At 66.1% G+C, this 57,671-nt stretch carries 51 protein-coding genes and 3 tRNA genes (2 of these 54 cut by a window edge); 22 read left to right on the top strand and 32 right to left on the bottom strand.

What is annotated here, in order from left to right; all coding sequences use genetic code 11:
* Both VLI63_RS06170 and VLI63_RS06175 read right to left on the bottom strand, forming a co-directional pair.
* Positions 1–2,008, bottom strand: the 5' portion of a protein-coding gene (locus VLI63_RS06170; protein ID WP_409155994.1) for an ATP-dependent Clp protease ATP-binding subunit. The gene continues 479 nt to the left of window position 1, outside the view; 2,008 of the gene's 2,487 nt are visible here — the first part of the coding sequence; it begins with the start codon at positions 2,006–2,008; the stop codon falls past the left edge of the window.
* A gap of 102 nt (positions 2,009–2,110) precedes the next feature.
* The gene (locus VLI63_RS06175; protein ID WP_409155995.1) at positions 2,111–3,127 is read right to left on the bottom strand and encodes a hypothetical protein; all 1,017 of its coding nucleotides are present in this window, start codon (positions 3,125–3,127) and stop codon (positions 2,111–2,113) included.
* 161 nt (positions 3,128–3,288) lie between these two features.
* Between VLI63_RS06175 and VLI63_RS06180 the strand changes: the two genes are divergently transcribed.
* The 6 genes from VLI63_RS06180 to VLI63_RS06205 all read left to right on the top strand — a co-directional run bounded on the left by VLI63_RS06180 (position 3,289) and on the right by VLI63_RS06205 (position 8,401).
* A complete protein-coding gene (locus VLI63_RS06180) occupies positions 3,289–3,927 on the top strand; it encodes a hypothetical protein (RefSeq protein WP_409155996.1) in 639 nt (212 codons plus the stop codon).
* The gene (locus VLI63_RS06185) at positions 3,927–4,652 is read left to right on the top strand and encodes a hypothetical protein (protein ID WP_409155997.1); all 726 of its coding nucleotides are present in this window, start codon (positions 3,927–3,929) and stop codon (positions 4,650–4,652) included. The genes VLI63_RS06180 and VLI63_RS06185 overlap by 1 nt, the downstream gene beginning before the upstream one ends.
* Positions 4,652–4,864, top strand: a complete 213-nt coding sequence (locus VLI63_RS06190) for a helix-turn-helix domain-containing protein (protein ID WP_409155998.1) — start codon at positions 4,652–4,654, stop codon at positions 4,862–4,864. Before VLI63_RS06185 ends, VLI63_RS06190 begins: the two co-directional genes overlap by 1 nt.
* A gap of 158 nt (positions 4,865–5,022) precedes the next feature.
* On the top strand, positions 5,023–5,652 hold the full coding sequence (locus VLI63_RS06195; RefSeq protein WP_409155999.1) for a helix-turn-helix domain-containing protein: 630 nt from the start codon (positions 5,023–5,025) through the stop codon (positions 5,650–5,652).
* Positions 5,649–7,277, top strand: a complete 1,629-nt coding sequence (locus tag VLI63_RS06200; protein ID WP_409156000.1) for an MDR family MFS transporter — start codon at positions 5,649–5,651, stop codon at positions 7,275–7,277. Before VLI63_RS06195 ends, VLI63_RS06200 begins: the two co-directional genes overlap by 4 nt.
* Before the next feature lie 131 nt (positions 7,278–7,408).
* Positions 7,409–8,401: a pirin family protein gene (locus VLI63_RS06205; RefSeq protein ID WP_409156001.1), complete on the top strand. Its 993-nt coding sequence runs from the start codon at positions 7,409–7,411 to the stop codon at positions 8,399–8,401.
* Here VLI63_RS06205 and VLI63_RS06210 read toward each other — a convergent pair.
* The 15 genes from VLI63_RS06210 to tilS all read right to left on the bottom strand — a co-directional run bounded on the left by VLI63_RS06210 (position 8,385) and on the right by tilS (position 20,737).
* Positions 8,385–8,588: a hypothetical protein gene (locus VLI63_RS06210; protein WP_409156002.1), complete on the bottom strand. Its 204-nt coding sequence runs from the start codon at positions 8,586–8,588 to the stop codon at positions 8,385–8,387. The genes VLI63_RS06205 and VLI63_RS06210 overlap by 17 nt on opposite strands.
* A gap of 33 nt (positions 8,589–8,621) precedes the next feature.
* Positions 8,622–8,753, bottom strand: a complete 132-nt coding sequence (locus VLI63_RS06215) for a hypothetical protein (RefSeq protein WP_409156003.1) — start codon at positions 8,751–8,753, stop codon at positions 8,622–8,624.
* Complete coding sequence (lysS, locus tag VLI63_RS06220; RefSeq protein WP_409156004.1) at positions 8,750–10,249, bottom strand: lysine--tRNA ligase; 1,500 nt, start codon at positions 10,247–10,249, stop codon at positions 8,750–8,752. The genes VLI63_RS06215 and lysS overlap by 4 nt, the downstream gene beginning before the upstream one ends.
* A 176-nt stretch (positions 10,250–10,425) precedes the next feature.
* On the bottom strand, positions 10,426–11,289 hold the full coding sequence (gene panC / locus VLI63_RS06225; RefSeq protein ID WP_409156005.1) for a pantoate--beta-alanine ligase: 864 nt from the start codon (positions 11,287–11,289) through the stop codon (positions 10,426–10,428).
* Between the two features lie 46 nt (positions 11,290–11,335).
* Entirely contained in the window at positions 11,336–12,061 is a 726-nt protein-coding gene (locus VLI63_RS06230) for a Rossmann-like and DUF2520 domain-containing protein (RefSeq protein ID WP_354574526.1), read from the bottom strand.
* Entirely contained in the window at positions 12,058–13,611 is a 1,554-nt protein-coding gene (locus VLI63_RS06235) for a PH domain-containing protein (RefSeq protein ID WP_409156006.1), read from the bottom strand. Before VLI63_RS06235 ends, VLI63_RS06230 begins: the two co-directional genes overlap by 4 nt.
* Positions 13,608–14,087: a PH domain-containing protein gene (locus tag VLI63_RS06240; RefSeq protein WP_409156007.1), complete on the bottom strand. Its 480-nt coding sequence runs from the start codon at positions 14,085–14,087 to the stop codon at positions 13,608–13,610. Before VLI63_RS06240 ends, VLI63_RS06235 begins: the two co-directional genes overlap by 4 nt.
* A gap of 10 nt (positions 14,088–14,097) precedes the next feature.
* Positions 14,098–14,580: a DUF3180 domain-containing protein gene (locus VLI63_RS06245; protein WP_409156008.1), complete on the bottom strand. Its 483-nt coding sequence runs from the start codon at positions 14,578–14,580 to the stop codon at positions 14,098–14,100.
* A gap of 13 nt (positions 14,581–14,593) precedes the next feature.
* Positions 14,594–15,106 carry a 2-amino-4-hydroxy-6-hydroxymethyldihydropteridine diphosphokinase gene (folK, locus tag VLI63_RS06250; RefSeq protein WP_409156009.1) on the bottom strand — a complete coding sequence of 171 codons (513 nt, stop codon included), beginning with the start codon at positions 15,104–15,106 and terminating at the stop codon, positions 14,594–14,596.
* An 11-nt stretch (positions 15,107–15,117) separates the two neighbouring features.
* Positions 15,118–15,513, bottom strand: a complete 396-nt coding sequence (folB, locus tag VLI63_RS06255; RefSeq protein ID WP_409156010.1) for a dihydroneopterin aldolase — start codon at positions 15,511–15,513, stop codon at positions 15,118–15,120.
* A complete protein-coding gene (folP, locus tag VLI63_RS06260) occupies positions 15,510–16,361 on the bottom strand; it encodes a dihydropteroate synthase (protein ID WP_409156011.1) in 852 nt (283 codons plus the stop codon). The genes folB and folP overlap by 4 nt, the downstream gene beginning before the upstream one ends.
* Positions 16,358–16,936, bottom strand: a complete 579-nt coding sequence (gene folE / locus VLI63_RS06265; protein ID WP_409156012.1) for a GTP cyclohydrolase I FolE — start codon at positions 16,934–16,936, stop codon at positions 16,358–16,360. Before folE ends, folP begins: the two co-directional genes overlap by 4 nt.
* 35 nt (positions 16,937–16,971) lie before the next feature.
* Positions 16,972–18,969 (bottom strand): ATP-dependent zinc metalloprotease FtsH, encoded by a 1,998-nt coding sequence (gene ftsH, locus VLI63_RS06270; protein WP_409156013.1) that lies wholly within the window; start codon positions 18,967–18,969, stop codon positions 16,972–16,974.
* 133 nt (positions 18,970–19,102) lie between these two features.
* Complete coding sequence (gene hpt / locus VLI63_RS06275) at positions 19,103–19,654, bottom strand: hypoxanthine phosphoribosyltransferase (RefSeq protein WP_409156014.1); 552 nt, start codon at positions 19,652–19,654, stop codon at positions 19,103–19,105.
* A 12-nt stretch (positions 19,655–19,666) separates the two neighbouring features.
* Positions 19,667–20,737, bottom strand: coding sequence for a tRNA lysidine(34) synthetase TilS (gene tilS, locus VLI63_RS06280; RefSeq protein ID WP_409156015.1), 1,071 nt, complete (start codon positions 20,735–20,737; stop codon positions 19,667–19,669).
* A 46-nt stretch (positions 20,738–20,783) separates the two neighbouring features.
* Between tilS and VLI63_RS06285 the strand changes: the two genes are divergently transcribed.
* Complete coding sequence (locus tag VLI63_RS06285; protein ID WP_354574537.1) at positions 20,784–21,278, top strand: inorganic diphosphatase; 495 nt, start codon at positions 20,784–20,786, stop codon at positions 21,276–21,278.
* Between the two features lie 57 nt (positions 21,279–21,335).
* Here VLI63_RS06285 and VLI63_RS06290 read toward each other — a convergent pair whose 3' ends face one another.
* The 3 genes from VLI63_RS06290 to VLI63_RS06300 form a co-directional block, all read right to left on the bottom strand.
* Positions 21,336–22,700 carry a peptidoglycan DD-metalloendopeptidase family protein gene (locus VLI63_RS06290; protein ID WP_409156016.1) on the bottom strand — a complete coding sequence of 455 codons (1,365 nt, stop codon included), beginning with the start codon at positions 22,698–22,700 and terminating at the stop codon, positions 21,336–21,338.
* A gap of 147 nt (positions 22,701–22,847) precedes the next feature.
* Positions 22,848–24,128, bottom strand: a complete 1,281-nt coding sequence (locus VLI63_RS06295; RefSeq protein ID WP_409156017.1) for a M23 family metallopeptidase — start codon at positions 24,126–24,128, stop codon at positions 22,848–22,850.
* 221 nt (positions 24,129–24,349) lie between these two features.
* Positions 24,350–25,597, bottom strand: coding sequence for a peptidoglycan DD-metalloendopeptidase family protein (locus VLI63_RS06300; RefSeq protein WP_409156018.1), 1,248 nt, complete (start codon positions 25,595–25,597; stop codon positions 24,350–24,352).
* Between the two features lie 180 nt (positions 25,598–25,777).
* On the opposite strand from VLI63_RS06300, the gene VLI63_RS06305 reads away from it, so the two are divergent.
* The 3 genes from VLI63_RS06305 to VLI63_RS06315 all read left to right on the top strand — a co-directional run bounded on the left by VLI63_RS06305 (position 25,778) and on the right by VLI63_RS06315 (position 26,090).
* Positions 25,778–25,850, top strand: a tRNA-Glu gene (locus VLI63_RS06305).
* Positions 25,851–25,882: 32 nt separating this feature from the next.
* Positions 25,883–25,956: transfer RNA gene (locus VLI63_RS06310), tRNA-Asp, on the top strand.
* Between the two features lie 61 nt (positions 25,957–26,017).
* Positions 26,018–26,090, top strand: a tRNA-Phe gene (locus VLI63_RS06315).
* A 3-nt stretch (positions 26,091–26,093) separates the two neighbouring features.
* On the opposite strand, the gene VLI63_RS06320 is transcribed toward VLI63_RS06315, so the two are convergent.
* The 7 genes from VLI63_RS06320 to VLI63_RS06350 all read right to left on the bottom strand — a co-directional run bounded on the left by VLI63_RS06320 (position 26,094) and on the right by VLI63_RS06350 (position 32,577).
* Positions 26,094–27,095 carry a tyrosine-type recombinase/integrase gene (locus VLI63_RS06320; RefSeq protein WP_409156019.1) on the bottom strand — a complete coding sequence of 334 codons (1,002 nt, stop codon included), beginning with the start codon at positions 27,093–27,095 and terminating at the stop codon, positions 26,094–26,096.
* 46 nt (positions 27,096–27,141) lie between these two features.
* Complete coding sequence (locus VLI63_RS06325; RefSeq protein ID WP_409156020.1) at positions 27,142–27,360, bottom strand: hypothetical protein; 219 nt, start codon at positions 27,358–27,360, stop codon at positions 27,142–27,144.
* Positions 27,361–28,297: 937 nt separating this feature from the next.
* On the bottom strand, positions 28,298–29,158 hold the full coding sequence (locus VLI63_RS06330; RefSeq protein WP_409156587.1) for an FRG domain-containing protein: 861 nt from the start codon (positions 29,156–29,158) through the stop codon (positions 28,298–28,300).
* A gap of 530 nt (positions 29,159–29,688) precedes the next feature.
* The gene (locus tag VLI63_RS06335; protein ID WP_409156021.1) at positions 29,689–30,771 is read right to left on the bottom strand and encodes a replication initiator; all 1,083 of its coding nucleotides are present in this window, start codon (positions 30,769–30,771) and stop codon (positions 29,689–29,691) included.
* Between the two features lie 207 nt (positions 30,772–30,978).
* Entirely contained in the window at positions 30,979–31,800 is an 822-nt protein-coding gene (ppk2, locus tag VLI63_RS06340; protein ID WP_409156022.1) for a polyphosphate kinase 2, read from the bottom strand.
* Between the two features lie 32 nt (positions 31,801–31,832).
* Positions 31,833–32,417: a phosphatase PAP2 family protein gene (locus tag VLI63_RS06345; RefSeq protein ID WP_409156023.1), complete on the bottom strand. Its 585-nt coding sequence runs from the start codon at positions 32,415–32,417 to the stop codon at positions 31,833–31,835.
* Entirely contained in the window at positions 32,404–32,577 is a 174-nt protein-coding gene (locus tag VLI63_RS06350; protein WP_409156588.1) for a DUF1206 domain-containing protein, read from the bottom strand. The genes VLI63_RS06345 and VLI63_RS06350 overlap by 14 nt, the downstream gene beginning before the upstream one ends.
* A gap of 210 nt (positions 32,578–32,787) precedes the next feature.
* On the opposite strand from VLI63_RS06350, the gene VLI63_RS06355 reads away from it, so the two are divergent.
* Both VLI63_RS06355 and VLI63_RS06360 read left to right on the top strand, forming a co-directional pair.
* Positions 32,788–33,768, top strand: coding sequence for a diacylglycerol/lipid kinase family protein (locus VLI63_RS06355; protein ID WP_409156024.1), 981 nt, complete (start codon positions 32,788–32,790; stop codon positions 33,766–33,768).
* A gap of 110 nt (positions 33,769–33,878) precedes the next feature.
* Complete coding sequence (locus VLI63_RS06360; RefSeq protein WP_409156025.1) at positions 33,879–34,520, top strand: class I SAM-dependent methyltransferase; 642 nt, start codon at positions 33,879–33,881, stop codon at positions 34,518–34,520.
* A 32-nt stretch (positions 34,521–34,552) separates the two neighbouring features.
* Here VLI63_RS06360 and VLI63_RS06365 read toward each other — a convergent pair whose 3' ends face one another.
* Positions 34,553–35,446: a LysR family transcriptional regulator ArgP gene (locus VLI63_RS06365; RefSeq protein ID WP_409156026.1), complete on the bottom strand. Its 894-nt coding sequence runs from the start codon at positions 35,444–35,446 to the stop codon at positions 34,553–34,555.
* Between the two features lie 68 nt (positions 35,447–35,514).
* Between VLI63_RS06365 and VLI63_RS06370 the strand changes: the two genes are divergently transcribed.
* Positions 35,515–36,150: a LysE/ArgO family amino acid transporter gene (locus VLI63_RS06370; RefSeq protein ID WP_409156027.1), complete on the top strand. Its 636-nt coding sequence runs from the start codon at positions 35,515–35,517 to the stop codon at positions 36,148–36,150.
* Between the two features lie 46 nt (positions 36,151–36,196).
* Positions 36,197–36,895: an SOS response-associated peptidase gene (locus tag VLI63_RS06375; protein ID WP_409156028.1), complete on the top strand. Its 699-nt coding sequence runs from the start codon at positions 36,197–36,199 to the stop codon at positions 36,893–36,895.
* Between the two features lie 3 nt (positions 36,896–36,898).
* On the opposite strand, the gene VLI63_RS06380 is transcribed toward VLI63_RS06375, so the two are convergent.
* Positions 36,899–37,780: a neutral zinc metallopeptidase gene (locus tag VLI63_RS06380; protein WP_409156029.1), complete on the bottom strand. Its 882-nt coding sequence runs from the start codon at positions 37,778–37,780 to the stop codon at positions 36,899–36,901.
* 32 nt (positions 37,781–37,812) lie between these two features.
* Complete coding sequence (locus VLI63_RS06385; RefSeq protein WP_409156030.1) at positions 37,813–39,885, bottom strand: acyl-CoA dehydrogenase; 2,073 nt, start codon at positions 39,883–39,885, stop codon at positions 37,813–37,815.
* A gap of 189 nt (positions 39,886–40,074) precedes the next feature.
* Here VLI63_RS06385 and trxA point away from each other — a divergent pair, with 189 nt between their 5' ends.
* Positions 40,075–40,452, top strand: coding sequence for a thioredoxin (gene trxA / locus VLI63_RS06390; RefSeq protein WP_354574549.1), 378 nt, complete (start codon positions 40,075–40,077; stop codon positions 40,450–40,452).
* Between the two features lie 26 nt (positions 40,453–40,478).
* On the opposite strand, the gene VLI63_RS06395 is transcribed toward trxA, so the two are convergent.
* Positions 40,479–40,913, bottom strand: coding sequence for a MarR family winged helix-turn-helix transcriptional regulator (locus tag VLI63_RS06395; protein WP_409156031.1), 435 nt, complete (start codon positions 40,911–40,913; stop codon positions 40,479–40,481).
* A gap of 75 nt (positions 40,914–40,988) precedes the next feature.
* Between VLI63_RS06395 and VLI63_RS06400 the strand changes: the two genes are divergently transcribed.
* Together VLI63_RS06400 and VLI63_RS06405 are read left to right on the top strand one after the other, a co-directional pair.
* The gene (locus tag VLI63_RS06400; protein WP_409156032.1) at positions 40,989–41,798 is read left to right on the top strand and encodes a TspO/MBR family protein; all 810 of its coding nucleotides are present in this window, start codon (positions 40,989–40,991) and stop codon (positions 41,796–41,798) included.
* Positions 41,795–43,417 carry an MFS transporter gene (locus VLI63_RS06405; protein WP_409156033.1) on the top strand — a complete coding sequence of 541 codons (1,623 nt, stop codon included), beginning with the start codon at positions 41,795–41,797 and terminating at the stop codon, positions 43,415–43,417. The genes VLI63_RS06400 and VLI63_RS06405 overlap by 4 nt, the downstream gene beginning before the upstream one ends.
* Before the next feature lie 46 nt (positions 43,418–43,463).
* Here VLI63_RS06405 and pip read toward each other — a convergent pair whose 3' ends face one another.
* Complete coding sequence (gene pip / locus VLI63_RS06410; protein WP_409156034.1) at positions 43,464–44,435, bottom strand: prolyl aminopeptidase; 972 nt, start codon at positions 44,433–44,435, stop codon at positions 43,464–43,466.
* Positions 44,436–44,691: 256 nt separating this feature from the next.
* Here pip and VLI63_RS06415 point away from each other — a divergent pair, with 256 nt between their 5' ends.
* The 5 genes from VLI63_RS06415 to VLI63_RS06435 all read left to right on the top strand — a co-directional run.
* Positions 44,692–46,227, top strand: coding sequence for a sugar transferase (locus VLI63_RS06415; protein WP_409156035.1), 1,536 nt, complete (start codon positions 44,692–44,694; stop codon positions 46,225–46,227).
* 38 nt (positions 46,228–46,265) lie between these two features.
* Complete coding sequence (locus VLI63_RS06420) at positions 46,266–47,450, top strand: DUF1972 domain-containing protein (RefSeq protein WP_409156036.1); 1,185 nt, start codon at positions 46,266–46,268, stop codon at positions 47,448–47,450.
* Positions 47,447–54,046: a PKD domain-containing protein gene (locus VLI63_RS06425; protein WP_409156037.1), complete on the top strand. Its 6,600-nt coding sequence runs from the start codon at positions 47,447–47,449 to the stop codon at positions 54,044–54,046. The genes VLI63_RS06420 and VLI63_RS06425 overlap by 4 nt, the downstream gene beginning before the upstream one ends.
* 118 nt (positions 54,047–54,164) lie before the next feature.
* Positions 54,165–57,353 (top strand): PKD domain-containing protein, encoded by a 3,189-nt coding sequence (locus tag VLI63_RS06430; RefSeq protein ID WP_409156038.1) that lies wholly within the window; start codon positions 54,165–54,167, stop codon positions 57,351–57,353.
* A protein-coding gene (locus VLI63_RS06435) for a glycosyltransferase (protein ID WP_409156039.1) crosses the window boundary here: on the top strand, positions 57,353–57,671 show its start. It continues 839 nt past the right edge of the window; the window shows 319 of its 1,158 coding nt (coding positions 1–319); the start codon lies at positions 57,353–57,355; the stop codon falls past the right edge of the window. Before VLI63_RS06430 ends, VLI63_RS06435 begins: the two co-directional genes overlap by 1 nt.

A 57,671-nucleotide genomic window follows, 5' to 3' on the forward strand; every position in this document is an offset into this window, starting at 1 on the left:
TGTCCTTCGTTCCGAGGTTGGTGGTCATGATGATCACCGTGTTCTTGAAGTCGACGACGCGACCCTGGCCATCCGTCAGGCGTCCCTCTTCCAGTATCTGGAGGAGCGAGTTGAAGATGTCGGGGTGGGCCTTCTCGATCTCATCGAACAACACCACGGAGAACGGCTTGCGGCGCACCTTCTCGGTGAGCTGGCCACCCTCTTCGAAGCCGACGAACCCGGGAGGGGCACCGAACAGTCGCGAGACCGTGTGCTTCTCGCCGTACTCCGACATGTCGAGGGAGATCAGGGCGTTCTCATCATCGAAGAGGAACTCGGCAAGTGCCTTCGCGAGCTCCGTCTTACCGACACCGGTCGGACCGGCGAAGATGAACGAACCGCTCGGACGCTTCGGGTCCTTGAGTCCGGCACGGGTGCGTCGGATGGTCTTGGACAGGGCCGAGATGGCCTCCTCCTGGCCGATGACGCGCTGGTGAAGGGCCTTCTCCATGAAGACAAGACGACTGGTCTCCTCCTCGGTGAGCTTGAAGACCGGGATGCCGGTGGCCGCGGCGAGGACTTCGGCGATCACGCCTTCATCCACGGTGCCGGTCGAGCCGGCCTCTCCGCTCTTCCACTGCTTCTCGAGACGCAGTCTCTCCCCGAGGAGCTTCTTCTCCTCGTCACGGAGAGACGCGGCCTTCTCGAAGTCCTGGTCTTCGATGGCGCCTTCCTTGAAGCCGCGAACCACGGCGATCTTGTCGTCGAACTCGCGAAGCTCCGGCGGGGCCGAGAGGATCGAGAGACGTAGGCGTGCGCCCGCCTCATCGATCAGGTCGATCGCCTTGTCGGGGAGGAAACGGTCGGCCACATAGCGGTCGGCCAGGTTCGCGGCGGCGACGATCGCGCCATCCGTGATCGACACCTTGTGGAACGACTCGTACTTGTCGCGAAGCCCCTTGAGGATGTTGATGGTGTGCGCAAGAGAGGGCTCGTGCACCTGCACGGGCTGGAAGCGACGCTCGAGCGCGGCATCCTTCTCGAAGTGCTTGCGGTACTCGTCGAGGGTGGTGGCACCGATGGTCTGGAGCTCACCGCGCGCGAGGAGCGGCTTGAGGATGGATGCGGCGTCGATGGCGCCCTCTGCGGCACCGGCCCCGACGAGGGTGTGGATCTCGTCGATGAAGGTGATGATGTCGCCGCGGGTGCGGATCTCCTTGGTGACCTTCTTCAGGCGCTCCTCGAAGTCACCGCGGTAGCGGCTTCCGGCGATGAGCGAGCCGAGGTCGAGTGTGTAGAGCTGCTTGTCCTTGAGGGTCTCGGGCACGTCGCCCCGGACGATCGCCTGGGCGAGGCCCTCGACGACGGCGGTCTTGCCGACGCCGGGCTCACCGATCAGCACGGGGTTGTTCTTGGAGCGACGGGACAGGATCTGCATGACCCGCTCCATCTCCTTCTCGCGCCCGATGACCGGGTCGAGCTTGCCGTCGCGCGCCGCCTGCGTGAGGTTGCGCCCGAACTGGTCGAGGATCTGGCTTCCGCCCTGGGCCGCGGCCTGGGTCTCGCCGCCGACAGCGACCTGCTCCTTGCCCTGGTAGCCGCTGAGCAGCTGGATGACCTGCTGGCGAACCCGGTTGAGGTCGGCGCCGAGCTTCACGAGCACCTGGGCTGCGACACCCTCGCCCTCACGGATGAGACCGAGCAGGATGTGCTCGGTGCCGATGTAGTTGTGACCGAGCTGCAGCGCTTCGCGCAGGCTCAGCTCGAGAACCTTCTTCGCACGCGGCGTGAAGGGGATGTGGCCGGTCGGCTGCTGCTGACCCTGGCCGATGATGTCCTGGACCTGCTCGCGCACGGCGTCCAGGGAGATGTTGAGCGACTCGAGCGCCTTGGCAGCGACGCCCTCACCCTCGTGGATGAGACCGAGCAGGATGTGCTCGGTGCCGATGTAGTTGTGGTTCAGCATCTTGGCTTCTTCTTGCGCCAAAACGACGACCCGGCGGGCTCGGTCTGTGAAACGTTCGAACATGGTTTACTCCTCTGGCACCGATGCAGGTGCGGCGCCGTTATAGAGAGAGTAACCAGCAGACCCTGCGTTTACTGCCTCTGTTCGCCCTAGGCGTGACGGCATCTATCGAAGATCGCACCGGCCGGCTCCTGAACCATCGGGGAGGGTGACACCGGCGGCTCGCAGAGCGGCGGCAAAGGCGGTATCGCCGTCCTGAACTGTAGAGCCAAATGGGCAGGGGCCGAAGAAGACGGCACCCTGGGACACCGTCGAGTCTGGATTCGCGAGGTAGCTGAACTGCAAGTGCGGAAGCCCGGAGGCGATCGCCGATCGCGCTGCGCCGACGATCTGTGGCCAGTCGGTCGATGCCGTGATGCTGCCGGGCGCCGACCCGATCCAGAGCCAGAGGTTTGTGGTTGGCGCGATTCCCGGTCGCGAAACGAAACCGATGGCTGGGCCGAGTGCGGGGTCGACGTCGGCTAAGAGGTCGAGCACCTCAATCTGGGGCAGCACTCCGCCAATCTGAAGTCCGGGCAGGTCGAGAGCCTTACTTGCGGCCGAGCTCGTATCGGCAAGAGCCAAGACTCTTGGCCACAGGTCGCGAAACTCCTGCGCTGACGGACCGGCGGTGTTCGGTGAACCGATTCCCCTCACGTATCCGCCCTTTTCGCCGGTCAACTCCATCTCGAGCGGAGTCTTTAGGATGTCGATCAAGCCCACCCAGTAGGTCACGTCGGCGGCGAGGTCTGCGCGTGACATCGCGAAGGCAGTTTGGACGAGCCGCGAACCGCCGGCAAGGGAGACAGTGGCGACCGGCTGAGTTACTTTGAGTTTGGGGTCGCGGAAGGCGAGTCGCACGGCGTCGGCGATCGCGACGAGTTGTCCGGCCGAGGCATGCGCCACCCTTATTTCGACCGATGCTTCCCGACCCGACATCCCGAATGCATCAAAGTCGGCGGTTGCTTTCTCGACGCCTGGCAGTGTGTCGAGCGCCACTTCGAGACTCTGGACTATCGCCTCCGACGCGGCATCGTCGACCATGGTGCCCACCACTGTGCTCGAATCCCGAACGAAAGAACAGCCGGACACGGCGATCAGGATCAGGACACCGAGGATGGCTCCCAGCACAGTGCGTTTCATCAAGCCTCCGCCTTCACGCTAGTGAACCATGGTGACAATTACTCGCCCCCGTTGTAGGCACCCTCCCCCGAGATAAGCAACTAATGTCGCGGTTGACAGCTCCACCCGACGCAGCTAGTTTAACGATTATCGTTGTTATCGATTGTCGTTAGGAGAGCATCATGTCGCAGGTCGACCAACTCGCAGGGAAGGGGCCGCTCGTGGCCGTGAGCCGCGCCACCGTGTGGGGATTCCTTGCCCTCGCCGTGGCCGCGGGACTTCTCGCGCTCGCCTTCGGACTGGGCGGTGTCATTGCTTCGCTGACCTCCGGAACGACACCGCTTACCCTTGCGCTCGACCACGGCCTCCCCGCAGCGGCAGATCGCGGATCCGCCTCCATCGTGAGCGGCGGCTATGACTCAGCATCGGTTGTGGTCTCCGGTCTCAACTCTGGCACCGTCGCGCTCGCGACGATCGCGCGCATCGCCGGTGTGCTCACCCAGGCCGCGATCGCGGCATCCGTCGCCCTGCTCGCTTGGCGGCTGCTTCGCGGACGTGCGTTCCGGCGATCGCTCAGTCTCATCGTGGCGATCTCGGGTGCGATCCTGCTGATCGGTGGGCTGCTCTCCGGAGGACTCGGGCTTCTCGCGGCCTGGATGACCGCCGACCAGCTCAACGGCAGCAGCACGGTGGACGGGTTCTGGCCGATCATCGGCACCGTGGATGGAACGCCCCTGGGCATCGGCGTGTGCCTGCTGCTGGTCGGGCTCGCCTTCGAATACGGCGAGCGCCTGCAGCGCGACACCGAGGGGCTCGTCTGATGGCTCGCGACACGCTCGTCCCACGCAAGCCCTTGCTCCTTCGTGTGATCTATTGGGTCGCGGCACTCGAGGCTGTGCTCGGCACCCTTTTCACGCTCCTGTCTGCCGGAGTCGACCTGTTCGCACAAACAGTTGCTGTGGCAATGCCCGTGCAGTCGTTCTGGCCCGATCTGAAGCCGTCGGTGCGACTCGACCCCGCACCCTTGGCACGTGTTACTGGTGGGGGCTTCGAAATGGCCAACGTCAGCCTCACCGGAATCGGGCTGGACGCACGGATCTGGCTTGCCGCCGCCCAACTGTTCCAGGGCACGATGGCCGTCGCAATCGGGGTCGCCGTCGCGGTGCTGGCCGCACGATTGCTCCGTGGTGATCCATTTGGGCGGGTCCTCTCTAAGACGGCCTTCGGCACCGCCACCACGATCGGCGTCGGTGGCATCCTCTGGCAGGTCTGCAGTGGCGTCGGGGGTCTCCTCGTCTCTGCGCAGGTGCTCAGGGTCACCGGGTGGAGTATCGACAACAGGGATCTTGCGCACGACACCCTGAACGAAATCGGCTGGCCACTTCCGGCCCAGGGTCTGTCGATCGAATTCTGGCCGATCGGCGCAGCGCTTGCGATCGTGGCCATCGGGATCGCTTTTCGTTACGGCGAGACCCTTCAGGCGGATGCAGAGCGGCTGCGACGGCAGAAACTAGCGCTGCAGCGCGACACCGAGGGACTCATCTGATGGAGGAGGAGACCGGAGTGCACTGCCGGCTCGACGAGTTGCTGGAGGCTCGAGGGATGACGCTGACGAGACTCAGTGAGCTGGTCGGGTTGAGCATCGTGAACCTGTCCGTGCTGAAGAACGATCGGGCCCGCGCCATCCGCTTTTCCACGCTCGCCGCCATCTGCAGCGCGCTGGAGTGCGAGGTAGGGGAGCTGCTCGTCGTGACGTAACAACTGAAACGCAGGAGATTCGCCACAAAGCACCGCTACTCGCGGCAATGGGGCTCCCATTCGGTGGCAGATCTCCTGCGTTTTTGAACTCGTGAAAGCAGTGCACCCCCGCAAGTTTGCAGTTTGCGATGTTTTGCAGAGTGTGCAAGAATGCATTCATGAACGAAATAGCTGACGTCGGGATCCGCGAGCGCAAGCGCGCCGCGACCTTCCGCACGATCTACGCGGCGGCGGCAGAGCTCGCCCTCGAAGTCGGGCTCGAGCACGCGACAGTCGACGCCATCAGCGACCGGGCAAACGTGTCCTCCCGCACCTTCTTCAACTACTTCGCGTCGAAAGAGGATGCCGTGCTCGGCATCGATTCCGGCGAGGTCAGCGAAGAGGCGATCGCCCACCTGTCGGACAACCGCACCGACGATGTGCTGCACGACGTGGCATCGCTCGTGTACTCGGTGATCGTGGACTCGACCATCGTCGACGAATCGGGAGACCTGCGCCGGCGCGTGCTCGAGAAGTACCCGCAGCTGCTCACCCGCCAGATCATGCGGGTGAGTGCGATGGAAGACCGTCTCGGCCTTGTCGTCGGCGACTGGCTCAGCACCGAACCGAAATTCGCGAGCTACACACCGGAGGAACGACTGGAGGCTGCGCAGATCCTGCTCAGCGTCTGCCTCGCGGCGATGCGCGTCGCAATGAAGAAATGGCCGCGCGACACCTCGAGCGACCCACACGAGAACTACACCCGGGCAGTCGACCTGCTCCGCACAGTACTGGAGAGAGTTTCATGACAACCACCACGGTCACCCCGACCGCCAAACGCAACGTACTGCTGGTCTTCGCCGGCCTCATGGTCGCGATGCTGCTGGCATCCCTCGACCAGACCATCTTCTCCACCGCGCTGCCGACGATCGTCGGCCAGCTCGACGGCGTGAGCCACATGCTCTGGGTGACCACGGCCTACATCCTGGCCTCCACGATCGTGATGCCGGTCTACGGAAAGCTCGGAGACCTGATCGGGCGCAAGTCGCTCTTCATCATCGCCATCGCGCTCTTCCTCGCCGGATCCGTCGTCGGCGGCCTCGCCGACTCGATGACGGCCCTCATCGTCGGTCGCGCCATCCAGGGCCTCGGTGGTGGTGGACTCATGATCCTCGCCCAGGCGATCATCGCGGATGTCGTGCCGGCCCGCGAGCGCGGCAAGTACTCCGGGATCATGGGCGCGGTCTTCGCCGTCTCCTCGGTCGCCGGCCCGCTGCTGGGCGGATTCTTCACCGACGGGCCCGGCTGGCGCTGGGCGTTCTGGATGAACATCCCCCTCGGTGCGGTCGCCATCGCCTCCGCCGTGTTCTTCCTCAAGCTGCCGAAGGGCACGACCCGCAACCCGAAGATCGACTACGCCGGGATGTCGGTACTCGCCCTCGCGGCCACCTGCCTTGTGTTGTTCACCACCTGGGGAGGCAACACCTACGACTGGAACTCGCCCATCATCATCGGCCTCATCGCCGGCACCGTCGTCGCGGCCGTGGCCTTCGTGCTGATCGAGCGTCGGGCCACTGAGCCGGTGATCCCGTTGCACCTGTTCAAGAACCGCAACTTCAACCTGACCACCGCCGCCGGGCTCATCACCGGTGTCGCGATGTTCGGAGCCCTCGCCTACATGCCAACCTACCTGCAGATGGTGACCGGCGTCGGCGCGACGCAGGCCGGCTTCCTGATGATCCCGATGATGGGCGCGTTGCTCCTGTCCTCCATCGTCTCCGGCCAGATCGTGTCGAAGACCGGACGGTACAAGGCGATCCCGATCATCGGCACCGTGCTGGTCGCCGTGGGGTTGACGCTCCTCTCGACCCTGCTGGCCACCACGGCCGTGTGGATCATCTGTGTTTACCTCGCGATCATGGGACTCGGGCTCGGCATGAGCATGCAGATCCTGATCCTGGTGGTGCAGAACTCGTTCCCGGTCGCACAGGTCGGCACCGCGACCGCGTCGAACAACTTCTTCCGCCAGATCGGTTCGTCCCTCGGGTCGGCCATCGTGGGAAGCCTCTTCGTGTCCCGCCTCACGGCGAGCCTCGCCGAGAACCTCCCGGCGGGAGCGGCGGGAGGATCGGGTACCGACTCGCTGACCCCGGCGGTTGTCAATGCGCTGCCTCAGGGCATCCGCAACATCATCGTCGGCGCCTACAACGAGTCGCTCGCGCCGATCTTCCTCTACCTGGTGCCACTCGTGCTGGTCGCCGCGGTGCTCCTCGCGTTCGTGCAGGAGAAGCCGCTGGCCACCACGATCGACCGCGGCGAGACGGGAACGGATGCCTCCGGCACGCCGGTTTCCGACGTCGCGAGTGCGCCCGCTGGCCCGGCCTCGATGCGGGTGCCGGTGCTCGCCAACACGTCGGCCGCGTCGACCGCCTAACGAGGCGATCGAAATCGAATGGCCCGGATGCTTCGTGAACCCGGGCCATTCGGCGTCGGGCCTCCGGACGAACGCCCGCCTGCTCCCATCGAGCCGCCGCCAAGCTGAACTGACCCGCGTAGCATTTCGCCATGAGCAACCTCGAAAAGCATCCGGCTGAGCTGCTCGAGGATCCGGCACCCCCGTCGTCGAGAGCCGTCGAAATCTTCGAGCCTCGGGATGTTCCCCTCGGCGGACCCCGCGCGATGTCCGTGCGCCGCACTCTCCCGCAGCGCCGCAAGTCGCTCATCGGCGCCTGGTGCTTCGTGGACCACTACGGTCCGGATGTCGTGGCGGAGACCACCGGGATGGTCGTGCCGCCCCATCCGCACACCGGCCTGCAGACCGTGAGCTGGCTCTTCGCCGGAGTGCAGGGCAACGGCGAGATCGAGCACCGGGACAGCATCGGCAGCCACGCGCTCGTGCGGCCGGGCGAGCTCAACCTGATGACGGCCGGGCACGGCATCGCCCACTCCGAGGTGTCGACGGCCGCCACTGCCCTTCTGCATGGTGCCCAGCTCTGGATCGCGCTGCCGGATGACAGCCGCGACCACGCACCATTCTTCGAGCACTTCGCACCGTCGCCGGTCGACTTCGACGGCGCCACCGTGCGGGTCTTCATCGGGTCACTGGTGGGGCAGCACTCCCCCGCCACCGTCTTCAGCGGGCTGGTCGGCGCCCAGCTCGACCTCCCCGCCGGAGCATCCCTCGCCCTCCCGGTCGATCCGCGCTTCGAACACGCGGTGCTCGTGGATGCCGGCGACCTGCGGCTCGATGGCGAGCCGGTGCCCGTGTCACATCTCGGTGCCGTCGGCGTCGGCCGCGACATCCTGCACCTGGAGGCCGGCGACGCGCCCGCTCGCCTGCTGCTCATCGGGGGCGAACCCCTCGGTGAGAGCATCGTGATGTGGTGGAACTTCATCGGCCGCAGCCACGAGGAGATCGTGGCGTTCCGTGCTGACTGGCAGGCGGATGTCGTGGCGGGCGCGGACGACGCAGGTCGATTCGGCAGCGTGCGCGGCTATGCGGGCAGCCCGCTGCCGGCGCCGGAGCTTCCGAACGTGCGGCTCAGGGCTCGCGAGTAGCCGAGCTGGGAGCGGCCGCGTTCTCGGCATCGAAGCGGGCTCGTTCCTCGGCTTCGATCTCGGCGTAGACCTTGCGTTCCGTGCGGTCCGCGCGGAAGATCGAGCGCATCACGAGCCAGAAGATCAGCCCGAGCAGGATCGTCGGGATCAACGAGTACGCGGCGTTGGCCCAGAAGTTTTGGATCACGTGAACAGGATACGTCGTGAGGCTGGGCGAACGTCAGCCATGCTGCATGATGCCGATGACGCCCTGGATGATGGAGTAGACCCCGACCCCGGCGACACCGATCCAGAGCATCAGGCGCGTGCGCGAGGGCTTCTTCGGATCCGTGGGCTCGAGGGAACTCATCACTTGACCAAGGGGAAGAGGATGGTCTCGCGCACACCGAGGCCCGAAAGAGCCATGAGCAGGCGATCGACTCCCATGCCCATGCCCCCGGAGGGCGGCATCCCGTATTCGAGGGCGCGAAGGAACTCCTCGTCGAGACGCATCGCCTCGGGATCGCCCGCGGCCGCGAGCTTCGCCTGCTCGACGAAGCGTTCGCGCTGGATCACGGGATCGACCAGTTCGGAGTAGCCGGTCGCCAGCTCGAAGCCGCGCACGTAGAGGTCCCACTTCTCGACCAGGCCGGCCTCGGTGCGGTGATCGCGCACCAGCGGGGAGGTGTCTACCGGGAAATCCATCACGAACGTCGGCCGCGTGAGGCCCGGCTTCACGAAGTGCTCCCACAGCTCCTCGATGTACTTGCCGGGGGTGGGCTGGCCCACCTCGACGCCCACGCTGTCGGCGTAGCCGCGCAGCTCGTCGAGCGGGGTGTGGGCCGTGATCTGCCAGCCGGAAGCCGCGTTGAGCGAGTCGAGCATGGAGATGCGGTCCCACTCCCCGCCGAAGTCGTACTCGGACCCGTCGGCCAGCGTCACGACCAGGCTGTCGCCGATCGAGAGTGCGGCTTTCTGGATCATCTCCTGGGTGAGATCCGCCATCTGGTTGTAGTCGCCGTAGGCCTGGTAGGCCTCCACCATCGCGAACTCGGGCGAGTGCGTGGAGTCAGCGCCCTCGTTGCGGAAGTTGCGGTTGATCTCGAACACCCGCTCGATGCCGCCGACGACGGCCCTCTTGAGGAACAGCTCCGGCGCGATGCGCAGGAAGAGTTCCGTGTCGAAGGCATTGCTGTGGGTGACGAAGGGTCGGGCGGATGCTCCGCCGTGCATGGTCTGGAGCATCGGGGTCTCGACCTCGATGTAGCCATGGTCGGCGAAGGTCTTGCGCAGCGAGGCGACGGATGCCGAGCGGTCGCGCACCATTCGGCGCGCACCCTCCCGGGCGATCAGGTCGAGGTACCGGGCGCGCACACGGGTCTCCTCATTGAGCTCAACGTGGAGATTGGGGAGGGGGCGCAACGTCTTCGCCGCGATCTTCCAGTCCTTCACCAGGATGCTCAGTTCGCCCCGGCGGCTGGAGATCACTTCACCCGAGACGAAGAGGTGATCGCCGAGATCGACGAGGTCCTTCCACTCGGCGAGCGAATCCTCGCCCACCTCGGCGAGGGAGACCATGGCCTGGATGCGGGATCCGTCGCCGGACTGCAACGACGCGAAGCACAGCTTGCCCGTGTTGCGGAGGTGGACCACACGGCCGGCGAGACCGACGGTGACGCCGGTGGCGGCATCCGTTTCCAGGTTCTCGTACTCGGCGCGCACCGCCGGGATGGTGGTGGTGATCGGCAGCCCGACGGGGTAGGCCTCTGCCCCGGAGGCGATGAGGCGGTCGCGCTTACCGAGGCGCACCCGGGTCTGCTCGGACAGCTCCTCTTCAGAGAGTTCGGGTGCGGCGGTCTGGTCGGTCATGCGTGTGCTCCTGAGGGTTGCGGCTCGACGAGTTTACCGGCGCCGCTCGGCCGCCGTGCCGCCGGGCCGCCGGGCCGCGGGTCTGCCGCCGGTATCCCGGGCCATCGCGGACACTCCGGGCCGGCGTGCCGACCCGCTCGGTCCGCGCTGGCCCGTCGAACGAGCAGGCGCGAGGCTCAGGAGTGGACGCCCGTGAGGAAGATCTCCTCGTTGTCGATCAGTCGCGTGGTGCCGACCCGGGCCGCGACGAGCACGACGGCCCGCCCCTGGTAGCCGTCGTCGACGGGGAGGAAGGTGCCCGGGTCCACGATCACGAGATAGTCGAGCTCGACGAGATGCTCCCCCATCAGCACCGATTGAGCGGCGGCGAGCACAGCGTCGATACCGCGATCGGCGGATGACTCGGCCGCCTCGAGCGCGAGGGAGAGACCCCGCGCGGCACGCTTCTCCTTCGCGTCGAGGAACCGGTTGCGGCTCGACAGGGCGAGACCGTCGTCCTCGCGCACGGTCGGCACGACGTCGACCTCGATGGGGAGGTCGAGATCGATGATCATGCGCTTCACGAGGAAGACCTGCTGGGCATCCTTCTGGCCGAACAGGACCACGTCGGGCCGGGCGATGTTCAGCAGCTTGGAGACCACGGTGAGCACGCCGTCGAAGTGGCCGGCCCGGGTGCGGCCCTCATAGAGCGAACCGATGCGGCCAGCGGTGACGCGGGTGTCGCTCGCGCCGCTCGGGTACATCTCAGTGACGGGCGGGGCGAAGACCGCAGCGATACCGAACGGTTCCAGCTGCGCGAGATCGTCCGGCAGGGTGCGCGGGTAGCGGTCGATGTCTTCGCTCGGGCCGAACTGCAACGGATTGATGAAGATCGAGACGATCACGACGTCGGCGATCGTGGATGCCCGGTGAACGAGCGCGAGATGACCGGCGTGGAGTGCGCCCATCGTGGGCACGAGGGCGATGCGCTTGCCCGCGGCGCGAGCCTCCGCGGTGATGGTGCGCAGCTCGGAAATGGTCTCGGCTACGGCGATGGGCATCCCTCGATGCTAGTGCCCCTCGACAGCCTCGCCACGAGGACGGCGCTCACCCCCGACGGCGCAGCGCGTTCTCCACGGAGGATCGCACGAGAGGGCCGAGCACGGCGCCCGGCATCTCGATACCGATCGAGGCGAGGAGACCCGTCGCCTGGTCGACGATCGCGCTCGAGAAGCTCGTAGCCGTGGCGATCGCCTCGGCGTAGGCGGCGCGATCGTCCTCCGCGATGATGATCGGCTCGCCGCCCATCTCCACGACGAGCGCCTGCCCGATCGGCTGCACCGGGCCGGGTGCGGTCACCGCGAAATAGGCGCCGACGAGCTGCGCGATGTCGATGGTGGTGCCCGTGAAGGAGACGGCGGGATGGATGGCGAGGGGGATGACCCCCGCAGCGACGGCCGGAGCGAGCACCGCCGTTCCGTATTCGGCCGCGGTGTGCAGCACCAGCTGTCCCGGCTGCCACGCTCCCGTGGAAGCGAGCCCGGCCACCAGCGCCGGGAGCTCCGCAGCCGGCACCGCGAGGATCACCAGTTCGCTGCGTTCGATGATCGACGGCACGTCGAGAATGGGCACGCCATGCAGCATCGCCTCGGCGCGTTCACGGCTGGACTCCGAGATCGCGGAGATTCCGACGACGGCATGTCCGGCCCCCGCGAGCGCTGCGCCGAGCACGGGGCCGACCCGACCGGCGCCGATGATCCCGATGCCGAGTCGACCCGACCGGCGCCGGGCATCCTCCTCGCGGTCTGCGGCGGGAACCGAATCGAAGCTCATGCGGGGAGCTCCCCGGATCGCCAGCGGTGCGAGGTGTCGGCTTGGCCGGCGCGAACGGCGAGGTCGGAGACCTCTGCGAAGAACGCGAGGGCGGCGCCCTGGTCGACGGCGCCGAGCTCGGCGGTGATGGGGCCGTGAACGGTGTGCAGGTGCACGGAGGCGAGGCGCAGTCGTCGCAGCAGCGGCCCCTGATGCAGCCCGACACTCTGCAGCCGCGGCTGCGGCACGATGATCAGTCGGCGCCAGATCGCTCCCTTGCGCAGCACGAGCGATCCGGGCACTATCGCGAATCCGTTGCGTCTCCAGGAGAACGGGCGAAGCCATGCTGCGCGCCGCGGCGAGTTCGTGAAACCGTCGGCGCCCCTCGAGGTCATCCCGCTCTCGATGAAATGGCTGGTCTCATCTCCGATGAAGTCCGGAAGCATGAGCCCCAGCACCGCGGTGACATCCGCAAGGTTGCCCACGGGCAGGATGGTCGTGTTCGCCTGGTTCGCCGAGCCGCGGCTCGAGGTGTGGCTCGCCCGGTTGACCCGGATCTGCCACCAGCCGGCCGGCCGCCAGAGCAGCGGCTGGCTGACCTCGATGGAGTGGATGCGACCGGGCGGCAGGGTCTCGTTGCTGGTGGAGAACAGTCCGAACCCGACCCGCACGCCATCCGGTGTCCCGGCGATCGTGTAGCGGAGCGACTGGGAGAACTTGCGGGCGTAGTACCCGCCGAAACCGATGACGCTCGGGAGTGCGAAGAACAGCACGAAGAAGTCACCGCTCAGCGAGATCCAGATCGTGGCACCGATGACCACGAGCACCGCGATCACCGTTCCGGTGCCGAGGAACATCGACCCGAACAGCCGGCCGAGGTGGATCTTCACGACGGACTCCGGCGGAGCGGCATCCGGGTCGAGTTCGGGGGCGAGCAGTTCGTTCACCCTCCGGTCGATCAGGGAACCCGTCACCACTGCGGCCACCTTCTCGGCCGCCCGGGTTCCGGAGGCACGGCGCAGGATCTCCCGGCGCAGGTCGTCCGCCGCCGCCGAGCTGAGGTAGGAGAGCTGCACGTTGGCGTCGTTGCCGGCCTGGCTGATCTCGAGCTTCGCCGCGCCGAACAGCCGCGAAATGAAGGGGCGCACGATGTTGATGCCCTGGATGCGGTCGAGCCGCGCCTTGCGGTTCGTGCGGAAGAGGATGCCCGAACGCACCTCCACCACCTCGCTGGTGATGCGGAAGGTATGCATGCGCCAGGAGACATAGAAGCCCGAAATCAGCACGACCAGCAGCAGCGCGACGCCCCCGAGCACCTGCAGGATGATGCCGTGGCTCACGACGTAGTCCACCGGATCCCCGCCGTCGTCGAACCGCGGCAGGAACATGCCGAGCAGCCGTTCCCGCAGGTTGCTGACCACGTAGCCCAGCACGACGATCAGTGCGAAGCCGCCCTTGAGCAACGGCGTGGCCGGATGGAGACGATGCCACTCGCCGTCGGTGAGCCGCGCGATCACTTCCGGCACAGCCGCCGGCGCCGCTGCGGGCACCGAGATCTCGGGTTCGCTCACAGTCCCGCCCTGCGACTCTCCGCAAGCGACACCAGATGGTCGCGCAACTCCTCGGCCTCCGCCTCGGGGAGACCGGGGATCGTCACCCCCGCGGCGGCGGCGGCGGTCACGAACTTGAGTTCGCTCAGCCCCAGCCCGCGGGCGATCGGGCCCCGGTTGATGTCGACGAGCTGCATGCGCCCGTAGGGCACCGCCACGAAGCGCTGCCACATGATGCCGCGGCGGAACAGCAGATCATCCTCTCGCAGCTGGTAGCCGATGGACCGCACCCGCCGCGGGGTCAGTGCGAGGTTCACGATCGAGATGGTCGCGAGCACGCCGAGCACCACCACGGGAATCCAGACCTGCAGCAGGAACATGATGACCCCCGCCGCAAGCACCACCACGAGGAATCCGGCGCCACCGACCAGTTCGACCCAGACGAGCCGGGGGGAAACGCGCCGCCAGGTCACGCCGGGGAGTTCGAGTCGATCCATGGTGCCCACCCTACGGCCGAACCCTCACGGTGCGGCCGCTCTCGTCGTCATCGTCGTCGTCCGGCGGGATCGTGCACATGCTCTCGGCGATCAGCCCGCCGGCCAGCAGGCCGGCCGCCCCGACGAGCGTGACCACCGCCTGCGCGACCGAGCCGAAGCCGGGCACCACCGAGCGGCTGAGGAGGTAGACCAGCACCCCGGCACCGAAGCCGGCAATCAGCGAACCGCCCAAGGCGCTCGCCTTGGAGAGCACGAGCACCCGGGTCGAGTAGAACGGGTCGATCGGCTGGGAGGCCTTGCCCCGGGTCAGCCGACGGATCGGCAGAGCAAGCACCACCACCATCACGCCGATGGCAAGGAGAGCGATCCCGAGGGTGAGCGGCGGCAGCACGATCGGGCGACCGGAGGCGGCGAGCGCGGCCTCGACCAGTCCGCCCGCGACGCCACCGATCAGCGCGAGCAGTATGAGGGTCGCGGCATTCGTGCGTTTCATGGGCTTTGTCGTTTCATGATCGATCCCACAGGGGCGCGGCGTCGTAGGCCCACACGTCATCGGAATCGGCGACGGCGAGCGCGTCGATGCGGCCATGCCCGCGCAGTGAGGCTTCCGCGTCCACCTGCAGCCACGGCACGATCACGAACGCCCGCTCCCAGGCCCGCGGATGCGGCAGGGAGAGGTCATCCGAGTCCCGCTCCATCCCGCCGAAGTCGATGATGTCGAGGTCGAGGGTGCGGTCGCCCCAGCGCTCGACCCGCACGCGCCCGTGGTCCGCTTCAATGCGATTCAGCTCCACGAGCAGCGCCTCCGGGTGCAGGGCGCTCTGCACGAGCATCACCGCGTTGAGGTAGGCGGGGGCCTCGGCATCCGTTCCGGTCGGCTTCACGGCCTGCGATTGCACGATGCCCGATACCGCGGTCACGCTGATCCCATCGAGGGCGGCGATGTCGTGCACGGCGGCGCGCAGGTTCTCCTCGCGATCCCCGAGGTTGGAGCCGAGCGCGATAACGGCAGGGAGCACGATCCGACGCCTCACGACGGAGACCCGGCCGGGCGACTGCGGGTGATGGTCACCGAGACATCACCGAACGGCACGGTGATCGGCGCGGCTGGCTTGTGAATCGTGACCGTGACACTTTCGGCGCGCTCATAGCCCAAGGCGATCGCCGCGACCCGTTCGGCAACGGTCTCGATGAGGTCAACCGCGTCGGCCTGGACTGCCGCGTACACGGCCTCGGCGAGCTCGCCGTAGTGGATGGTCTTGGTCACGTCGTCGGACGCGGCAGCCGGCGCGAGATCCACGGCGATCTCGAGGTCGATGACGAACTCCTGGCCGTTCTCCCGCTCGAAATCCAACACACCGTGGTGGGCGAAGATGCGCAATCCGGTGAGGCGGATGGTGTCTCCGGGCAGTGCTCGGTCGCTCATGGCTGCATCGCCTCCCACACGTCGAGGGCGTCCCTGGTGGCCGCCACATTGTGAACTCGCACTCCCCACACCCCGGCCTGCGCGGCGAGGGCGCTGATGGTCGCGGTGGCGGGGTCGCGCGCAGAGGTCGGGGCATCCGGCGGCACGAGCGCCCCGAGGAATCTCTTGCGGGAGGCCCCGATCAACACCGGGTACCCGATGGTGTTGAGGGCGGCGATGTTGGACAGCAGCTGCCAGTTCTGCTCGGCGGTCTTCGCGAACCCGATGCCGGGATCGAGGATGATGCGATCCGGCCGCACCCCGTTGACGATGAGTTCGGCGACGCGGTTCTTCAGCTCGTTGCGCACGTCACGCAGCACGTTGCCGTAGTTGGTGCTCGGCCGGCTCGTGTCACCCGGTGCGTTCGGTCCGCGCCAGTGGCTGGCGATGAAGTGCAGCCCGGTCTCGGCCACCACCCGCGCCATACCGGAATCGGCCAGTCCCGCCGAGACGTCGTTGATGATCACCGCGCCGAGTTCTGCCGCCGCCCGGGCTGTCGACGCATTCATGGTGTCGACGCTCACCGGGATTCCGCGATCGGCGAGCGCCTCGATCACCGGCAGCACGCGGCGCTGTTCCTCGATGGCCGACACGCGTTCCGCCCCCGGGCGGGTCGACTCTCCGCCGACATCCACGAGCTGTGCCCCGGCCGAGACCAGCTCCTCGGCGTGCGCGACCGCGGAATCCAGCTCGAGGTAGTCTCCGCCGTCGCTGAACGAGTCGGGGGTCACGTTGACGATGCCCATGATTCGGGGGCGGGTGAGGCCGATCGGGCGGTAGGGCCGCAGGGAGACGAGTTCAACACTCACGCGGGCACTCCGATCAGCGCCATGATCTCGGCGCGCTCGACGGGCTCGGAGAGGATGCCTCGGCTCGCGAGGGTGACCGTCGTGCTGCGGGTCTGGCGGCCCCCGCGCGCCGTGACGCAGCCGTGGGTTGCGTCGAGCACCACGAGCACGCCGCGGGCATCGAGCCCGGTCTGGAGGGCATCCGCGATCTCCTCGGTGAGGCGCTCCTGCAGCTGAGGGCGCGCGGCGAGCGTCTCGACGACCTGCGGGAGAGCCCCGAGCCCGACGATGCGGTCCTTCGGGAGGTAGGCGACATGAGCGACCCCGGTGAACGGCAGCAGGTGGTGTTCGCACATGGACCGGAACTCGATATCGCGAAGCAGCACGAGCTCGCCGATCTCCGACGAGTCCGCCGTGAAGTCCGCGCTCGGGGCGAGGTGGTCGAGCGGATCCTGCGCGAGCCCGGCGAAGAACTCGCCGTAGGACTGCGCGATCCGCTTCGGCGTGCTCGCCAGGCCTGGCCGTGCCGGATCCTCGCCGATTGCGGCGAGGATCTCGAGCACGGCAGCCTCGATCCGTGCGGTATCGATACTCACGTGTACGAGCGTAGAGGGATGCGAACGTGGATGGACTACGCCGTGGCGATGTCTGGGCGCTTGCGCGGGCGAGGCTCACGCGCCTTCTTGGCCGGCTCCGAGGTGACTCCGCCGTCCACCACTCCGGCGTCGATCGGCGCCTTCTGGGGAACGAGCACGGGAGGCAGGGCCGAGACCGGACGCTTGGCGCTCGACAACCACTGGGGCCGCTCGGGCATCTTCTTCACGTCCTTGAAGATCTCGGCGAGCTCGGTGTGGTCGAGGGTCTCCTTCTCGAGCAGCGCCGTCGCGAGCTTGTCCAGGATGTCGCGGTTCTCGTTGAGAACCTCCCAGGCCTCGTTGTGGGCGTTCTCGATCAGGGTCCGCACCTCTGCGTCGACCTGCTCGGAGAGGCGCTCGGAGTAGTCGCGCTGGCTGCCCATGTCGCGGCCGAGGAACATCTCGCCCGATCCGGAGCCGAGCTTGACGGATCCGATGTTCGACGACATGCCGAACTCGGTGACCATCTTGCGCGCGGTGGAGGTCGCCTTCTCGATGTCGTTCGACGCGCCGGTGGTCGGGTCGTGGAACACGACCTCTTCCGCCACCCGGCCGCCCATCGCGTACGCGAGCTGGTCGAGCAGTTCGTTGCGGCTGATCGAGTAGCGGTCCTCGAGAGGAAGCACCATCGTGTAGCCGAGGGCACGTCCACGCGGAAGGATGGTGACCTTCGTGACCGGGTCGGTGTTGCGCATCGCGGTGGCGACAAGCGCGTGGCCACCCTCGTGGTACGCCGTGATGAGCTTCTCCTGGTCCCGCATGACACGGGTGCGGCGCTGCGGACCCGCCATCACCCGGTCGACGGCCTCGTCGAGGGCACGGTTGTCGATGAGCTGGGCGTTGGAACGAGCGGTGAGCAGCGCGGCCTCGTTCAGCACGTTCGCGAGGTCGGCGCCGGTGAACCCGGGGGTCTTGCGCGCGAGCACTTCGAGGTCGACTCCGGCGGCGAGGGGCTTGCCCTTTCCGTGCACCTCGAGGATCTGCTTACGACCGAGCAGGTCGGGAGCATCCACTCCGATCTGGCGGTCGAACCGACCGGGGCGGAGAAGGGCGGGGTCGAGGATGTCGGGACGGTTCGTCGCCGCGATGAGGATGACGTTCGTCTTGACGTCGAAGCCGTCCATCTCGACCAACAGCTGGTTGAGGGTCTGCTCGCGCTCGTCGTGGCCACCGCCCATGCCGGAGCCGCGGTGGCGCCCGACGGCGTCGATCTCGTCGACGAAGATGATCGCGGGCGAGTTCTCCTTGGCCTGCGCGAACAGGTCGCGCACGCGGCTCGCGCCGACGCCGACGAACATCTCGACGAAGTCCGATCCGCTGATCGAGTAGAACGGCACGTTCGCCTCGCCTGCGACGGCGCGCGCGAGAAGCGTCTTACCGGTGCCGGGAGGGCCGTAGAGCAGCACACCCTTGGGGATGCGGGCGCCGACCGCGAGGAACTTGGCCGGGTCCTTGAGGAAGTCCTTGATCTCCTCGAGCTCTTCGATCGCCTCGTCGGCTCCTGCGACATCCGCGAAGGTGACCTTGGGGCTCTCTTTCGAGACGAGCTTCGCCTTGGACTTGCCGAACTGCATGACCTTGGATCCGCCGCCCTGCATGCTGGAGAGAAGGAACCAGAAGATCAGGCCGATGATGATGAACGGGATGACGAGCCCGAGCAGCGACGAGAGCCAGTTGCCCTTGTCGACCTGGTCGTCGTACTTGGCTCCCGAGGAGTCGACGGCCTTGACGATGTCGGCGCCACGGGCTGTGGCGTAGTAGAACTGCACCTGCTTGCCGTCTGCGCCGGCAGTGGCGAGGGTGAGGTCGACGCGCTGCTCGCTGTCGACGATCTTGGCCGAGGCCACCTTGTCGTCCTGCAGCAGGGCGAGGCCGTCCTTGGTGGTGATCTCCTTGAATCCGGATCCGCTCAGGAGGCTGAATCCGACCGACACGACGATGACCGCCAGCAGGATGTAGATCAGCGGGCCGCGGAGAAAACGCTTGAAGTCCATAGTGTTCCGGGGCTCACGCCCGGCACCTTTCTGACGAAGAATGTGTCGCCAAGGCTACCCGAGCAGTACTGGGTGGCTGCTGCATGTTTGCCGTGGGCGTAATCCACGCCAGCGGTGATATCGAGGCCCGGCGCTACGCGTAGACGTGGGGAGCGAGCACGCCGATGTCCCGGTAGTTGCGGTACTTCTCCGCGTAGTCGAGTCCGTAACCCACCACGAAGGCGTTCGGGATCTCGAATCCGACATACCGCACGTCGACGGCGAGCTTGGCGGCTGCCGGCTTGCGCAACAGCGCGCAGATCTCCACGGAGTCCGCGCCGCGCATGCCGAGGTTTGCCCGCAGCCACGACAGGGTGAGGCCGGAGTCGATGATGTCCTCGACGATGAGCACCTTGCGGCCGTGCAGGTCGGTGTCGAGGTCCTTGAGGATGCGCACGACGCCGGATGATTCGGTGCCCGAGCCATAGGACGACACGGCCATCCAGTCCATCTCGATCGGCAGGGTGAGCTCGCGGGCCAGGTCGGCCATCACCATCACGGCGCCCCGGAGCACTCCCACAAGGAGCAGGCGCTCACCGGCGTAGTCCGCCTCGATTCGGCGGGCGAGCTCGGCGATCTTGTCGCGGATCTCCTGCTCGGTGATGAGCACGCTCTCGAGGTCATCGGCGATGTCGCTGTATTCCATTGCCCCATTCTTTCATCGGCCGGGCTCCGAGCGTGTCGACCGGAAGTGCAACAGCCCGCCGACCCGCTCCGCGCTGATGCCCGGGAGGTCGATGGCCGACTGCCCGCGCCAATCGGTCACGAGGCGCGACACCTCGAGGGTCTGCGAACGGCTGAGGCTCACCCCGAACTCGGCGAGCACTGTGGCACGGATGATGCGCTGCCGCAGCGCCGGCGGGTTATGCTCGAGCGCACGAGCCGCGAGCGAGATGCCTGCTTCGGCGTGGTCGGCCAGCTCTTCGAGCTGGTCCGCGGCGAACTGGTCCAGCGCGTCGGTGTCTTCGCGTGCGAGGTCCGCGGTGCGGGCGAGCGCTGCCGCGAAGCCCGGGCCGAGCTCACGTTCGAGCATCGGCAGCACAGTCTTTCGCACGCGTACCCGGGAGAATCGCTCGTCATCGTTCTGCGGATCATTCCACGGCTCGAGCCCGGAGTCGGCGCAGAACCGCACGGTCGTCGCGCGGGTGACCGCGAGCAGAGGGCGCCGGTAGAGGCCGGCCACCGCCGCCATGCCGGTGATGCTTCCTGGCCCACTTCCGCGCGCCAGCCCGAGCAACACCGACTCGGCCTGGTCGTCGAGAGTGTGCCCGAGCAGCACAGTGGATGCCCCGGAGTCCCGGGCGGCCTCCGCCAGCGCCGCATACCGGGCATCTCTCGCGGCGGCCTCCGGTCCCCCGGAGCCGCCGACGGTCACGGTTGCCACGATCACCGGCTCGAGTCCGAGGTCACGGGCCTGCCGGGCGACCCGAGCCGCGACATCCGCCGACCCGGCCTGCAGCCCGTGGTCCACAATCACCGCTCCGGCACGGATGCCCGCCCGGGGTGCCTCGAACGCGGTCGCGGCGGCGAGCGCCAGCGAATCGGGTCCGCCGCTGAGCGCGACGAGTACCCCGCCCGAAAGTGCAGGACATTCGTCGCCAAGCAGGGGTTCTGCGCGCACGACCGGGGCGTTTCGTGTCGAATCTCCAGCGTTTTGGGAGGGGAGGCACGCGCGCACCGCGGAGCGCACATCGGCGATCGCGGGAGTCAGGCGGGGGCGTGTGCTCATCCGATAACGTTATTGCGTCATCCACCGAACACGAGGAGCGCCCCCTATGGCCAGCTACGACGCGATCATCGAGATCCCCAAGGGCAGCAAGAACAAGTACGAGGTGGATCACGTCACCGGTCGCGTCTTCCTCGACCGGGTGCTGTTCACCGGGTTCGTCTACCCGACCGACTATGGCTTCTTCGAGAACACCCTCGGCCTCGACGGCGACCCGGTGGACGTGCTCGTGCTGCTCGACTACCCGCTTTTCCCGGGCGTCGGCCTGAAGGTGCGCCCGGTCGGCGTCTTCAACATGACGGACGACGGCGGTTCAGACGCCAAGGTGATCGCCGTGCAGGCGAAGGACCCGCGCTGGTCGTGGATTCAGGATGTCGACGACATCCCCGAGTACACGCGCAAGGAGATCGAGCACTTCTTCGAGCACTACAAGGACCTCGAGCCCGGCAAGTGGGTCAAGACCGAGGGCTGGGGCAACGCGGCCGAAGCCGAGGCCATCGTGCAGGCCGGCATCACCAAGCTCGCCGAAGAGGGCTCTCACTAGTCAGACGAGATGGTCGGGCCCGGCACTGCCGGGCTCGACTACGGCCTCGAATGCCGCCTAGAACGACACTCCGCGAGCGGCCATGGACGGGGCGGCGTCGATTGCCACACCCTCGGGACGCACCTCGAAGTGCAGGTGGCACCCGGTTGAATTGCCGGTGCTGCCGACCTTCGCTATCTGCTGGCCCGCCTGCACCTGCTGGCCGGCCCGCACGAGGAATCCGCCGTTGACGATGTGGCCGTAGCCCGTCGACACGCCGTCGCCGTTGTTCATGAGGATGAAGTTGCCGTAACCGCCGTTGGGGCCAGCGAACGTGATCGTTCCGGAGTGAGCCGCGAAGATCGGCGAATTGCAACTGGCACCCAGGTCGGTGCCGGAATGCAGCGCCTCTTTGTGGCTGACGGGGTTGATGCGCCATCCGAAGGGGCTGGTCACGCGGCCGGCCGAGGGCCGCACCCATCCACTCGTGCTCGCGCTCGATCCGCCTCCGCCGATGCCGCCCGTCGACGGCGGATGCGCGGCGGCCCATTCCGCGGCGGCCTTGGCTGCGGCGGCCTCCTGGGCTGCTTTGAGCTTCTTGGCTTCTTCGGCGCGGTACTCCACGCCCTCGTTGTAGCCGGCCTCGGTGGTGGTGGAATTGGTGGCGAGGATGTCGCGCTGGGCCTCGAGCCTTCCCTTGTTGGCTTCCTGTTCGCTCAATGCGGCAGCGGCCTTCTCTGAGGCGATGTTGGCTTCTTCGAGCGCCTTCTGTGCCGTGGCCGCCAGCACCTTGAGGGCGTCCTTCGCGACATTGGCCTGGTCGGTAAGCGCCTGCGCGGAGTTGCCGTCCTGCGTGGCTTTGTCGTAGAGCCCCGCCGACTGGTCCTTCACCATGCTCGCGAGACCGAGCTGGGAGAGCAGGCTCTTCGACTCGCCCCCGTTGAAGAAGAGTCGCGCGGACAGGTCGCTGCCTCCGGCCCGGGCGAGACGCGCGGCGAGCTGGCCCGCCTGCTGCTTGGACTTCGCGGCTTTCGCCTGGGCGACATCCGCCTGCTTCTGCAGCTCGTCAGCCTTGAAAGACGACTCGTCGTACTTCTGCTGGGCGGACTGCCACTCGGCGCCCTTCTGCTCAGCAATGGCCTGGGTGGAGTCCACCTGGGACTGGAGTCCGGTGAGCAGCGCGTTCAGCTGGGCGATCTGCGCCTCTTTGGCCTTGACGTTGTTACGCGCCGCCTGCACGTCTGCCCAGGTCGGGTAGTCCGCGGCGAAGGCGGATTGGCCGGTCTGGCCCAGGATGGTGCCCGCGACCACGATGGCGAGGGCGGCCGCGATCGCGGTTACCCGAAAGGCCCTCGTGCCGATAGTGGATCGTGAGTCGCGCGTTTCTGCGGCATCTGCGGAAGGCGCCGAAACGGCCCGGTGGCCGAACAAAGTGGATTTCATCAGTCCCCGAGTCGTTCCGCAGATCCCCCCGCGAACACCTGAATAGTCACATGAGTAACACTGTTAACATCTGTCACAGTAGCAAGGGGTCGGCAGACGCGCCAGTCCCACGAATGGGTGGGACCGCCCGCCGCCCGGGTGATCGGGTCAGTTGGCGAGCTCGACACCCATCGAACGCATGAACGGCACGGGATCCTGGGTGCCGCCGTTGTGGTGGATCTCGAAGTGCAGGTGGCACCCCGTGGACATGCCCGTGCTTCCGACGCGGGCGATGTTCTGGCCCACATCCACATGCTGGCCGATGCGCACGAGGATGCCGCCGTTCACGATGTGCCCATAGGCGGTCTCGTAGCTGCTGTCGCCGTCGTTCTGGATGCGGATGTAATTGCCGTATCCGCCGTAGGGACCGGCGAGCACGATCGTGCCGGAGTGTGCCGCATAGATCGGCGTATTGCATCCGGCGGCCAGGTCGGTGCCCGCATGAAGGGCGTAGGCGCCGTTGTAGGGGTCGATCCGGTAGCCGTACGGGCTGGAGATGTGGCCACCGGCCGGGCGCGCCCAGCCCGCCGAGGAGATCTGACCCGCCCGCGGTGCCGCGGCGAGTTGGGCAGCGAGTGCGGCGGCAGCAGCCTTGCGGGCCACCTCGACGCCGGTCGCGTAGTCCGCTTCCGTCTGGTTGGTGTTGGTCACGAGGATGGCCAGTTGGGCGTTGAGCTCCACCTGGTGGGCCTGCTGGTCGGTGAGGGCTGCAGCTGCGGTGACCGCGGCATCGGCAGCCGCCTTGGCGGCCTTCTCCGCCTCGCCCGCGAGCGCCTTGAGGGCCTCTTTGGCGATATCAGCCTGGTCGGTGAGCGCCCGGGCGACGTTCTGGTTCTGGATCGCCTTCTCGTAGATGCCTGCCGACTGGTCCTTCACCATGCTCGCGAGACCGAGTTGGGAGAGGAGGCTCTTCGCGTCTTTGCTGTCGAAGAAGAGGGTGCTGCTGAGATCGCTCCCGCCGGAGCGCGCGAGCCGGGCAGCGAGCTCGCCCGCCTGTCGCTTCGAGCGGTCGGCCTGGGCCTGGGCTTCATCCGCCTGGCTCTTGAGCTTCACCGCTTTGGCCGCTGCGTCGTCGTATTTCGCCTGGGCGGCCTCCGCGGCGGCACCCTTCTGCACGGCATCCGCCTGGGTCGAATCGACGGCGGACTGCAAGGTCGCGAGAAGCTGGTTCAGGGTGGCGATCTCCGCCTTCTTGGCGGTTTCGCTCCGCTGGGCGTTCTGCACGTCCGCATAGCTCGGATAGGTGGTCGCGAAGGCCGCAGAGGTCGATCCGACGATGGACCCGCTCGCCAACACGGAGAGCACCGCCGCTGCCGCAGTCCAACGGCGCAATCGGGCGCTCGAACGCGCCGTACTGCGCCGCGCGGTACCGCCGGTGTTGAGCGCCATCAGTCCTCGATCCCGTGACACCGAGCTTCCTGAGTCACTCCAGTAACACTGTTAACAGCAGTCACACTAACAACACGGATGCGGGATGGCCAGTGTTTGCAGGGGTGCGGCGTGCGCGACGCCGCTGCCGTCGCTGCGGCCTGCGCCCGGACACGCTCCCACCCGGACGATTCTCGGAGGCGGAGTCTGCGGCTCAGCGGGGACGCCGAGGCCTGCAGAACTCAGTTGGCCAGTTCGATTCCGTTGCTGCGCATGAACGGCACGGCGTCGATGGCATTGCCGTTCTCCCGCACCTCGTAGTGCAGGTGGCATCCCGTGGAGTGACCCGTGCTTCCGACCGCCGCGATGGGCTGGCCCGGGCCGACCGGCTGGCCGACACTCACATGGATGCCGCCGTTGACGATGTGCCCGTACCCGGTGGAGATTCCGTTGCCGTTGTCGATCAGCACGAAGTTGCCGTAGCCCCCGTTCGGACCGGCGTAGACGACGGTGCCGCCGTGGGCGGCGAAGATCGGCGAGTTGCAGCTCGCCGCGAGGTCGGTGCCGGCGTGGAACGCGTACGAGTGAGTGAAGGGGTTGATGCGGAATCCGAAGGGGCTCGAGATGTGGCCGCCTGCGGGGCGCACCCAGCCCGTCGATGAGATCTTGCCCGCGCCGAGCCCGGCAAGGTCACCCCACAGCGCCTTGATGCCGTCCACATACTCGGACTCGAGGTGATCGAAGTTCGTCGTGAGGGTGGCGAGCTGCGCCTGCAGCCGAGCCGAGTTGTCGCTCTGCTCCGTGTAGGCGGATGCGGCGGCCTCCGCTGCAGTCGTCGCCTCGGCGAGGGCCTTCTGGGCGGCATCGGCGAGGATCTTGAGGGCGGCCTTGGCGACATCGGCCTGGTCGGTCAGGGACTGGGCGGTGTTCTGGTCCTGCACGGCTTTTTCGTAGATGCCGGCGGACTGGTCCTTCACCATGCTCTCCAGGCCGAGTTGGGCCAGGTACGCCTTCGAGTCCCCGCCGCTGAAGAACAGCCGGGTGGAGAGGTCGTTGACGGCAGACCGGGACAGCCGTGCGGCGAGCTGGCCAGCCTGCTGCTTCGACTTCGCGGCTTTCGCCTGGGCGGAATCCGCCTGTTTCTGCAGCTCCGCAGCCTTGAACGCAGCCTCATCGTATTTCTGCTGGGCGGCCTGGTATTCATCGCCCTTCTGCACGGCGACGGCCTGCGTCGAATCCGCCGCGGCTTGCAATCCGGCGAGCAGTCCCTGCACACGAGTGACCTCGGCCGAAGTGGCGGACTGGCTCTGGCGGGCCGCCTGCACGTCATCCCAGCTGGGGTAGTCCGCGGCGAATGCGGGAGCTCCGGCCTGTCCGAGGATCGATCCGGTGGTCAGCACCGCGAGCATGGCGACAGTCGCGGTCAACCGTGTCGCGCGCAGCCCGCGGCCGGAGAGAATGGTGCGCTTGTGCCCGCTGGTGTGTGCCATGTTTCCCCGAAGTCTCGACTGCACGTTGAACCTACCGCCGAGGCGTGACGAATGCACGCATCAATGCGGAGTGGCGAGCGGATGCTTCGGCCCTCGCCATCCGGTTCGGGGCGTGGTTTGGAAAAGGGGCCGGGCTCCCCTATGCTTGTCCCTCGGCAGCTATGAAGGATTTTTCTTCACGGCCCCATCGTTTAGTGGCCTAGGACGGCGCCCTTTCACGGCGTTAACACGGGTTCGAATCCCGTTGGGGTCACACAGCACTATCCGAAATGCAGCGAATAGCTAGGCCCTGTAGCGCAGTTGGTTAGCGCGCCGCCCTGTCACGGCGGAGGTCGCCGGTTCAAGTCCGGTCAGGGTCGCAAGGCACGGTCATCTCTCGCCAGACGGCCGTGCCTTATTACGTCTATCGTTAGGCGCTAAGGCTCTGTAGCTCAGTTGGTAGAGCGTTCGACTGAAAATCGAGAGGTCACGGGATCGACGCCCGTCGGAGCCACCCTCAAATTTGCTGGTGAACCGCTGTTTTTGCGAGCTTCTCACCCCCTTGAAGTTGACTGTTCGACTGGGCACCCCAGTAGTCAGAGAGGGCCGCTGCGCCGCGTCTAGCGGCGTCTGCTCTCGTGTCCGCGTAGAGCTGGGTCACGAGCAGAGAAGAGTGCCCAAGAATCGCCTGAACATCCGGAGCCGATACACCCGCGTTGAAAAGCACAACCGCTGCTGTGTGACGCAAGTCGTGCCAATGCAGCGCAGGCTCCCCCGGCGCGTACGTCTTAACCTGAGCGCGAATACGGTGCCAGTTGAGCGCTCGACTGAGGTTCTTTGAGTTCACATACCCACCGCGTGGGCCAGGGAAAAGCAGCTCATGCTCAGTTTTGCCGTGCATGGCTTCGGATACGACCGGCAGCAATGGTTCAGAGACGGGAACCATGCGAACGCGTCGCCCCTTGGTTGGGCCGATGAGCAGCTCGCCATGCATGCCTGGCGAAGCGGTTTGCGCAACTCTGATCACGCGCTCCGACAGGTCCACATCCGAGACCCGCAGGGCAGCTACTTCCCCGAGACGACACCCTGTGTACAACAGCGCGAGTACGAACCTGCGGTAAGGGCCAGAAGTAGGCAGCGCCTCGAGTAGCCGCGAAACCTCTTCCAAATTCAACGAACGAGATGCGGGGTCAGCTTCTCGACCACGGGGGACGTCGACTCCTAGGCATGGGTTAGCGGCTATGTAGCCGCCTTTGACCGCGACGCGGCAAATAGCGGACAACATGCTCAGCGCGTCGATTCGAGTAGAGCGGGTGCCCGTCCACGCGGCAAACTCAGCTTCAATATCGAGCGGCGTCAAATCTGCGATAGGGAGTGAGGCGAACGAGGGCGCTACGCGGTGGCGCCAGGCGACCATGTAAGCGCGACCCGTGCCTGGGGAGATCCGGCTGAGAATTAGGTCGCGGTAGCGGGTGAATAGCGCGCCGACGGTCGCCTGCTCGCCGTCTCCTAGTCTCATAATCTGAGACTATAGGACTAACGCAAGCTAGTACAAGTTCCCGGGACTAGCTTTTCTTCTGGCGCTCTCCCATTCCACGCAGAAACGCTTCGACATCCACAGTCACGCCAGGAAATTCATAAACGTCCGGGTGCTCGCCGAAGGAAGCACGGAACTGGGAAATCCGTCGATAGACACTTGACCGGCTCATGCCGAGGTTCTGTTGGAGGCCCTCGAAGCCACCGACCAATCGCCAAAGAAGCCAGAAACCGAACAAGTCGAACATTGTCGAGTTAATACGCCCTCGCAATAACTTCGTGATCCCAGGGAATGCAGTAAGAAGCGGTTTATTCACGGTTCTATTTGCTTCGTAGTACGAGTCCCACGCGGCCTCTAGGGCGCTCCTGGCCCGGCCTTCGCCTTCAGGTGATGGCATACGATCGGCTCTGAAATCTGACACGTGAACCCGTCTCTAGTTCGTTATTCTGCGACTACGAGACTACGGCGCACGACTGACGAGAGATTGCCCGGAGAGGTTCTCCCGAAATCTTCTATACAAGATCAAGGACACGTCGCCGTTTCCGTTCTGAGCTCTCTCGGAATCCAGTTCGCGTTTTAGTGATGGTCGCATTTCTGCCCGCCTTCCGGTTGGCTGATGGCCATGCAACAATTCGATGCGTTCTTAGCCAAGGTAATAAAGGCCGACGCCAGCTGAAGTCCAAGACCAGGCCGCTATCCGGTTCGAGTAGCTGAATGCGCACCTCGTTCTGGCGAGCCTCGTCGACCAGAGGCGCTGATGCCGGATCGAACGGAACGATAGATCGAGATTCGCCGGGAAAGAACAATGTGGCGAGAGTTCCCCCGTCTCCATAGCTCGGGCTGCCGGTTTTATCAATCACGTCCCAGATCAAACGAAGATCTTTAGCTGGAGACGAGCCGTGTGCGTACACTACGTTCACATTAGGAAACACGCTGTCTAGCTGGGGTTGCACGGACAATCTTGGCCGCGTCAACCATGTTGAAAGGGCACCGAACAATGCCAGTGCGGCAGCGATAACGGTCAGGATGTCGGCTAGGCGACCGAATGAACCCCAAAAATCCGTCAACGGCGCTCCTGACAGTCGGTCACATCCTGTCGAGCGTAGCAATCATGCGCGTTTTGATTCTGCAAGAGCGGATTTCGTGTTCACTGACTAGTTCAGCGCAAAACTCGAATCATGCATTCAAGTCCGACCACCGACCGCGCCAGCATTACCGCCGAGCCCTCCATAGGCCGCGAACTCTCGGTACCCGGCAAAATCAGGAAATAAGACTCGCGGACTTCGGTTATAGGTGTTTTCTAGGTATTTAAGGAGCTTTGGCTTGAGCCCAGCGTTAATTATCACTGCGACAAATGGGATGTGTTGCGGAGCACCGCGAAGGCGATCGCCGGTAAGTTGGCGACCTAGCTTTTCAGGGTCTCCTTGGCTGAACTTCACGTCAATGCTATGAAAAGGCGTAGTGAGTAGGCGGCTAAAGGATGACTTGGCAGGAACGCTCGAGGCAACAAACAATCCCTCTTGAGCGCGAAGTCGGTCATTCGGATGCGATGACTCAACTAGGAACGGGGCTTGCGAGTTAAGAGCGTGGCGAAGTGTTGCTCCCGCTCGGTCGCTAATGTGATCCCAAGTGTTGGCGGGCCCCACTGACGCATAGCTGGGCCATGCGGTCACGTTAAGTGCGAGCAACACTCCACTTTTTGAAAAGTTACGACCGTGAGGCCCAACCCCAGGCGTCTGACAGGCAAACCATAATGCTGTCGTTGGGTTACTCGTAAAGTCAATAAGCCGCGTCTCGACACCATAATGCTGCAAATCCGCGAGTAGCTGTAGATCGTCAACGTACGCAGTGTCACCGACACCGAGCCCCCATCTACGAGCCTCATTCAAAAGTTTCAACTCGGCTTCTCGCACAGCCGTCTCGTCGAGACGATCGCCAAGGCGCCTGTGAGCTGCCGAAATAAGCCTGTGGTCAACGCTGCTCATTCCGCGCCAAGCAAACCGCTGACCGATGCTATGCACGCCGATGAAACCCATTACAGACATAACTTCGCGCGAGGTTTTCGGCTGAACGTACCAGCCGGGCCTCTTCCATGATTCCCCTTGTTCGCCTGCCACGGCGCTCCGATCAGTTTGTCGTTAGGTCAATTGCGATGACTCACCCAAGAAGACCGTGCCAGGCAGACTTGATCGTAACGGTTGAGTACCGTCCACGCCGATCGAAAGGGAACCCAACACTCAAATCTCGCGCGCTCTAGGATCTGCCGCCCTTCGCGCTGCGCGCTGCGGTTGCCACCGACAGAATGATGCGATCTGCGGGTCGAGCACCTTAGTACGGGGCGGGGCAGGAGGCAGCGCGGCGCCGCGCGGCGCCCCTACGGGGCACCCGCGCAGCATCCACACCCTTGCAACCGCTCAACAGCGGCCCATCACGCGCAGTACGCGCACAGCTCGTTGCCGAATGCGTCACGCGCCCCAAGACCGGGAATCGGGTTACCGCACTTGTCACACGCACGAAGGCCCATCATCGCGCAGATCGGGCAATCTGGTTCTGCCATAGTCATCACCCCCTCTCATCACGGAACAGCCGCCGAACAGGGTGCCAGCTCACGTCGCAGACGCAGCACCCGACTCTCGACGACGCGCACCGAATACTCCGCCTGGCTTTCAGCTCCTCCCGCCTCAAAGTCGGCAGCATTTGACAGAAACCACTCCCTGCGCAGTCGACGTTGCACCGTGCGAGTGAGACCCGTGAACGACCATCCCGTGCGGTGCTTAGTGCGCCGGGACGCGCTCACGACTTGAGAGCGTGCGCCGTAACGCTGATGCACTCGACTCGGACACGAGACAGGGACGCAGTCAGGCGCGCAACGGATCGACCGTGCAGCACGCTCGAGCGCGGCCAGGTGCGCCCACACACGCGGGTGCACATCCTTGCCTTGGTGCACCACGTCTTTCATGACGTAGTTCAGCGCCTTGGACAGATACCAAATTGTCTTCGCGCCGTCGCCGTCCGCACGGAACGCGTCGCACTTTGCCTGCGCACCCCATTGGACGAGCGTCCCGTCAACCTTCGACGCAGCCACCGCAGTGCGAGCTGCCGTGCACAGCACGTTCGCCTCAGGAGCCTCAGCGCGCGCGATGCGCACCAGCACGTGCACATGCAGCACGCCACGGTCTTGCCACTCCCGCACGATGAAGTACTCAAAGGAGTCCCACCGGTCACGAATGCGTCGCCGGGTGCGATCCCACAAAAGGCCGGCATCTCGGTTCCATGCCACTTGCCCCAAGTAGTCATAGCGTGAGGCATCCAGCGGCACCCCGCGCAACCCTGCATCCGTTGCACGGTGCTGCAGGCCGCATCCGCAGTACGCGCCGCGCGCATCATCCGCACGCGGGACTCGGTGCACCTGGCCGAACGAGGGTGCAGTGAGCGTCAGCAGGTAGAACCGGTAGTCCTCAACCGGGCCGTCAAAGATGCCCGAGCGAGCTATTGCCGCCCAGTCGCCCCTGTACAGCTCCGCGCACGACTCGCACTTACTTTTGATCCGCGAACCGCAGCGAACCCAGACGCCCGTTGTCGTCTTGATAGGGCGCACGCAGCCGCGCGCAATTACCTCAGCCGCGCCTGTTTCGAGGTTGGTTGGAGCATCCTGCATAGCAACGCCGCAGCATTAGCAGTACGCCTGAAAATCGAGAGGTCACGGGATCGACGCCCGTCGGAGCTACTGTCCCATTTCCGGGCTTCTACCGGGAGTGGGACTTTTTTGTGCCGTTTCTCGATAAGAGACGGCGACGGGAGTGTCCGAATTCGCGCGGGCTTCTCCGACTGCCGCTCGCGGTCGCTCAGCCGGGATTCCCGTCAGCTATGAGCTGAGTTCTGCCGCATGGTCCGGCACATACTTGTAGAGCTCGCGCGCGGGTCGCTCGTAGTCGTCGGCTGTCGGTCGATCCGGGAGTTCGATCGACTCCGGTTCGATCGCATCCCAGGGAACCTGAGCCAGGAGATGGCTTATCGCGTTGAGCCGTGCGGACTTCTTATCGTCGCTCTCGATCGTCCACCAGGGCGCCTCCGGAATGTCGGTCACCTTGAACATCGCGTCCTTTGCTCGCGAATAGGATTCCCACTCGACGATGGACTTGAGGTCGGTCTCCGAAAGCTTCCACCGCCGCATCGGGTCGTTCAGTCGCGACTTGAATCGCTTCTGCTGCTCCTCGTCTGAGACGGAGAACCAGTACTTGACCAGGATGATGCCGTCTTCGACGAGCAAGCGTTCGAGAATGGGCACCTGCTTCAGGAAGCGCTCGTATTCTTCATCGGTGCAGTACCCGAGCACGCGCTCGACCCCGGCCCGGTTGTACCAGGACCGATCCATCAGCACTATCTCCCCGGCCGCCGGCAACCGCTCGATATACCGCTGGAAATACCACTGGCCACGCTCGCGCTCGCTCGGGGCCGGAAGTGCCGCGACGCGCGCCGATCGAGGGTTGAGGTATTGGATCACGCGTTTGATCGAACCGCCCTTGCCCGCAGCGTCGCGACCCTCGAAGATCACCAGTAGACGCGCGCCGGACTGAACCACCCACTGTTGCATCTGCACGAGTTCGACCTGCAGGCGTTCGAGTTCCGCTTCGTAGGCCCGCTTGGAGAGCCTGGGTCGGTCGTTGTCAGTCTTCTTGGGGGACATCGTTCTCCTGAATCTTGATGGGGTGGGGCTGGTCAGGTGCGATCCTTTTGCAATTGCGAGTGAGCACCATGGATCGCCTCTCCCCGAACACGAACTGTGCGTCTGGTGTCGATCGCGATCACCGTTCCGACGATCACCATGGAGATCGATAGCGAACCAAGGGTGTCGCTGAACCAGTGGTACCCCAGGTACATACGGCTGAACATCTCGGCGAGCACACCGATCCAGGCGAGCCCGAGCCCAACGGCCACGCCCCACAATTTCGGATTCCGCGACACGATGAGGATCGTGAGGACGATCATGATGACGGTAGTGACCGGTGAGCGAAGGGAGTTGACCCACTGCTCCATCGGCCTGTCCCAGTCGGCGACACCGGTATGCGTCAGCACGGAGGTGATCACGATGGTGAAGAAGACCAGGCCAAGCACAATTAGGATCGCCGAAGCAATATACAGCCCGCGCCGGGCGCGCCCGTCGAGATAACGCTCTTCGACGACGAATTTAGAGCGCCAGAAGCCCCTCTCCGCCGACGCACGATCAGCCGTTCGCGCTTCCCGGGATGGGGTTCCAGTCACAGTCGGTGTCCTCTCAGGTGAATCGTTGTCATAGTCGCGCACATCGGGCCCGAAACTCGGAATAGAGGCCATCGGAAATGAAACCGATACCGACGAGCACCAGTATGAACTCGCCGAAGGGCATTCCCGCGAGGGCCCGAAGTGCGCCATCGAGACCGGACGCCCTCGTCGGATCGAGAGGACAGGGATTGCGAGGATGCAGAGATGCTGCTGGAGGACCCGAGCGCGAACGTCAGCGCGGTCATACCGGCCATCGGGTCGACCCTTCTTCGCACGCCGTCCAGACGGGCGTACGCGATACGTTAGGCCGCGTTCTCATCCTCGTAAAGGCTGGTCAGATGAGAAAACTCTTATGTGTGGAGTCGTGCGGAAAAGCTCCCGGGAAGCCCTCCCTCGCCCCTAGGATTGCGCGATGATCGATACGACCCGACGAATCGCCGCAGTGATCTACAACCCGACGAAAGTAGATCCAGACGCCTTTCGATCAACCATGACGGAGGCGGCGACGGAGGCCGGCTGGAGCACGGCCTTCTATGAGACTTCTGAGGACGACATCGGCCAGGGAGTGGCGGCCGAGGCTCTGAAGGCCGGTGCCGACCTCGTCTTCGCGGCCGGCGGAGACGGCACCGTGCGCGCGGTTGCGGAAGCGGTTCGACACAGCGGGATACCGCTCGCGCTTCTCCCCGCAGGCACGGGCAACCTGCTGGCCCGCAATCTCCACCTCACCCTGGACGACATGCCCGGATCTGCCCTGTCCGCCTTCACCGGGGTGGATCGGCCCATCGATATCGGCGTCATCGACATCCAGCGCGCTGATGGGTCCCATGACGAGCACGCCTTCGTCGTCATGGCGGGGTTGGGTATCGACGCGAAGATGATCAAGAACACCGACGAAGACCTGAAGAAGAAGGCAGGCTGGGCCGCCTACGTGAGTGCGATCGCCAAGTCCCTTCGCGATCCCGACGAGCTGCATTTCCAGTTGCGTCTCGACGGCGGTCCGCCCATGCGGCGCACGGTCCATACCCTGATCCTGGGCAATTGCGGCTCGCTGCCCGCCAACATCCTGCTCATGCCCGAGGCGGTGGTCGATGACGGCCTCTTCGATTTGTTGATGACGCGACCCGGCGGACTGTGGGGGTGGGTCAAGGTGTGGTTCACTGTCGCGTGGACCAACGGCGTGGTCCGTCGCACTGCGGCCGGGCGGGCTGTTGCTGGTGAGCACCACAACACGAGGGACCTCCATTACGAGACGGTCAAGTCGGTGGAGGCGCACCTCCCCCGACCAGAGGAAATCGAACTCGACGGAGACGGCTTCGGTGGGGCGACAGGGTTTCTCGCCCGGATCGAGGCCGGCGCCCTTCTCGTGCGCGTGCCGCGGGATACACAGGCCTGAACGCGCCCGTATCTGAAGAGTCGCGTTCTTCGCCTTCCTCGTGAATCTCGTACTTTGCCGATCCGGCAACGCGATTTTCCCCCTGCCTCCGCGGAGCCCACACTGGCACCATGACGATGAGCGCGGCCGAGTATTGGGAGAATCGCTACCGGGAGAACGGCAGGTCCTGGAGCGGCAGGGTTAACGCCTCCCTCGAACGCGAGGTCGCCGGCATCCGACCGGGCACCGCTCTCGACCTCGGGAGCGGCGAAGGGGGCGATGCGCTCTGGCTCGCCCACAACGGGTGGGCTGTGACGGCCGTCGACATCTCCCCGACGGCACTGGCCATCGGGGCCGCTGCCCAGCAGCCCGGCGACGAGATCACCTGGATCTCGGCCGACCTCGCCGAGTGGCAACCGCCGTCGACCTTCGACCTCGTCACCTCGTGCTTCCTGCACTCGGAGGTCGAGATTCCGCGAGGGTCGATTCTGCGCCGCGCGGCAACAGCGGTCGCCCCCGGCGGAACACTGCTCATCGTCGGCCACTCCGGTGCGCCGCACTGGCCGCGTCTGGATGACGGCGGCCACACGCATCCACGGCTCGAACTCCCGACGCCCGACGATGTGTACGCCACCCTGTTCACCGACTCAGCGCTCGACCCACAGGGTTGGTCGGTGCTGACGAGCGCCCTCGTCGAACGGGTCGACGCGGCCCCGGACGGCACGGCGCACACGATCGTCGACAGCGTGCTCACCCTGCGGCGGAACGAGTAGTCGAGCAGGGAGTCGACTGCTCCCGAGATGCCCTACTGGCGCAGTTCGATCGCTGCCCGGTCACGCACCGCCGCCGACACGGCATCGAGCAGGGGCGAAGCCAGATTCCACCGCTGCCAATAGAGGGGCACATCCACCGGATGCCCGGGAGCCAGCTCCACGAGCACAGCCTCGCTGAGCGGCTCGAGGCACTGCTGCTCTGGCAGCAGTCCCCAGCCGAACCCGAGCGTGATCGCCCTGGCGAAGTCGGCGGAGGTCGGCACATAGTGAGAGGCCGTCGCGGAACCCCCGCAGTACTCCTGCAGGAATGCCGCCTGCAGGTCGTCGTTGCGATCGAAGGTGACGACCGGTGAATCAGCGAGCCGTATCGGAGCGGACCCGCGAGGCATCCAGCGGTCACGAAATCCCGGGGTCGCAACCGCCCGGTACCGCATGACGCCGAGCGGCTCGGTCACGCAGCCCTGGACGGCGTCCCTGGTGGATGTCACGGCCGCGATCACCGTGCCGGCTCGCAGCAGCGCCGTCGTGCGCTCCTGGTCTTCGCGGTGGAGATCGAACACGACGCCGAGCGACTCACCGAGACCGGCGAGCGCATCAAGGAACCAGGTGGCGAGGCTGTCGGCGTTCACCGCGAGGGAGACCTGGAATGGCCGTCCGGGCTCGGAGTCCACCCGGAGTGTTCGAAGCGTGTCGGCTTCGAGGAGATCGACCTGTCGCGCATAGCGGAGCAGCACATCGCCAGCCTCCGTCAGTGTGACGGGCGAGGTGCGCCGCACCACCACCCGACCGGATGCCTGCTCCATCGCCTTCACCCGTTGCGATACCGCCGAGGGGGTCACGTGCAGCCTCGATGCCGCCGCGTCGAAGGAGCCGGTGTCGACGAGCGCCAAGAGGGTGTCGAGTTGTTCGAGCGAGAAGCGGTGCATTAGTCCAGCTTATGCAGCTGTAGAAAGAGTAGTTGGATTTCATTCGGCCCGCGCCCTACCGTGGGGGTATGACCCTGTCGACGACGATCGTGCCCGCCCTCCTCGGACTGGCCACCGGTCTCTCGCTGATCATCGCGATCGGAGCACAGAACGCGTTCGTACTCCGGCTGGGGATCGAGGGCCGCACGCGCATCATCCTCCCGGTGGTCGCCATCTGCGCGCTGTCCGACGCGGTGCTGATCCTGGCGGGGGTGCTCGGGCTCGGGGCGCTGATCCGGGCGGCGCCGATCGCGCTGGTGATCATCCGGGTACTCGGGGCCGGCTTCCTCATCGTCTACGGCCTTCTCGCCGCGCGCCGGGCCATCCGACCCGAGGCCCTGGTGGCCGAACCGGTTTCCGCGGCAGCGACGACGGGCCTGGGGATCGCGGTGACCACGGTGCTCGCCCTCACCTGGCTCAACCCGCACGTCTACCTGGATACCGTGCTGTTCCTCGGTTCAGTGGCCTCGCAGCAGGGGCCGGCCGAACGCTGGTGGTGGGTCGGGGGCGCGATGACCGCGAGCGTGCTCTGGTTCTCGGCGCTCGGTTTCGGGGCTCGCCTGCTTCGTCCGATCTTCGCCCGGCCGTCGGCCTGGCGCGTGCTCGACGCGAGCATCGCCGTCGTGATGATCGCCCTCGGCATCCGACTCGCGCTTGGCCTGTGACCGAGGGCGGCTGGCCATTGTCTGCGGAGGGCGCCACAATGGGCGCATGTGCGGACGCTTCGCGATGGACAAGAGCACCGACGACCTGATCGAGGAGTTCGTGGCCGTCGGCGGTGACTTCCGCGACTGGCGGCCGGGCTGGAACATCCGCCCCACCGACCCGGTGGCCGTGGTGCTGGAGTCGATGAAGGACGGCCCGGAGCCCACTCGCCGTCTCGAGGTGGCCCGCTGGTCGCTCACGCCCGGCTGGTCGAAGACCCTCAAGATGAAGGTGCCCACCTTCAACGCCCGCAGCGAGGGCATCACCAAGAAGGCTTCGTTCAAGGCATCGATCCGGTCGAAGCGCGCCCTCATCCCGGCTGCGGGGTACTACGAGTGGCAGACCGATCCGGTCACGAAGAAGAAGACACCGTTCTACCTGAAGGCGCCGGATGGCCAGTCGATGGCCTTCGCCGGCATCTACTCCTGGTGGAAGGACCACTCGCTGGCCGATGATGACCCGGCGCTCTGGACGCTCACCACCACCATCCTCACCGCGGACTCGGTGCGCACCCTCGACCACATCCACGACCGAAATCCCGTGCCACTTCCTCGCGAGCTCTGGGATGACTGGCTCGACCCACGCATCGAGGGCACCCAGGATTTCGTGGATGCCGCGGTCGCCGCCGCCATTCCGGTCGCGGAGTCGCTGGAGATTGTGGAGCTCGCGGCCGTGACCGACGAGGAGCCTGTCGCTCTCGGCTGACGGCTACAGTCGCGCGGTGCTCGGCGCGAAGGTGTCGCAGGACTCGGCGCCGGAGGTGCGCCCGGTGGTGAACCAGCGCTGACGCTGCTCGCTCGACCCGTGCGTCCACGATTCCGGGTTCACCTGGCCGGAGGCCGCCTGGATGCGGTCGTCACCCACCGCGGACGCCGCGCTCAGGGCATCCGCTATCTCGGCCGTCGTCGGCGGCTTGAGAAATGGCACGCCGTTCGCATCCGGTGTCTTCGAGGCGGCTCCCACCCAAGCGCCGGCGAAGCAGTCCGCCTGGAGCTCGGTGCGGATGCTCGTGGATCCTGGCCCGGTGTCGCTGTGCGGCCTGTCGAGCACCCCGTCGAGCTTCTGGATGTGGTGGCCCCACTCGTGAGCGACGACGTAGAGCTGGGCAAGCGGCCCACCGCTCGATCCGAACCGGTCGCGAAGGTCGGCGAAGAACGACGTGTCGATGTAGAGGGTCTCGTCGGCCGGACAGTAGAACGGGCCGGTCGCGCTGGACGCGCCGCCGCATCCCGTGTTCGTGGACCCGCTGAACAGGGCGATCGGCTGGGGTGCGGCATAGGTGCCGCCGAGTGCCGGATACTCCTCGGACCAGTACGCCTCGAGCGACGCCGCGGCGGCCTTCATGCGGCAGTCGATGTCGGAGTTCGCCTGGGCGCCTGTCGTGCACTGGTCGAGACTGTCGGCGCTCGATCCGCCGGATGGCGCGCCACCCCCGCCGACCAGCCCGCTGACGTCGAACCCGGTGAGTTGCGACACGATGTACAGCACGACGATCAGGGCGACCCCTCCGCCACCGCCCGCGATCATGCCGGTGCGACCGCGTCTGCTCGCCTTGCCGGAGGAGATGTCGGCGTTGTCGTTGAACGTCATGCTCGAACGCTACCGGTGACTGAGCCGCCGGACTACCGCTTGTTTTTCAGCGACTTCTCCGCGATCGGCTCGAGGCCCGCATCACGGCGAGCGCGGAAATACTCCGCGGCCTCGTCCTGCCGGTCTCGCTCGGCTCCGGATGCGATCGCCGACCGGACGTGCTCTGGTTCGAAACCGAAGGCATTCACGAGGTCGAGCGCATGCGGGCGCAACCGCGGAAGCAGGCGGTCGTCGATGTAGTCGGTGATGGCCGCGGCACGCTGGGCGGAGAGTCGGCCGTTGATGAGGTACCAGGCGAGGTTCTTCTCGATCAGGCTGAAACCGAAGAGGTCGCGGAGCCAGGTGAGCACCTCGGCGGTCTTCCCGTCGGTGATTCCGTCGAGAGCCTCGGTGAAGGCCTCCCATTGCAGCAGTTCGGCGTGGGCGGCGGCCGCTTCGATGAGTTCGTTCTGGTTGGCGTTGAAGAGCGCCGTGGCCTCGACCGGTGATGCCTTCTGTGCGGCCCGCAGCCGTCCGGCGAGCGCAGCGACCATCGTCTCCACCCGGTCGGTGAGCAACTGGCGTTGGGATGCCGCGTCGCGCACGAAACCGACCGAGCGGGCCGTCGAGCCGAAGTCGGCGACGTTCTGCGCCAGCTTGCGCAGACCGGAGCGGTTCACGGCGACGGCGCCCACCTGGCCGGCGACATAGCCCGCCATCGCCCCCGCATCCGCATTCTTGAACTTGCGCGAGTAGTCGGTGAGCAGCCGCTTGGCCACGAGCTGGAGCAGCACATTGTTGTCGCCCTCGAAGGTCACGTAGATGTCGAGGTCGGCGCGCAACTGGGTGAGACGGTTCTCGGCGAGGAATCCGGCGCCGCCGCACGTCTCGCGGGCCTCCTGCAGTATCTCCAGCGCGCTCCAGGTGCTGAGTGGCTTGAGCGCGGCGGCGAGGGTCTCGAGATCTTCGCGGTCGGCATCCGACGCTCGCGCTCCGGAGAACACGCCGTCGAACGCGGTGAGCAGCTTCTCGTGCGCGAAGGACATGGCGTAGGTCGTGGCGAGCTTCGGCAGCAGGCGTCGCTGGTGACGCTGGTAGTCGAGGATCACCTCTTCCTTCGTGGGGTCGGCCGCGGTGAACTGGCGGCGCTGCGATCCGTAGGTGATGGCGATGAAGAGGGCGAGCTTCGAGGCGACGACGGAAGCCCCGTCGAGCGAGACGCGGCCCTGCACCAGGGTGCCGATCATGGTGAAGAAACGTCGGCCCGGACTCTGGATGTCCGAGCTGTAGGTGCCGTCTGCGGCGACGTCGCCGTAGCGGTTGAGCAGGTTCTCGCGCGGCACGCGCACCCCGTGGAAGTGCAGGCGACCATTGTCGATGCCGTTGAGTCCGCCCTTCAGCCCGTCGTCCTCACCGCCGATGCCGTCGAGGAAGCCGTTCTCGTCGCGGATCGGCACATAGAAGGCGTGCACCCCGTGGTTGACACCCTTGGTCACGAGCTGCGCGAAGACGACGGCGGCGATGCCGTGCAGGGCGGCGTTGCCGAGGTAGTCCTTCCAGGCGGCACGGAACGGAGTGTCGAGCACGAACTCCCGGGTGGCCTCATCGTAGGTGGCCGTCGTGCCGATGGCGGCGACATCCGATCCGTGGCCGGTCTCGGTCATGGCGAAGGCACCGGGCACCTCGAGGCTCATGATGCCGGGCAGGAACTTCTCGTGGTGGCGCTGGGTGCCGAGGTGGAGAACGGCCGCTCCGAAGAGGCCCCACTGCACGCCGGACTTGATCTGCAGCGAGGGATCGGCGGTCACGAGTTCTTCGAAGGAGGCGATGTTGCCGCCGTGGTCGTCGTTGCCGCCGAGACCGGACGGGAACGCCTTGAGCACCGATCCGGAGTCGACGAGCAGCTTGAGCTGGCCGAGCACGCGGGTGCGCTGGGCATCGAGGGCGAGGCTGTCGTCGCGATGGAACGCGCTGTCCTTCATCAACTCGCGGGACTCGCGGCGAGCAGCGGCCCAGGTGCCGAGCAGGTACTCGCCGAGCCAGGCGGTATCGATGGCGCCCTTCGGGGCGGCGGGAGCGGCGGTCGGCCGGGACTCTGCAGTGATGCGGTCAGCGAGGTTCGTCATGGGATCGTCTTTTCGTCAGGAATTGCGGCCTTCGACGGCCTGCATCGACGGTACGAGCCTCGCAGTCGACTGCCAAAGGGGTGGTGCGGCCCGCACGAATCACACGACGGCTGCGCGACATCCGTTGTAGAAATCCACAGTCGGAAGGCGTGCGGGAATGGGAACACCTACTAGGTGGTTACCTCTGACATGCCTACACTCACTTTGACCACGGATGCCTTCGAAGAAACGGTGTCCTCCTCCGGAATCACTCTCGTGGACTTCTGGGCCGACTGGTGCGGCCCGTGCAAGATGTTCGGGCCGATCTACGAGGCCGCGAGCGAAAAGAATCCCGACATCACCTTCGGCAAGGTGGACACCGAGGCTGAGCAGGCCTTGGCCAGCGCCGCCGGAATCACCTCGATCCCCACCCTGATGGCCTTCCGCGACGGCATCCTCGTGTTCTCGCAGCCGGGAGCGCTGCCCGCGCCCGCCCTCGACCAGGTCATCGAGGCCGTGAAGGGCCTCGACATGGACGAGGTGCACCGCAAGATCGCGGAGCAGGAAGCCGCCCAGCCCGGAGCCTGATCCGTTCCACCCCCGGTGGAGAAGAGCTACTCGACGTCCCAGCGGTCCGCCGCGGTCGCCTGGATGATCTCCAGCAGCGCCGAGCGCATGGCGGCGTTATCCGCGATGCTCGGGAACAGGTCGGCCTCGAGAGTCCTCGCCGACCCCCAGGCCGCCTCACCCGCCGGGGTGCGCGTGACGACATGGCGTCGTCCATCATCCGGATGCTTCTCGCGCGCGATGTAGCCCTCCCGCTCGAGCCGTTCGAGGGTGCGGGACATCGTCTGCACCTCGACCCGGGCCGATTTGGCCAGCTCGGTCTGACTGCGCGGACCGGAGCCGAGAACATGCAGCACGATGAGCCCGGCGTGGGTGAGTCCGAGCTGTTCGAGCGCCTCGACCCAGGCGTGCTCGACGAGCCGCGCCGCCGTCGACAGCAGTCGGCCCGTCGGCCAGCCCTGCATTCCGACCGGATCGGTCATCGCGTCGCCACTTCCTTCGCCCTCATTTAGCGCTATCGTGAATTACTAAGCTAGCTGATGATTCGGGAGAACACCGTGAACGAGACGCGAGACACTGTGCGACAGGCGGTCGTGCTGGTCAGTGCCATAGTCGCCGTGGTCGGCGCCTTCATCGGATCGGGAGCCGCGGGCGGCACTCCGATCCAGGATGCCGCGGGTGGCGCTCTTGCGGCGGATGCCACCCCCATCGCTCCCGGGGGTCCGGCCTTCGCCATCTGGACCCCGATCTATGCGGGGCTTCTGGCCTATGCGGTCTGGCAGTCCCTGCCCAAGCAGCGCGCCGATGAGCGGCAGCGCCGGCTCGGCTACCCGATCGCGGTATCCCTGATCCTCAATGCCGCCTGGATCCTCAGCATCCAGTTCGGATTCCTTGCCGCGAGCGTGCCGATCATCGCCGGGTTGCTCGTGGTGCTGGTCTGGGCCTTTCGCATCACGCTCGCCTCACGGCCGAAGAACCTGGTCGAGACGATCGTCGCCGACGGCACGGTCGGGCTCTACCTGGGCTGGGTGTGCGTCGCGACGGCCGCCAACATCACGGCTCTTCTCGTCGCCTCCGGATTCCGCGGCTTCGGACTGGGCGCGGATGCCTGGGCCGTGGTGATCGTGGCGGTCGCCGGCCTCGTCGGCGTGCTCGTCGCCATCCGCGGGAATGGGCGGCTCGCGCCGGCCGTCTCGCTGTCGTGGGGGCTCGCCTGGGTGGCGGTCGCCCGGCTCACCGGAGACCTGCTCTCCGCTCCGGCAGGGATCGCCGCCATCGTCGCCGTGGTCGTCGTCGTGTTCGTCACCGTGGCCCTGCGGATCCGGAACTCCCGAAGTGCCGGGAGCCCGAAGGTGGTGTCCGCATGAGCGAGGTCGCGCAGGGCTCGTCCCGTCGCCGGTGGGCCGGACTCGTCTTCATCAGCATCGCCGTCGCACTGATCATCGTCGACTCGACGATCGTGAACGTGGCGATCCCGTCGATCATCAAGGATCTCGGCATCACCTCGACGCAGGTGCAGTGGGTGCAGGAGAGCTACACCCTCGTGTTCGCTGCCCTGTTGCTCGTGTTCGGCACGCTCGCCGACCGCTACGGCCGACGCAAGATGCTCATCATCGGTGTGACGATCTTCGCGCTCGCCTCGATCCTCGCGGCGTTCTCGCAGACCGGTGACCTGCTCATCGGCTCACGGGTGATCCAGGGCATCGGCGGGGCGATGGTGCTTCCGACCACCCTCTCGATCATCAATGCCACCTTCCGTGGCCGGGAGCGAGGGATCGCCTTCGCCGTGTGGGGCTCGACCATCGGTGGGATGGTCGCCGTCGGGCCGCTGCTCGGCGGCTGGCTCACCACCTACTTCTCCTGGCGCTGGGCGTTCGGCATCAACATCCCGTTTGGCATCCTGATCATCGTCGGCACGCTGGTCTTCGTGATCGAGTCGAAGGCGACCGACGTGCGACGCATCGACGTCGTCGGCGCGATCCTCTCCATCGTGACCAGCGCGACGCTGGTCTTCGGTCTGATCGAGGGGCGCACCTACGGCTGGTGGCTGGTGAACAAGTCGCTCACCATCGGCGACTGGACCTGGCCGTTCGATCTCTCGATCATCCCGCTCACATTCGCCGTGACGATCGTCGCCGGCGCCGCCTTCGTTCTCTGGGGCCTCCATCGCCAGCGGGTGGGCAAGACGACGCTCCTCGCCTTCAGCCTCTTCTCCATCCCCTCCTTCCGCAACGGCAACATCGCCGCTCTCATCGTGTCCCTCGGCGAATTCGGCATCATCCTGTCGCTGCCCCTGTGGCTTCAGAACGTGCTGGGCTATGACGCCCTCCAGACCGGCTTCGTGCTGCTCGCCCTCGCCATCGGCTCCTTCGTCGCAAGCGGTTTTGCGGGCGCATTCGGCAACCGGGTCTCCCCGGTCACCATCGTGCGCGTGGGCCTGCTCGCCGAGATCATCGGGGTCACCGGCCTCGGATTCGTGATCTCGGCGAATGCGACCTGGCTCGTGATCGTGCCGTTCCTCTTCGTCTACGGCTTCGGAGTCGGTCTCGCCACCGCGCAGCTGACCGGCGTCGTGCTCAAGGACGTGCCGATCGAGGCGAGCGGACAGGGATCCGGCACCTCGAGCACCGCGCGCCAGATCGGATCAGCCCTCGGAATCGCCATCCTCGGCACGATCCTCTTCACCTCGGCGGGCACCGCCCTCGACTCGCGGCTGTCGCAGCTGCCGGATGCCCAGCGCACCCAGATCGTCAACGCCGTGGTCGACAGTGCCGGGGCCGCGATCCCGGGTCTCGAGAAGCAGAGTGCCTCGATCGCAGAAGACGCCCGCATCGCCTTCAGCGACGCCACCCGGTTCTCCGCCTTCTCGGCCGCCGGATTCCTGGTGCTCGGGTTCCTTGCGACCCTGCGACTCAGCGGCGTTTCCCGCAATCGCGAGGAGGAACTCGAGGCGGCGAAGACCACCTCGCCGCAGTCGACGACCTAGCCCGCGTTGGTGTTGCCGACGAAACTGCAGCCGGGCCGGGCTGTGGTCAGGCGTCGGGCCAGCCCTCCGCGAAGCGGTCGGTGGCCTCGATGAGCGCCGAGAGGATGCCGGGTTCGTCGAAGGCGTGGCCGGCATCCGGGACCATCACGAACTCCGCCTCCGGCCACGCGCGGTGCAGGTCCCACGCAGTCACGGCCGGAGTGCAGATGTCGTAGCGGCCCTGGATGATCACTCCGGGGATGTCGGCGAGCACACCGGCATCCCGGATGAGCTGGCCATCGTCGAAGAACCCGCGGTTGACGAAATAATGGTTCTCGATTCGCGCGAAAGCGAGCGCGTAACGCGGGTCCGCGAAGGTCGAGACGACGTCGGGTCGGGGCAGCAGGGTGATGGTAGATGCCTCCCATACCGACCATGCGACCGCCGCAGGACCATGTATAGCGGGATCGGGATCGGCGAGGAGCCGGTGATAAGAGTGGATCAGGTTGTCGCGCTCATCGAGCGGGACGGGGGCGAGGAATCCCTCCCAGGCATCCGGGAACACAGCCTCGGCTCCCCCCTCGTAGAACCAGTCGAGCTCCGACTTGCGGAGGGTGAAGATGCCTCTCAACACCAGCTCCGACACTCGGCCAGGATGTGTCTCGGAGTAGGCGAGAGCGAGCGTGCTGCCCCACGATCCGCCGAACACCAGCCAGCGATCGATGCGGAGGTACTGGCGCAACAATTCGAGGTCATCGACGAGATGCCAGGTCGTGTTCGTGCTGAGGTCGGCTCCGGCATCGCTGGCATGCGGAAGGCTGCGCCCGGACCCCCGCTGATCGAGCAGGACGATGCGGTATTTGGCCGGATCGAACAACCGTCGGTGGTTGGGCTGCGTCTCGCCGCCCGGACCCCCGTGCAGGAATACAGCGGGCTTGCCGTAGGGGTTTCCCGAGGTCTCCCAGTAGATGCTCTGGCCGTCCCCCACATCCATTAACCCGGATTCGTAGGGTTCGATCTCGGGGTAGAAACTGTGCATTCTTCGAGCCTACGACGGTCGAGCCAAGAGGCTCGCTTCGACTGCAACCACCCCCGAACGGGGGATACAGAAATTTCGGGCTGCCCGGTACTGTCGGCTATAGATTCGCCTCCCGTGGCGATGAATACCCGCATCGACGCAGCTCGTTCCGCGTGCATCCCTTTTCCCGAAGGGACTCATACGCCATTCTGCGTGTCGTCACCCAACGACTCATGATGCAGGTCCCTGTAAAACCCGAAACTACAGGATTTACCCGATGAACGAAACGACGGTCCCCCGAACCGGAAAATCAGGCGTGCGATCCGCGCGACTGGGCCTCACCTCCGTTGGTGCGGTATCCGCTGTGCGCGGAAGTGAGCGCCCCTCATCCGGACAGCGTTGGGCTCGGTCCTATCGCCTCAAGCTGACAATCAGTGACATCACGGTGGTGAGCGTCGCGATGGCGCTGTCCTTTGTCGCCCGGTTCAACTTCACTGGCGTCGACCCCACGACCACGCTCAGTTCGCAGCGTTATGCCTATCTCTCCTTCGCGATGGCCGTCGCCTGGACCCTGTCGCTCAGCGCCTTCCACAGCCGCGATATCCGCGTCATCGGCATCGGTGCCAGCGAGTACAAGCGGGTGATCCACGCGAGCACCACTGTCTTCGGCATCGCGGCGATCCTGTTCCTCGTCGCCGAGATCAACACGGCACGCTGGTTCTTCATCGTCGCCTTCCCGATCGGCCTCCTCGGGCTGCTCGGCACTCGATGGAGCCTGCGTCAGTGGCTCACAGCCCAGCGCAAATTCGGACACTTCCTCGCTCGCGTCATCGTGGTTGGACGGCGGACGGATGTCGAGAAGGTCGTCCGCCAGATCGACCGGACTTCAGGAGCCACCTATTCGGTGATCGGGATCGTGCTCGATGGCGACGATCACGAGCTGGACGGCGGTGAGGTCGACGGAATCCGGGTCTGGCGAGGGCTCGACCGTGTAGCTGAGTTCGCTGAATCCCTGCATGCCGACGGCATCGTAGTGGCGGGCCAGCCCGGTGGCGAGAGCGATTTCATTCACGACCTCGCGTGGGAGCTCGAGGGGAAGACGATAGAGCTCATTCTGGCCACGAGCCTCGCCAATGTGGCAGGACCCCGCATCCACTTCCGCCCGGTGGACGGCCTTCCCCTCCTGCACGTGGAGATCCCACACTTCGAGGGAGGCAAGCACCTGCTCAAACGCGGTCTCGACATCCTCGTCTCGAGCACCGCCCTGCTCGTACTGAGTCCCATGTTTGTATTGCTCGCCATCATCATCAAGGCCGACAGCGCCGGAAAGGCTTTCTTCTCCCAGGAGCGGGTCGGACGCGGTGGCCGCACATTCCACATCCTCAAATTCCGGTCGATGGTGGCCTCCGCACCCGAGCAACTCGCTGAGCTCCAGGTCCACAACGAGGGCAACGGGGTGCTGTTCAAGATGAGGAACGATCCCCGCGTGACGCGCATCGGCCGTCTTCTGCGCAAGTATTCACTCGACGAGTTCCCGCAGTTCTGGAATGTTCTCGTCGGGGACATGAGCCTCGTGGGGCCACGTCCGCCCCTCCCTAGCGAGGTGCTGAGCTACGAAGACCACGTCCGACGCCGGCTGTACATCAAGCCCGGCCTCACCGGCATGTGGCAGATCAACGGACGCTCTGCCCTCAGCTGGGAAGAGAGCGTGCGTCTGGATCTCTACTACGTGGAGAACTGGTCTGTCGTCGGTGATCTCATGATCATGTGGCGCACGTTCCGCGTTCTGATCCATCCGGTCGGGGCATACTGATGCGCAAACCGGGGGCAGCTGATCCGATGAGGATCGCAATGATCGGAACCCGTGGGGTTCCTGCCGCTTACGGCGGATTCGAGACGGCAGTCGAAGAGATCGGCGCGCGCCTGGTCGAACGTGGGCACATGGTCACCGTCTACTGCCGGGGTTCGGATCAACGGGTGCCCTTCCACCGAGGCATGAAGCTGGTGCATCTTCCCGCGCTCCACCTCCGGGCCGCCGAAACCCTCAGCCACTCGGCCCTCTCGGTGATCCACGCGAGTGTGACGACCCGCCCGGACGCCGCGTTCGTCTTCAATGCGGCGAATGCTCCGTTCCTGCCGATTCTCCGCGCCCGCCGCATCCCGACGGCCGTCCACGTGGACGGGCTCGAGTGGATGCGCGACAAGTGGAGCGGCGCCGGACGTCGCTACTACCTCGGAGTCGAGCGACTCGCGGTGAAGCTGGCCGATGCCCTCATCGCGGACGCCCCCGGCATCGCGTCCTACTACTCGCGCAAGTTCCAAGCCGAGACTGAACTCATCAGCTACGGGACCCGGATCGTGCGCAATCCCCCGAGCGAGCGGCTCGCGGAACTCGGCCTGGAGCCGGGCAAGTTCCACCTGGTCGTGGCGAGATTCGAGCCGGAGAACCACGTGGACCTGATCGTCGAGGGATTCTCCGAGAGCCGGGCGCACTACCCACTCATCGTGGTGGGAAGCGCCCCCTACGCGGCCGCGTACACCCGTCGGGTGCAGGAAATTGCCGACGCAGACTCCCGAATCCGCGTTCTCGGCGGCATCTGGGACCAGGAGCTGCTCGACCAGCTCTACACGAACGCCCTCACTTATGCCCACGGGCATTCGGTGGGGGGTACAAACCCGTCGCTGTTGCGCGCAATGGGTGGTGCGACTCCGGTGCTCGCGTATGACGTCGAGTTCAATCGGGATGTTCTCGGAGAGGACGGGCTGTTTTTCCGCAGTGCTGCAGCCCTCCGAGAACAGATCGACCATGCGGAGCACCACGCCCCCCAGCTCGAGAAAATCGGGCAGCGCCTTCAGCGGCGGGCTGAACAGAAGTACGACTGGGACGACGTCGCAAGCGAGTACGAAGCACTCGCCCGCCGACTCACCCAGGGAGCATCCATCCACACCAGGCGTCGCCACTCTGAGATCACAGCCTCTGGCGACTCGAACCGCACGATCCCGACACCAGCCCCGACCGATTCGAGAATCTCATGAACGTCCTCTCCACGCTCCGCCTCCCCCGGCTGGTCACCCTTGCGCTCGCGATGATCCTCTCGCTCGCGCTCGCCGTCGCGTTCATGTCGTTCTCCCCACTGGTGGCGCGGGCAGACACCGCGCCGATCGACCCCACCAATCCCGCCACTCCCCCGACGGTGAGTGCGGATGCCCTCCCGACGACCCAGATCGACGGCGTGGCCTGGGCGCAGGTGGTCGTGGGCAACACCGTCTATGTCGCCGGCAAGTTCACCACCGCCCGCCCCGCCGGGGCGGCAGCGGGGGTGAACACCGTGGTGCGGAACAACCTGCTCGCCTATGACATCACCACCGGTAACCTCATCTCCAGCTTCGCGCCGAGCCTGAACGCCCAAGCGCTCGGCATCGCCGCCTCGCCCGACGGTTCACGCATCTACGTCGTCGGCGACTTCACCAGCGTCGACGGCGTCGCCTACTACCGCGCGGTCGCGATCAGCACCGCGACGGGCAAGGCCATCCCCTCCTTCCGTCCGATCCTCGAGAGCCAGGGTCGCGCGGTCGTCGCCACCAATTCCACCGTGTACCTCGGTGGCACCTTCTCCTCGGTGAACGGCCAGGCGCGCGGCTACGCTGCGCAGGTGAACGCCTCCGACGGATCGGTGACCGCGTGGAACCCCAGCGCCGACCTCACAGTCGAGGCCTTGGCGCTCACGCCCGACGGCTCACGAGTCATCCTCGGCGGCCGGTTCTCCCACCTCGGCGGCGGCGCCAACTACGGCCTCGGTGCCGCCGATGCCTCCAGCGGCGCGGTGCTCCCCTGGGCGGCCAACCAGACGGTGAAAGACGGCGGCACCAAGGCATCCATCACCTCCTTGTATGCCACCAACGACCGCATCTACGGATCCGGCTACGTCTTCGGCTCGCTCTCCGATGGAAACCTCGAAGGCATCTTCTCGGCTGATCCCGACTCCGGCGCCATCCAGTGGGTGGAAGACTGCCACGGCGACACCTACTCGGTCTGGTCGTCTGGCGATGTCGTCTACGGAGCGGGCCATCCGCACTACTGCGGCAATGTCGGCGGCTTCCCCCAGACCGACCCGTGGACCTACCACCACACGATCGCGTTCAGCAAGGCGACGACCGGCACCCTGACTGCGGACCCGCTCGGCTACTGGAACTGGGCCGGCACTCCGTCCCCCACCCTCCTCAACTGGTTCCCGCAGTACGTGACCGGCAGCTTCACCGGACAGGGTCAGGCGGCCTGGAGCCTCGCCGGCAACAGCAAGTACCTCGTCGTGGGCGGGGAGTTCCCGTTCGTGAACGGAGTCGCCCAGTACGGCCTCACACGCTTCGCGATTCCGTCGATCGCCCCCAACAAGGTCGGGCCGAATGTGAACACCGCGCTCATCCCCGCCGCCGCGTCCTTCAAGAAGGGCGAGGTGCGGGTGTCCTGGACCGCGACCTACGACCAGGACAACAAGAACCTGACCTACAAGGTGGTCCGTGACAATGCGACCGCGACTCCGGTCTACACGACTTCTCTCGAGTCGACTTTCTGGCAGCGCCCGGAGATGGGCTTCATCGACAAGGGCCTGGTCCCCGGCAGCACCCACACCTACCGGGTCTACGCCACCGATCCGTTCGGCAACTCGATCAGCCGGCTCGGCTCCGCGGTCACCGTCGCCGCCGCCGACAGCGGTGGTGCCTACAACGACGCGGTTGCCGCAGACAGCCCCAGCTCCTACTGGCCTCTCGATGAGACATCCGGTGCCGTCGGCTTCGACCACGTCAGCTTCACGGACCTCAAACTCGCCTCTGGCGTGACGCGTGGTGCCGATGGAATCGTGCCGAACGATCCGGCATCGATCTTCGACGGCACCTCGAACGGTACCGCGGCGACACCGACCTCGATCCAGGCGCCCGACACCTTCACCACAGAGGCCTGGATCAAGACCACAACCACCTCAGGCGGAAAGATCATCGGATACGGCGCTGCCGCGACCGGCCAGTCCAACAGCTACGACCGCCAGACCTACATGGACAACTCCGGGCACATCATCTTCGGGGTCTACACGGGCAACACTGTGACGGTGAACTCCGCCAACACCTACAACGACGGCGCCTGGCACCAGGTCGTGTCCTCGATGGGACCGAACGGAATGCTCCTCTACGTCGACGGAATGCTGGTGGGCAGCCGCAATGACACCACCATCGGCCAGCCCTACTCCGGATACTGGCGAGTGGGCGGTGACAACCTCGGCGGCTGGCCGAACCAGCCCGCGAGCAACTTCATCGCTGGCAACATCGGCCAGGTCGCGGTGTACTCCACCGTGCTCACCCGCCAGCAGATTGTGAACCACTACGTCGCATCGGGTCGCGTCTCCCCCATCCCACCGGCGCCCGCGGATGCCTACGGTAAGGCGGTCTACGACAATGACCCCCTCATCTACTGGCGCCTAAACGACACCGACGGGACCGCGAAGGACTCCGGCGCGTACAACAGCCCGGGCACCTACAACGGCTCGGTCACGCACGGAGTCTCCGGTGCGATCGCGGGAAACTCCGCAACGAGCTTCGACTCGAACGCGATGGTTGCGAGCAACCAGGCTTACAGCAATCCCACCACCTATTCGCTCGAAACCTGGTTCAAGACCACCACGAACGTGGGCGGCAAGATCATTGGATTCGGAAACTCGCAGACAGGCCTGTCGAGCAACTATGACCGCCACGTCTACATGCAGGACAACGGCACCCTGGCCTTCGGGGTGTGGACGGGACAGACGAATCTCGCCATCACCTCGGCGTCCTACAACGACGGCAACTGGCACCACCTGGTGGCCGAACAGTCCAGCGACGGGATGAAGCTCTTCGTCGACGGCAGCCTGCAGGCCACGAACCCGCAGACCGGCTCGCAGGCCTATGACGGGTACTGGAAGATCGGCGGCGACGTTACCTGGAACTCCTCGAGCTACTACTTCGCCGGCACCCTCGACGAGGCCGCGGTGTACGGAACGGCACTCAGCGCCGCTGACGTGCTCAATCACTACAACCTCGGCTCGAGCATCCCCAACGTGCCCCCGGTCGCGGCGTTCAGCTCGACGACCACCGACCTGACCTCCTCCTTTGACGGGTCGGGCTCCACCGACCCGGACGGATCGATCGTCGGGTACGCCTGGGACTTCGGGGACTCGAACACCGGCACGGGTGCGACTGCCACGCACACGTACACCCTTCCGGGAACGTACGTCGTGTCCCTGACGGTCACCGACAACCGCGGAGCGACGAACACGGTCACCCACTCGGTCACCGCGACCCTCCCCAACGTGGCCCCGACGGCCGCCTTCACGACGACCGCGACCGACCTGGCCGTAGCTGTCAACGGATCCGGCTCCACCGACACCGACGGCACCGTGGCGTCCTACGCCTGGGACTTCGGCGACGGCGCAACCGCTTCCGGGAGCACCGCGAACCACACCTTCGCGGCGGCGGGCACCTACACGATCTCCCTCACTGTCACCGATGACAAGGGAGCAACCGGCATGGTGACCCACCCGGTCTCGGTGCTGGCGGCTAACGTGCCTCCGGTGGCCGCGTTCGGATCGACGACCACGAACCTCTCGGCGGCCTTCGATGCCTCCGCTTCGACGGACTCGGATGGCACGATCGTCTCCTACGCCTGGGACTTCGGAGACTCCAAGACGGGAACCGGGGTCAGCCCCACCCACGTCTACACGCTCCCTGGCAGCTATGTCGCGAGCCTCACCGTCACCGACAACCGCGGTGGCACGAGCACCGTCACGCATTCCGTGACGGTGACCGCTCCGAACGTCGCCCCCATGGCGGCGTTCACCTCCACGGCAACCAACCTCACCGTGGCTACTGATGCGACGAGCTCGACGGATTCGGACGGCTCCATCGTGTCCTACGCCTGGGACTTCGGCGACTCGTCTACCGCGTCCGGAGTCACCGCGAGCCACACCTACGCCGCCCCCGGCACCTTCACGATCGCCCTCACCGTGACCGACAACAGCGGCGCGACGAACACCGTCTCGCACTCGGTCACCGTGCTCGCGGCCAACATCGCCCCGGTCGCCGCGTTCAGCTCGACGACCAACAGCCTGACCGCATCGTTCGACTCGTCGGCATCCGCGGACTCGGACGGGACCATCGCGTCCTACGCCTGGAACTTCGGTGACAGCACCACCGGTTCCGGCGCCTCCCCGACGCACACCTACCTCCAGCCGGGTAGCTACGTGGTCTCGCTGACCGTGACAGACAACCGCGGCGGAACGAACACCGTGACGCATTCGGTGACGGTGGTCGCGGCCAACGTCGCCCCGACGGCGGCCTTCAGCTCCACGGCCTCCAACCTCACCGCGTCGTTCACCGCATCCGCCTCGAACGACCCCGACGGCACGATCGCCTCCTACAGCTGGGACTTCGGCGACTCGTCCACCGGCTCGGGAGTCGCTCCCGCGCACACCTACGCGGCGGCCGGCACCTTCACGGTCTCCCTGACGGTGACGGACAACCAGGGGGCGACCAACACGGTCACCCACCCGGTGACGGTCTCGGTCGCGAACGTCTCGCCGACGGCGGCATTCACCTCCACGGTGAGCGCTCTGGTTGCGACCTTCGACGGATCGACCTCGGTCGATCCGGATGGGTCCATCGCCTCCTACGCCTGGAACTTCGGCGACTCGGGAACCTCGACCGGAGCAACGCCGTCGCACACCTACGCGGCGGCCGGTAGCTACATCGTCACGCTGACGGTCACCGACAACTCGGGCGCCACCAACGCGGTGACCCACTCGGTCACCGTGTCCGCTCCCGCGGCCACGACGCTCGCACAGGACAACTTCGGACGGACCGTGGCGAGCGGATGGGGCAGCGCCGACATCGGCGGGGCCTGGACCATCACCGGCACGGCCTCGAACCTGTCGGTCGGCAACGGCGTCGGTCAGATCAAGGTCGCTGCCGGCTCCACCCGGATCGCGGCCCTGAAGTCCCTGTCGTCGACGACCACCGACACGACAGCGGTCATCAGCCTCGACTCCGTCCCCACCGGCGGAGGATCCTTCACCGACTTCACGGGACGACAGGTCGGCACCGGCAGCTACACCGCCGAGGTCTGGGTCAGGTCGACCGGAGCCGTGTTCGTGGTGCTCGAGCAGGGATCGACGGTTCTCAAGTCGGTCCAGGTCGGCGGACTCACCTACACGGCAGGCGCTCCCCTCAAGGTGCGCGTGCAGGTGACCGGAACCTCGCCGACCACCATCCAGGCGAAGGTCTGGCCCGCGGCAGGGAACGAGCCCACCGCCTGGTCCGCGACCACGACGGACAGCACCCCCGCCCTGCAGTCCGCCGGATCGTTCGCAATTGGGTCCTACCTGTCCGGCTCGGCTACCGCCGCAGTCACGACGAGTTTCGACAACCTGCTGGTCTCGACCGTCGGCGCTCCTCCGGCCAACCAGGCTCCGGTGGCGGCGTTCACGTCGACCTCGAGCAACCTGGTCGCGTCGTTCACCGGCACGGGATCATCCGACCCGGATGGCACCATCGCCTCGTACTCGTGGAACTACGGAGACTCGACCACCGGAACCGGTGCCACGTCTTCCCACACCTACGCGGCGGCCGGCACCTTCACCGCCAGCCTCACCGTCACCGACAATCAGGGAGCGACCAACACCGTCAGCCACCCGGTCACGGTCACCGCGCCCGCGGCCAACCAGGCTCCGGTGGCGGCGTTCACGTCGACCTCGAGCGACCTGGTCGCGTCGTTCTCCGGCACGGGATCATCCGACCCGGATGGCACCATCGCCTCGTACTCGTGGAACTACGGAGACTCGACCACCGGAACCGGTGCCACGTCTTCCCACACCTACGGGGCGGCCGGCACCTTTACCGCCAGCCTCACCGTCACCGACAATCAGGGAGCGACCAACACCGTCAGCCACCCGGTCACGGTCACCGCACCCGTCACCCCGCCGGCCAACATCCTGGCGCAGGCGCAGTTCGGAACCGCGGTAGCGAATTCCTGGGGCTCCGCGGAGATCGGCGGTGCATGGACGAATGCCGGAACGGCGAGCGCCTACAGTGTCGCCGGCGGAGTCGGACTCCAGGTGGTCCCCGGAGGCTCGACGAAGACCAGCAGCCTTGCGGGCGTCAGTTCCAACGCGACAGACCTCACGGTCTCGTTCAGCCTGGACAAGATGCCCACCGGCGGCGGGGCGTACATCTCCGCGATCGGCCGCGACGTTGGATCGACGAACTACCAGGCGCGTGTCTGGGTGCAGTCCAACGGCGCGGTCCAGCTGCAGCTGCTGCAGGGCGGCACCGCGATCCAACTGGTGAATGTGACTGGATTGACGTTCACGACGGCGTCGACCCTCAACGTGCGCCTCCAGGTGTTCGGAACCAGTCCGACCACTGTCCGAGCGAAGGTGTGGTCCGCCGTTGCGATCGAGCCCGCAGCATGGCTCGCGAGCGCGACCGATTCCACCGCCGCCCTCCAGATCGCCGGATCCGTCGGCCTGCGCTCGTACCTCTCCGGCACGGCGACCGACACCCCGGTGACCACTCGATTCGACAACTTCACCGTCAGCAAAGTGCAATAGCTGCGCTGACTGATTTGAGAAGGCAATGTTCAACAGAGGCAAGTCCACCAGTACGAGTTCCCCTGCCCGCGCGCGCCGACCGATAGCAGCCCTATCGGCGGTCGCGTCGGGTGCGCTGGTGGCATCCTTACTCCTCGGATCGGCTGGCGCCGCCCACGCAGACACGGCGCCTGCCGATCCGGCGAATCCCGCAACGCCCCCGACGGTGAGCGCGGACGCCCTGCCCACCACGCAGATCGACGGCGTGGCCTGGTCCCAGGTCGTCGTCGGCAACACGGTCTACGTCGCCGGCAAGTTCTCTACGGCTCGCCCCGCCGGGGCTGCGGCCGGGGTGAACACCGTGGTGCGGAACAACCTGCTCGCTTACGACCTGACCACCGGCGTCCTCATCCCGACCTTCGCCCCCAGCCTCAACGCGCAGGCGCTCGCCATCACGGCGTCGCCCGATGGATCCCGCATCTACGTGGTCGGCGACTTCACGAGCATCGACGGGGCCGGGTATTACCGCGCGGCAGCTTTCAGCACGGCGACGGGACAGATCATCCCCTCGTTTCGCCCGATCTTGGAGAGCGAGGGTCGAGCCGTCACGGCCACCAACACCTCCGTCTATCTTGGCGGCACATTCTCGAGCGTCAACGGTGCCGCCCGAGGATTTGTCGCCAGGGTCAACGCCGCCGACGGATCGGTGGACGCGTGGAATCCGAACGCGGATTCGACCGTGCAGGCGTTGGCGCTCACCCCGGACGGCTCCCGGGTCGTACTCGGCGGCCGATTCGCGCACATCGGTGGCGTAGCCAACTACGGCCTCGGCGCGGTCGACACCGCCACGGGTGACGTCATGCCCTGGGCGGCGAACCTGAAGGTGCGCGACGGCGGCACGAAGGCCGCGATCACCGCCCTCACCGCCACGAGCGACCGGATCTACGGATCCGGCTACGTCTTCGGCTCGCTGACGGACGGCAACCTGGAGGGCTCGTTCTCGGCCGACCCCAACTCGGGAGCTATCCAGTGGATCGAGGACTGCCACGGCGACACCTACTCGGTCTTCGCATCCGACACCGCCGTCTACGTGGCGGGTCACCCGCACTACTGCGCCAACCTCGGCGGGTACCCTGACACCAACCCGAGGACCCACCACCAGACCATCGCCTTCAGCCGCGCGGCCACAGGCACGATCACCAAGGACCCGGGCGGGTACTTCAACTGGGCCGGAAACCCCAGCCCGTCGTTGCTCGACTGGTTCCCGACCTGGGTCACAGGCACCGTCACCGGCCAGGGGCAGGCCGCATGGAGCGTGGCCGGCAACAACCAATACCTCGTCGTCGGCGGGGAGTTCCCCTTCGTCAACGGAGTGGCGCAGGCCGGCCTCACCCGGTTCGCCGTGCCGTCCATCGCGCCCAACAAGGTAGCGCCGAACGTCAACTCCGCGCTCATCCCTGTGGCTACAGCGCTCTCGGATGGCGAGGTGCGCGTCTCCTGGACCGCGACCTGGGACCAGGACAACAAGAACTTGACCTACACCGTCGTGCGCGATGAGGCCACCGCGAACCCCGTCTATCGCACCTCGCTTGACTCGACATTCTGGCAGCTGCCCCGCATGGGCTTCGTCGACCGGAACCTCGTACCCGGAAGCAGCCACACCTATCGGGTGTACGTGACGGATGCTTTCGGCAACTCGATAAGTCGACTCGGCGCCGCTGTGACTGTCGCGAGCTCCACGGTGCCCGCCTCCTACAGCAACGCCGTCGCCGCCGACTCCCCGCGCTCGTACTGGCCGTTGGACGAGACATCCGGCGCCGTCGGGTTCGACCACGTCGCCTTCTCCGACCTCACACTCGGAACGGGAATCACCCGCGGTGCGACGGGGATTATGCCCGGCGACCTGGCGTCCACCTTCTCCGGAACCTCCGCTGGCAGCGGCGGCACCACGGTGGCTGCGCCCGCGCCGAACACGTTCACCACGGAGGCGTGGATCCGCACGACCTCGACCGCGGGCGGGAAGATCGTCGGGTACGGGTCGGCCTCTACGGGCCTCTCCGGCGGCTACGACCGACACCTCTACCTCGACAATGCGGGCCACGTGATCTTCGGCGTACGCGGTGCCACCTCAGCGACACTGGTGTCGGCAGACCGTTTCAACGACGGCCAGTGGCACCAAGTCGCGGCTTCCCTCGGGAGCAACGGCATGCGCCTCTACGTCGACGGGAACGTCGTCGGCAGCCGCACCGACGTGACCGCCGGTCAGGCGTTCTCCGGGTTCTGGCGGGTCGGTGGAGACAACCTCTCCGGGTGGGCGAACCGCCCGACGAGCAACTTCTTGTCCGGGACGATCGCCGATGTCGCCGTGTACCCGACGGTGCTCACCCGCCAGCAGGTGGTGAACCACCTGGTGGCGTCGGGACGCCCGTCGCCCATCGCCAACACCGCTCCGGTCGCCTCATTCACCTCGTCGACGTCCGGTCTGTCGGTCACCGCGAAGGGGTCGGGGTCGTCCGATGCCGATGGGTCCGTCGCCTCGTGGGCGTGGAACTTCGGCGACGGCTCCACCGGCGCCGGATCGGTGGTCTCCCACGCCTACGCGGCGGCAGGCACCTACACGATCACGCTGACGGTCACGGATGACCAAGGCGCGACGAACTCCACAGCGGCCCCGGTCACCGTCTCCGTCCCGGTCACTCCCCCCGGGACCGTGATCGCGCAGGCCGACTTCGGTACTGCCATCTCGAACTCGTGGGGAGCTGCGGATGTCGGCGGCTCTTGGGTCAACGCCGGGACGGCCTCCGCCTACACCGTCGCTGGAGGGGTCGGACAGCAGGCGGCTCCGATCGGGTCGACCAAGACCAGTAGCCTCACCTCCGTGAGCTCCTCGGCCGCTGATCTCACCGTGTCGTTCGGCCTCGACCAGCTGCCGACAGGCGGTGGTTCCTTCATCTCGCTGATCGGACGGGATGTCGGGAGCACCAACTACCAGGCGCGCACGCTCGTGCAGGCCAGCGGTGCCGTTCAACTGCAGCTCCTGCAGGGAGGCACGGCGCTCCAGGTCGTGGCCGTACCGGGCATCACGTTCACCCCGGCGACCTCCCTATCGATGCGGCTCGAGGTGTCCGGCACCAGCCCGACCACGATCCGCGCCAGGCTGTGGGTCACCGGCACGCCCGAGCCCGCCGCCTGGCAGGCCAGCGTGACGGACACCACGGCCGCCCTTCAGGTCGCCGGATACGTCGGTCTGCGCTCCTACCTCTCCACCACCGCTACCGCGTCACCGGTCACCACCAGTTTCGACAACTTCAAGGCCACCCAACTGTGATGGCGGATTCCACCGATCGCACCATCCTCTTCGCACACCCGGGCGCGGAGCTCTACGGATCCGACCGTGTGCTGCTGGAGAGTGTGAGCGCCCTGGTCGACGCCGGATGGAAGGTGGCCGTCACTGTGCCGACCTCCGGGCCGATGGTCGGTGAGCTTCGACTCCGCGGGGCGCGGGTGACTCTCCGCCCGTCCCCGGTGCTTCGAAAGAGCGTTCTACGACCTGCCGGCGCGCTGGAGTTTCTGTCCGACGCCGTGCGCGGGTTCGCGTCCGGCATGAGGCTCCTGACCGGACTGAAACCCGATGTGGTCTATGTCA

The sequence above is a fragment of the Lacisediminihabitans sp. H27-G8 genome (genome assembly GCF_046156175.1).
GTDB lineage: Bacteria > Actinomycetota > Actinomycetes > Actinomycetales > Microbacteriaceae > Lacisediminihabitans.

Bases quoted from the DNA above. Each gene is read 5' to 3' on its own strand.
- VLI63_RS06175 (WP_409155995.1), bottom strand. From the start codon at position 3,127: ATGAAACGCACTGTGCTGGGAGCCATCCTCGGTGTCCTGATCCTGATC.
- VLI63_RS06180 (WP_409155996.1), top strand. From the start codon at position 3,289: ATGTCGCAGGTCGACCAACTCGCAGGGAAGGGGCCGCTCGTGGCCGTG.
- VLI63_RS06185 (WP_409155997.1), top strand. From the start codon at position 3,927: ATGGCTCGCGACACGCTCGTCCCACGCAAGCCCTTGCTCCTTCGTGTG.
- VLI63_RS06190 (WP_409155998.1), top strand. From the start codon at position 4,652: ATGGAGGAGGAGACCGGAGTGCACTGCCGGCTCGACGAGTTGCTGGAG.
- VLI63_RS06195 (WP_409155999.1), top strand. From the start codon at position 5,023: ATGAACGAAATAGCTGACGTCGGGATCCGCGAGCGCAAGCGCGCCGCG.
- VLI63_RS06200 (WP_409156000.1), top strand. From the start codon at position 5,649: ATGACAACCACCACGGTCACCCCGACCGCCAAACGCAACGTACTGCTG.
- VLI63_RS06205 (WP_409156001.1), top strand. From the start codon at position 7,409: ATGAGCAACCTCGAAAAGCATCCGGCTGAGCTGCTCGAGGATCCGGCA.
- lysS (WP_409156004.1), bottom strand. From the start codon at position 10,249: ATGACCGACCAGACCGCCGCACCCGAACTCTCTGAAGAGGAGCTGTCC.
- panC (WP_409156005.1), bottom strand. From the start codon at position 11,289: ATGCCCATCGCCGTAGCCGAGACCATTTCCGAGCTGCGCACCATCACC.
- VLI63_RS06230 (WP_354574526.1), bottom strand. From the start codon at position 12,061: ATGAGCTTCGATTCGGTTCCCGCCGCAGACCGCGAGGAGGATGCCCGG.
- VLI63_RS06240 (WP_409156007.1), bottom strand. From the start codon at position 14,087: ATGGATCGACTCGAACTCCCCGGCGTGACCTGGCGGCGCGTTTCCCCC.
- VLI63_RS06245 (WP_409156008.1), bottom strand. From the start codon at position 14,580: ATGAAACGCACGAATGCCGCGACCCTCATACTGCTCGCGCTGATCGGT.
- folB (WP_409156010.1), bottom strand. From the start codon at position 15,513: ATGAGCGACCGAGCACTGCCCGGAGACACCATCCGCCTCACCGGATTG.
- ftsH (WP_409156013.1), bottom strand. From the start codon at position 18,969: ATGGACTTCAAGCGTTTTCTCCGCGGCCCGCTGATCTACATCCTGCTG.
- hpt (WP_409156014.1), bottom strand. From the start codon at position 19,654: ATGGAATACAGCGACATCGCCGATGACCTCGAGAGCGTGCTCATCACC.
- tilS (WP_409156015.1), bottom strand. From the start codon at position 20,737: ATGAGCACACGCCCCCGCCTGACTCCCGCGATCGCCGATGTGCGCTCC.
- VLI63_RS06285 (WP_354574537.1), top strand. From the start codon at position 20,784: ATGGCCAGCTACGACGCGATCATCGAGATCCCCAAGGGCAGCAAGAAC.
- VLI63_RS06290 (WP_409156016.1), bottom strand. From the start codon at position 22,700: ATGAAATCCACTTTGTTCGGCCACCGGGCCGTTTCGGCGCCTTCCGCA.
- VLI63_RS06295 (WP_409156017.1), bottom strand. From the start codon at position 24,128: ATGGCGCTCAACACCGGCGGTACCGCGCGGCGCAGTACGGCGCGTTCG.
- VLI63_RS06300 (WP_409156018.1), bottom strand. From the start codon at position 25,597: ATGGCACACACCAGCGGGCACAAGCGCACCATTCTCTCCGGCCGCGGG.
- VLI63_RS06320 (WP_409156019.1), bottom strand. From the start codon at position 27,095: ATGAGACTAGGAGACGGCGAGCAGGCGACCGTCGGCGCGCTATTCACC.
- VLI63_RS06325 (WP_409156020.1), bottom strand. From the start codon at position 27,360: ATGTTCGACTTGTTCGGTTTCTGGCTTCTTTGGCGATTGGTCGGTGGC.
- VLI63_RS06330 (WP_409156587.1), bottom strand. From the start codon at position 29,158: ATGTCTGTAATGGGTTTCATCGGCGTGCATAGCATCGGTCAGCGGTTT.
- VLI63_RS06335 (WP_409156021.1), bottom strand. From the start codon at position 30,771: ATGCAGGATGCTCCAACCAACCTCGAAACAGGCGCGGCTGAGGTAATT.
- ppk2 (WP_409156022.1), bottom strand. From the start codon at position 31,800: ATGTCCCCCAAGAAGACTGACAACGACCGACCCAGGCTCTCCAAGCGG.
- VLI63_RS06355 (WP_409156024.1), top strand. From the start codon at position 32,788: ATGATCGATACGACCCGACGAATCGCCGCAGTGATCTACAACCCGACG.
- VLI63_RS06360 (WP_409156025.1), top strand. From the start codon at position 33,879: ATGACGATGAGCGCGGCCGAGTATTGGGAGAATCGCTACCGGGAGAAC.
- VLI63_RS06365 (WP_409156026.1), bottom strand. From the start codon at position 35,446: ATGCACCGCTTCTCGCTCGAACAACTCGACACCCTCTTGGCGCTCGTC.
- VLI63_RS06370 (WP_409156027.1), top strand. From the start codon at position 35,515: ATGACCCTGTCGACGACGATCGTGCCCGCCCTCCTCGGACTGGCCACC.
- VLI63_RS06375 (WP_409156028.1), top strand. From the start codon at position 36,197: ATGTGCGGACGCTTCGCGATGGACAAGAGCACCGACGACCTGATCGAG.
- VLI63_RS06380 (WP_409156029.1), bottom strand. From the start codon at position 37,780: ATGACGTTCAACGACAACGCCGACATCTCCTCCGGCAAGGCGAGCAGA.
- VLI63_RS06385 (WP_409156030.1), bottom strand. From the start codon at position 39,885: ATGACGAACCTCGCTGACCGCATCACTGCAGAGTCCCGGCCGACCGCC.
- trxA (WP_354574549.1), top strand. From the start codon at position 40,075: ATGCCTACACTCACTTTGACCACGGATGCCTTCGAAGAAACGGTGTCC.
- VLI63_RS06395 (WP_409156031.1), bottom strand. From the start codon at position 40,913: ATGACCGATCCGGTCGGAATGCAGGGCTGGCCGACGGGCCGACTGCTG.
- VLI63_RS06405 (WP_409156033.1), top strand. From the start codon at position 41,795: ATGAGCGAGGTCGCGCAGGGCTCGTCCCGTCGCCGGTGGGCCGGACTC.
- pip (WP_409156034.1), bottom strand. From the start codon at position 44,435: ATGCACAGTTTCTACCCCGAGATCGAACCCTACGAATCCGGGTTAATG.
- VLI63_RS06415 (WP_409156035.1), top strand. From the start codon at position 44,692: ATGAACGAAACGACGGTCCCCCGAACCGGAAAATCAGGCGTGCGATCC.
- VLI63_RS06420 (WP_409156036.1), top strand. From the start codon at position 46,266: ATGATCGGAACCCGTGGGGTTCCTGCCGCTTACGGCGGATTCGAGACG.
- VLI63_RS06425 (WP_409156037.1), top strand. From the start codon at position 47,447: ATGAACGTCCTCTCCACGCTCCGCCTCCCCCGGCTGGTCACCCTTGCG.